This is a genomic window from Synechococcus sp. UW105, assembly GCF_900473935.1.
In the GTDB taxonomy this organism is placed as follows: Bacteria; Cyanobacteriota; Cyanobacteriia; order PCC-6307; family Cyanobiaceae; genus Synechococcus_C.
In genome coordinates, this window is sequence record NZ_UCNN01000007.1 from 1 (window position 1) to 51,943 (window position 51,943).

Annotated in this window: 68 protein-coding genes and 2 tRNA genes (1 of these 70 cut by a window edge); 35 read left to right on the forward strand and 35 right to left on the reverse strand. The window is 57.9% G+C overall.

Annotated features, from left to right (window positions below):
• The first annotated feature begins 179 nt into the window (after positions 1–179).
• The 3 genes from DXY16_RS01370 to DXY16_RS01380 all read left to right on the forward strand — a co-directional run bounded on the left by DXY16_RS01370 (position 180) and on the right by DXY16_RS01380 (position 1,568).
• Positions 180–377, forward strand: coding sequence for a CCRG-2 family RiPP (locus DXY16_RS01370; protein WP_115118807.1), 198 nt, complete (start codon positions 180–182; stop codon positions 375–377).
• 222 nt (positions 378–599) lie between these two features.
• Positions 600–755: a hypothetical protein gene (locus DXY16_RS14975; RefSeq protein WP_206749540.1), complete on the forward strand. Its 156-nt coding sequence runs from the start codon at positions 600–602 to the stop codon at positions 753–755.
• Positions 756–1,301: 546 nt separating this feature from the next.
• Positions 1,302–1,568, forward strand: coding sequence for a hypothetical protein (locus DXY16_RS01380; protein WP_115118811.1), 267 nt, complete (start codon positions 1,302–1,304; stop codon positions 1,566–1,568).
• Here the strand turns inward: DXY16_RS01380 and DXY16_RS01385 are convergent.
• Both DXY16_RS01385 and DXY16_RS01390 read right to left on the reverse strand, forming a co-directional pair.
• Positions 1,565–1,759 (reverse strand): hypothetical protein, encoded by a 195-nt coding sequence (locus tag DXY16_RS01385; RefSeq protein WP_115118813.1) that lies wholly within the window; start codon positions 1,757–1,759, stop codon positions 1,565–1,567. The genes DXY16_RS01380 and DXY16_RS01385 overlap by 4 nt on opposite strands.
• 65 nt (positions 1,760–1,824) lie before the next feature.
• Positions 1,825–2,010, reverse strand: coding sequence for a hypothetical protein (locus DXY16_RS01390; RefSeq protein WP_115118815.1), 186 nt, complete (start codon positions 2,008–2,010; stop codon positions 1,825–1,827).
• 131 nt (positions 2,011–2,141) lie between these two features.
• Here DXY16_RS01390 and DXY16_RS01395 point away from each other — a divergent pair, with 131 nt between their 5' ends.
• Together DXY16_RS01395 and DXY16_RS01400 are read left to right on the forward strand one after the other, a co-directional pair.
• Entirely contained in the window at positions 2,142–2,435 is a 294-nt protein-coding gene (locus tag DXY16_RS01395; protein WP_115118817.1) for a Nif11-like leader peptide family natural product precursor, read from the forward strand.
• Between the two features lie 182 nt (positions 2,436–2,617).
• Entirely contained in the window at positions 2,618–2,872 is a 255-nt protein-coding gene (locus DXY16_RS01400; protein WP_115118819.1) for a Nif11-like leader peptide family natural product precursor, read from the forward strand.
• Between the two features lie 820 nt (positions 2,873–3,692).
• On the opposite strand, the gene DXY16_RS01410 is transcribed toward DXY16_RS01400, so the two are convergent.
• Positions 3,693–5,267, reverse strand: a complete 1,575-nt coding sequence (locus DXY16_RS01410) for a carboxypeptidase M32 (RefSeq protein ID WP_371410850.1) — start codon at positions 5,265–5,267, stop codon at positions 3,693–3,695.
• 175 nt (positions 5,268–5,442) lie between these two features.
• On the opposite strand from DXY16_RS01410, the gene DXY16_RS14530 reads away from it, so the two are divergent.
• Together DXY16_RS14530 and DXY16_RS01415 are read left to right on the forward strand one after the other, a co-directional pair.
• On the forward strand, positions 5,443–5,607 hold the full coding sequence (locus tag DXY16_RS14530) for a hypothetical protein (protein ID WP_170953784.1): 165 nt from the start codon (positions 5,443–5,445) through the stop codon (positions 5,605–5,607).
• A gap of 173 nt (positions 5,608–5,780) precedes the next feature.
• Complete coding sequence (locus tag DXY16_RS01415) at positions 5,781–6,071, forward strand: hypothetical protein (protein ID WP_115118823.1); 291 nt, start codon at positions 5,781–5,783, stop codon at positions 6,069–6,071.
• 41 nt (positions 6,072–6,112) lie between these two features.
• On the opposite strand, the gene DXY16_RS15065 is transcribed toward DXY16_RS01415, so the two are convergent.
• Positions 6,113–6,427 (reverse strand): glycine zipper 2TM domain-containing protein, encoded by a 315-nt coding sequence (locus DXY16_RS15065; protein ID WP_244281482.1) that lies wholly within the window; start codon positions 6,425–6,427, stop codon positions 6,113–6,115.
• A 391-nt stretch (positions 6,428–6,818) separates the two neighbouring features.
• Between DXY16_RS15065 and DXY16_RS01425 the strand changes: the two genes are divergently transcribed.
• On the forward strand, positions 6,819–7,058 hold the full coding sequence (locus DXY16_RS01425; RefSeq protein WP_244281483.1) for a hypothetical protein: 240 nt from the start codon (positions 6,819–6,821) through the stop codon (positions 7,056–7,058).
• Between the two features lie 51 nt (positions 7,059–7,109).
• On the forward strand, positions 7,110–8,021 hold the full coding sequence (locus tag DXY16_RS01430) for a histone deacetylase (protein WP_244281484.1): 912 nt from the start codon (positions 7,110–7,112) through the stop codon (positions 8,019–8,021).
• A 429-nt stretch (positions 8,022–8,450) separates the two neighbouring features.
• Here the strand turns inward: DXY16_RS01430 and DXY16_RS01435 are convergent, their stop codons facing one another.
• Both DXY16_RS01435 and DXY16_RS01440 read right to left on the reverse strand, forming a co-directional pair.
• Positions 8,451–8,801 (reverse strand): hypothetical protein, encoded by a 351-nt coding sequence (locus tag DXY16_RS01435; RefSeq protein ID WP_115118825.1) that lies wholly within the window; start codon positions 8,799–8,801, stop codon positions 8,451–8,453.
• A gap of 157 nt (positions 8,802–8,958) precedes the next feature.
• Positions 8,959–9,201, reverse strand: coding sequence for a hypothetical protein (locus DXY16_RS01440; protein ID WP_115118826.1), 243 nt, complete (start codon positions 9,199–9,201; stop codon positions 8,959–8,961).
• A gap of 108 nt (positions 9,202–9,309) precedes the next feature.
• Between DXY16_RS01440 and DXY16_RS01445 the strand changes: the two genes are divergently transcribed.
• From DXY16_RS01445 to DXY16_RS01455, 4 genes are all read left to right on the forward strand, one after another.
• A complete protein-coding gene (locus DXY16_RS01445; protein WP_115118899.1) occupies positions 9,310–9,594 on the forward strand; it encodes a 4a-hydroxytetrahydrobiopterin dehydratase in 285 nt (94 codons plus the stop codon).
• A 60-nt stretch (positions 9,595–9,654) separates the two neighbouring features.
• Entirely contained in the window at positions 9,655–10,794 is a 1,140-nt protein-coding gene (locus tag DXY16_RS01450; protein ID WP_115118901.1) for a GTP-binding protein, read from the forward strand.
• 67 nt (positions 10,795–10,861) lie between these two features.
• Positions 10,862–11,026, forward strand: coding sequence for a hypothetical protein (locus DXY16_RS14535; RefSeq protein ID WP_170953782.1), 165 nt, complete (start codon positions 10,862–10,864; stop codon positions 11,024–11,026).
• 228 nt (positions 11,027–11,254) lie between these two features.
• The gene (locus DXY16_RS01455) at positions 11,255–12,829 is read left to right on the forward strand and encodes an iron ABC transporter permease (protein ID WP_115118903.1); all 1,575 of its coding nucleotides are present in this window, start codon (positions 11,255–11,257) and stop codon (positions 12,827–12,829) included.
• Here the strand turns inward: DXY16_RS01455 and DXY16_RS01460 are convergent.
• The 6 genes from DXY16_RS01460 to DXY16_RS01485 form a co-directional block, all read right to left on the reverse strand.
• Positions 12,808–14,952, reverse strand: a complete 2,145-nt coding sequence (locus tag DXY16_RS01460; protein ID WP_115118905.1) for a PhoX family phosphatase — start codon at positions 14,950–14,952, stop codon at positions 12,808–12,810. The genes DXY16_RS01455 and DXY16_RS01460 overlap by 22 nt on opposite strands.
• Positions 14,882–15,922, reverse strand: a complete 1,041-nt coding sequence (locus tag DXY16_RS01465; protein ID WP_115118907.1) for an esterase-like activity of phytase family protein — start codon at positions 15,920–15,922, stop codon at positions 14,882–14,884. Before DXY16_RS01465 ends, DXY16_RS01460 begins: the two co-directional genes overlap by 71 nt.
• A 104-nt stretch (positions 15,923–16,026) precedes the next feature.
• Complete coding sequence (locus tag DXY16_RS01470) at positions 16,027–16,995, reverse strand: lysylphosphatidylglycerol synthase domain-containing protein (protein ID WP_115118909.1); 969 nt, start codon at positions 16,993–16,995, stop codon at positions 16,027–16,029.
• Positions 16,992–18,242: a LarC family nickel insertion protein gene (locus DXY16_RS01475; protein ID WP_115118911.1), complete on the reverse strand. Its 1,251-nt coding sequence runs from the start codon at positions 18,240–18,242 to the stop codon at positions 16,992–16,994. The genes DXY16_RS01470 and DXY16_RS01475 overlap by 4 nt, the downstream gene beginning before the upstream one ends.
• Entirely contained in the window at positions 18,239–18,916 is a 678-nt protein-coding gene (locus DXY16_RS01480; RefSeq protein WP_115118913.1) for a hypothetical protein, read from the reverse strand. The genes DXY16_RS01475 and DXY16_RS01480 overlap by 4 nt, the downstream gene beginning before the upstream one ends.
• Positions 18,916–19,554 carry a hypothetical protein gene (locus DXY16_RS01485; protein ID WP_115118915.1) on the reverse strand — a complete coding sequence of 213 codons (639 nt, stop codon included), beginning with the start codon at positions 19,552–19,554 and terminating at the stop codon, positions 18,916–18,918. The genes DXY16_RS01480 and DXY16_RS01485 overlap by 1 nt, the downstream gene beginning before the upstream one ends.
• Before the next feature lie 97 nt (positions 19,555–19,651).
• Between DXY16_RS01485 and DXY16_RS01490 the strand changes: the two genes are divergently transcribed.
• Positions 19,652–20,467, forward strand: a complete 816-nt coding sequence (locus DXY16_RS01490; protein WP_170953785.1) for a lipopolysaccharide assembly protein LapB — start codon at positions 19,652–19,654, stop codon at positions 20,465–20,467.
• On the opposite strand, the gene DXY16_RS01495 is transcribed toward DXY16_RS01490, so the two are convergent.
• The gene (locus DXY16_RS01495) at positions 20,427–20,720 is read right to left on the reverse strand and encodes a hypothetical protein (RefSeq protein ID WP_244281485.1); all 294 of its coding nucleotides are present in this window, start codon (positions 20,718–20,720) and stop codon (positions 20,427–20,429) included. The two genes, DXY16_RS01490 and DXY16_RS01495, sit on opposite strands and share 41 nt — an antisense overlap.
• A 55-nt stretch (positions 20,721–20,775) precedes the next feature.
• Between DXY16_RS01495 and xth the strand changes: the two genes are divergently transcribed.
• Complete coding sequence (gene xth / locus DXY16_RS01500; protein WP_115118919.1) at positions 20,776–21,606, forward strand: exodeoxyribonuclease III; 831 nt, start codon at positions 20,776–20,778, stop codon at positions 21,604–21,606.
• A 34-nt stretch (positions 21,607–21,640) separates the two neighbouring features.
• Here the strand turns inward: xth and DXY16_RS01505 are convergent, their stop codons facing one another.
• Positions 21,641–23,098, reverse strand: a complete 1,458-nt coding sequence (locus DXY16_RS01505) for an FAD-linked oxidase C-terminal domain-containing protein (RefSeq protein WP_115119117.1) — start codon at positions 23,096–23,098, stop codon at positions 21,641–21,643.
• 137 nt (positions 23,099–23,235) lie between these two features.
• On the opposite strand from DXY16_RS01505, the gene hemL reads away from it, so the two are divergent.
• From hemL to DXY16_RS01520, 3 genes are all read left to right on the forward strand, one after another.
• On the forward strand, positions 23,236–24,537 hold the full coding sequence (gene hemL, locus DXY16_RS01510; RefSeq protein ID WP_115118921.1) for a glutamate-1-semialdehyde 2,1-aminomutase: 1,302 nt from the start codon (positions 23,236–23,238) through the stop codon (positions 24,535–24,537).
• Between the two features lie 18 nt (positions 24,538–24,555).
• Positions 24,556–25,821: a carbohydrate porin gene (locus tag DXY16_RS01515; protein ID WP_115118923.1), complete on the forward strand. Its 1,266-nt coding sequence runs from the start codon at positions 24,556–24,558 to the stop codon at positions 25,819–25,821.
• Between the two features lie 212 nt (positions 25,822–26,033).
• Positions 26,034–26,864, forward strand: coding sequence for a DUF481 domain-containing protein (locus DXY16_RS01520; RefSeq protein WP_244281486.1), 831 nt, complete (start codon positions 26,034–26,036; stop codon positions 26,862–26,864).
• An 82-nt stretch (positions 26,865–26,946) separates the two neighbouring features.
• Here DXY16_RS01520 and DXY16_RS01525 read toward each other — a convergent pair whose 3' ends face one another.
• Positions 26,947–27,129 carry a hypothetical protein gene (locus tag DXY16_RS01525; protein WP_115018599.1) on the reverse strand — a complete coding sequence of 61 codons (183 nt, stop codon included), beginning with the start codon at positions 27,127–27,129 and terminating at the stop codon, positions 26,947–26,949.
• 63 nt (positions 27,130–27,192) lie between these two features.
• Here DXY16_RS01525 and DXY16_RS01530 point away from each other — a divergent pair, with 63 nt between their 5' ends.
• On the forward strand, positions 27,193–27,438 hold the full coding sequence (locus tag DXY16_RS01530; RefSeq protein WP_115018597.1) for a hypothetical protein: 246 nt from the start codon (positions 27,193–27,195) through the stop codon (positions 27,436–27,438).
• A 53-nt stretch (positions 27,439–27,491) separates the two neighbouring features.
• Positions 27,492–27,944 (forward strand): hypothetical protein, encoded by a 453-nt coding sequence (locus DXY16_RS01535; protein WP_115118925.1) that lies wholly within the window; start codon positions 27,492–27,494, stop codon positions 27,942–27,944.
• 673 nt (positions 27,945–28,617) lie between these two features.
• Here the strand turns inward: DXY16_RS01535 and DXY16_RS14540 are convergent.
• Positions 28,618–28,770 (reverse strand): hypothetical protein, encoded by a 153-nt coding sequence (locus tag DXY16_RS14540; RefSeq protein WP_170953783.1) that lies wholly within the window; start codon positions 28,768–28,770, stop codon positions 28,618–28,620.
• A gap of 262 nt (positions 28,771–29,032) precedes the next feature.
• Positions 29,033–29,722 carry a hypothetical protein gene (locus tag DXY16_RS01540; protein ID WP_115118927.1) on the reverse strand — a complete coding sequence of 230 codons (690 nt, stop codon included), beginning with the start codon at positions 29,720–29,722 and terminating at the stop codon, positions 29,033–29,035.
• Positions 29,723–30,019: 297 nt separating this feature from the next.
• Here DXY16_RS01540 and DXY16_RS14545 point away from each other — a divergent pair, with 297 nt between their 5' ends.
• Positions 30,020–30,163 carry a hypothetical protein gene (locus DXY16_RS14545; protein WP_170953786.1) on the forward strand — a complete coding sequence of 48 codons (144 nt, stop codon included), beginning with the start codon at positions 30,020–30,022 and terminating at the stop codon, positions 30,161–30,163.
• 973 nt (positions 30,164–31,136) lie between these two features.
• On the opposite strand, the gene DXY16_RS01545 is transcribed toward DXY16_RS14545, so the two are convergent.
• The 4 genes from DXY16_RS01545 to DXY16_RS01560 form a co-directional block, all read right to left on the reverse strand.
• Complete coding sequence (locus tag DXY16_RS01545; protein ID WP_115118929.1) at positions 31,137–31,451, reverse strand: hypothetical protein; 315 nt, start codon at positions 31,449–31,451, stop codon at positions 31,137–31,139.
• 127 nt (positions 31,452–31,578) lie between these two features.
• Positions 31,579–32,007 carry a DUF805 domain-containing protein gene (locus DXY16_RS01550; RefSeq protein ID WP_137006997.1) on the reverse strand — a complete coding sequence of 143 codons (429 nt, stop codon included), beginning with the start codon at positions 32,005–32,007 and terminating at the stop codon, positions 31,579–31,581.
• Positions 32,008–32,120: 113 nt separating this feature from the next.
• Entirely contained in the window at positions 32,121–32,615 is a 495-nt protein-coding gene (locus DXY16_RS01555; protein ID WP_371410851.1) for a YajQ family cyclic di-GMP-binding protein, read from the reverse strand.
• Positions 32,616–32,929: 314 nt separating this feature from the next.
• Complete coding sequence (locus DXY16_RS01560) at positions 32,930–33,379, reverse strand: cupin domain-containing protein (protein ID WP_115119120.1); 450 nt, start codon at positions 33,377–33,379, stop codon at positions 32,930–32,932.
• Between the two features lie 315 nt (positions 33,380–33,694).
• On the opposite strand from DXY16_RS01560, the gene DXY16_RS01565 reads away from it, so the two are divergent.
• Together DXY16_RS01565 and DXY16_RS01570 are read left to right on the forward strand one after the other, a co-directional pair.
• The gene (locus tag DXY16_RS01565) at positions 33,695–34,063 is read left to right on the forward strand and encodes a hypothetical protein (protein ID WP_137006998.1); all 369 of its coding nucleotides are present in this window, start codon (positions 33,695–33,697) and stop codon (positions 34,061–34,063) included.
• Between the two features lie 74 nt (positions 34,064–34,137).
• A complete protein-coding gene (locus tag DXY16_RS01570; RefSeq protein WP_115119121.1) occupies positions 34,138–34,593 on the forward strand; it encodes an MAPEG family protein in 456 nt (151 codons plus the stop codon).
• A 10-nt stretch (positions 34,594–34,603) separates the two neighbouring features.
• On the opposite strand, the gene DXY16_RS01575 is transcribed toward DXY16_RS01570, so the two are convergent.
• Both DXY16_RS01575 and DXY16_RS01580 read right to left on the reverse strand, forming a co-directional pair.
• On the reverse strand, positions 34,604–35,074 hold the full coding sequence (locus DXY16_RS01575) for a nucleoside 2-deoxyribosyltransferase (protein ID WP_115118936.1): 471 nt from the start codon (positions 35,072–35,074) through the stop codon (positions 34,604–34,606).
• Between the two features lie 61 nt (positions 35,075–35,135).
• A complete protein-coding gene (locus tag DXY16_RS01580) occupies positions 35,136–36,050 on the reverse strand; it encodes an SPFH domain-containing protein (RefSeq protein WP_115118937.1) in 915 nt (304 codons plus the stop codon).
• Between the two features lie 109 nt (positions 36,051–36,159).
• Here DXY16_RS01580 and DXY16_RS01585 point away from each other — a divergent pair, with 109 nt between their 5' ends.
• Complete coding sequence (locus DXY16_RS01585; RefSeq protein WP_115118939.1) at positions 36,160–36,618, forward strand: NfeD family protein; 459 nt, start codon at positions 36,160–36,162, stop codon at positions 36,616–36,618.
• Here the strand turns inward: DXY16_RS01585 and DXY16_RS01590 are convergent.
• The 3 genes from DXY16_RS01590 to ebsA form a co-directional block, all read right to left on the reverse strand.
• A complete protein-coding gene (locus tag DXY16_RS01590) occupies positions 36,596–37,114 on the reverse strand; it encodes a DNA recombination-mediator protein A (RefSeq protein WP_115018580.1) in 519 nt (172 codons plus the stop codon). The two genes, DXY16_RS01585 and DXY16_RS01590, sit on opposite strands and share 23 nt — an antisense overlap.
• A 96-nt stretch (positions 37,115–37,210) precedes the next feature.
• Positions 37,211–38,302 (reverse strand): phosphotransacetylase family protein, encoded by a 1,092-nt coding sequence (locus DXY16_RS01595; protein WP_115118941.1) that lies wholly within the window; start codon positions 38,300–38,302, stop codon positions 37,211–37,213.
• 27 nt (positions 38,303–38,329) lie between these two features.
• Positions 38,330–38,776 carry a type IV pilus biogenesis protein EbsA gene (gene ebsA / locus DXY16_RS01600; protein ID WP_244281487.1) on the reverse strand — a complete coding sequence of 149 codons (447 nt, stop codon included), beginning with the start codon at positions 38,774–38,776 and terminating at the stop codon, positions 38,330–38,332.
• Between ebsA and DXY16_RS01605 the strand changes: the two genes are divergently transcribed.
• The gene (locus DXY16_RS01605) at positions 38,762–39,547 is read left to right on the forward strand and encodes an SDR family oxidoreductase (protein ID WP_115118943.1); all 786 of its coding nucleotides are present in this window, start codon (positions 38,762–38,764) and stop codon (positions 39,545–39,547) included. The genes ebsA and DXY16_RS01605 overlap by 15 nt on opposite strands.
• Here DXY16_RS01605 and map read toward each other — a convergent pair.
• Positions 39,528–40,367 carry a type I methionyl aminopeptidase gene (gene map / locus DXY16_RS01610; protein ID WP_115118945.1) on the reverse strand — a complete coding sequence of 280 codons (840 nt, stop codon included), beginning with the start codon at positions 40,365–40,367 and terminating at the stop codon, positions 39,528–39,530. The genes DXY16_RS01605 and map overlap by 20 nt on opposite strands.
• 113 nt (positions 40,368–40,480) lie before the next feature.
• Between map and DXY16_RS01615 the strand changes: the two genes are divergently transcribed.
• From DXY16_RS01615 to DXY16_RS01630, 4 genes are all read left to right on the forward strand, one after another.
• Complete coding sequence (locus DXY16_RS01615) at positions 40,481–40,795, forward strand: PepSY domain-containing protein (RefSeq protein WP_115118947.1); 315 nt, start codon at positions 40,481–40,483, stop codon at positions 40,793–40,795.
• A gap of 33 nt (positions 40,796–40,828) precedes the next feature.
• On the forward strand, positions 40,829–41,302 hold the full coding sequence (gene rplS / locus DXY16_RS01620) for a 50S ribosomal protein L19 (protein ID WP_115118949.1): 474 nt from the start codon (positions 40,829–40,831) through the stop codon (positions 41,300–41,302).
• Positions 41,303–41,365: 63 nt separating this feature from the next.
• A tRNA-Trp gene (locus tag DXY16_RS01625) sits at positions 41,366–41,438 on the forward strand.
• Between the two features lie 36 nt (positions 41,439–41,474).
• The gene (locus tag DXY16_RS01630; protein ID WP_006043540.1) at positions 41,475–41,663 is read left to right on the forward strand and encodes a hyperconserved protein Hcp; all 189 of its coding nucleotides are present in this window, start codon (positions 41,475–41,477) and stop codon (positions 41,661–41,663) included.
• Positions 41,664–41,729: 66 nt separating this feature from the next.
• On the opposite strand, the gene DXY16_RS01635 is transcribed toward DXY16_RS01630, so the two are convergent.
• Positions 41,730–42,725, reverse strand: a complete 996-nt coding sequence (locus DXY16_RS01635) for a LysR substrate-binding domain-containing protein (RefSeq protein ID WP_244281488.1) — start codon at positions 42,723–42,725, stop codon at positions 41,730–41,732.
• 117 nt (positions 42,726–42,842) lie between these two features.
• On the opposite strand from DXY16_RS01635, the gene DXY16_RS01640 reads away from it, so the two are divergent.
• Both DXY16_RS01640 and gltX read left to right on the forward strand, forming a co-directional pair.
• Positions 42,843–42,916 (forward strand) — tRNA-Asp (locus DXY16_RS01640).
• 20 nt (positions 42,917–42,936) lie between these two features.
• A complete protein-coding gene (gene gltX / locus DXY16_RS01645) occupies positions 42,937–44,370 on the forward strand; it encodes a glutamate--tRNA ligase (protein WP_115118951.1) in 1,434 nt (477 codons plus the stop codon).
• Here the strand turns inward: gltX and DXY16_RS01650 are convergent.
• The 4 genes from DXY16_RS01650 to wecB are packed head-to-tail and all read right to left on the reverse strand — an operon-like array spanning position 44,320 to position 47,560.
• On the reverse strand, positions 44,320–45,588 hold the full coding sequence (locus DXY16_RS01650; RefSeq protein ID WP_115118953.1) for a sodium:proton antiporter: 1,269 nt from the start codon (positions 45,586–45,588) through the stop codon (positions 44,320–44,322). The two genes, gltX and DXY16_RS01650, sit on opposite strands and share 51 nt — an antisense overlap.
• Entirely contained in the window at positions 45,578–45,823 is a 246-nt protein-coding gene (locus DXY16_RS01655; protein WP_115018567.1) for a hypothetical protein, read from the reverse strand. The genes DXY16_RS01650 and DXY16_RS01655 overlap by 11 nt, the downstream gene beginning before the upstream one ends.
• A complete protein-coding gene (locus tag DXY16_RS01660; RefSeq protein ID WP_244281489.1) occupies positions 45,820–46,425 on the reverse strand; it encodes a DUF1643 domain-containing protein in 606 nt (201 codons plus the stop codon). The genes DXY16_RS01655 and DXY16_RS01660 overlap by 4 nt, the downstream gene beginning before the upstream one ends.
• A 22-nt stretch (positions 46,426–46,447) precedes the next feature.
• Entirely contained in the window at positions 46,448–47,560 is a 1,113-nt protein-coding gene (wecB, locus tag DXY16_RS01665) for a non-hydrolyzing UDP-N-acetylglucosamine 2-epimerase (RefSeq protein WP_115118956.1), read from the reverse strand.
• Positions 47,561–47,654: 94 nt separating this feature from the next.
• Between wecB and DXY16_RS01670 the strand changes: the two genes are divergently transcribed.
• Positions 47,655–48,887: a type IV pilus twitching motility protein PilT gene (locus DXY16_RS01670; protein WP_170953787.1), complete on the forward strand. Its 1,233-nt coding sequence runs from the start codon at positions 47,655–47,657 to the stop codon at positions 48,885–48,887.
• 14 nt (positions 48,888–48,901) lie between these two features.
• On the opposite strand, the gene DXY16_RS01675 is transcribed toward DXY16_RS01670, so the two are convergent.
• Both DXY16_RS01675 and tsaD read right to left on the reverse strand, forming a co-directional pair.
• A complete protein-coding gene (locus DXY16_RS01675; RefSeq protein WP_115118960.1) occupies positions 48,902–49,090 on the reverse strand; it encodes a high light inducible protein in 189 nt (62 codons plus the stop codon).
• Positions 49,091–49,136: 46 nt separating this feature from the next.
• Complete coding sequence (gene tsaD / locus DXY16_RS01680; RefSeq protein WP_115118962.1) at positions 49,137–50,207, reverse strand: tRNA (adenosine(37)-N6)-threonylcarbamoyltransferase complex transferase subunit TsaD; 1,071 nt, start codon at positions 50,205–50,207, stop codon at positions 49,137–49,139.
• 77 nt (positions 50,208–50,284) lie between these two features.
• On the opposite strand from tsaD, the gene DXY16_RS01685 reads away from it, so the two are divergent.
• A complete protein-coding gene (locus DXY16_RS01685) occupies positions 50,285–50,764 on the forward strand; it encodes a Photosystem I reaction center subunit III (protein WP_115118964.1) in 480 nt (159 codons plus the stop codon).
• Between the two features lie 45 nt (positions 50,765–50,809).
• Positions 50,810–50,926 (forward strand): photosystem I reaction center subunit IX, encoded by a 117-nt coding sequence (psaJ, locus tag DXY16_RS01690; protein WP_007098612.1) that lies wholly within the window; start codon positions 50,810–50,812, stop codon positions 50,924–50,926.
• A 148-nt stretch (positions 50,927–51,074) separates the two neighbouring features.
• Here the strand turns inward: psaJ and gmk are convergent, their stop codons facing one another.
• A complete protein-coding gene (gene gmk / locus DXY16_RS01695; protein ID WP_115118966.1) occupies positions 51,075–51,641 on the reverse strand; it encodes a guanylate kinase in 567 nt (188 codons plus the stop codon).
• A gap of 90 nt (positions 51,642–51,731) precedes the next feature.
• On the opposite strand from gmk, the gene DXY16_RS01700 reads away from it, so the two are divergent.
• A protein-coding gene (locus DXY16_RS01700; protein ID WP_244281490.1) for an NFACT RNA binding domain-containing protein crosses the window boundary here: on the forward strand, positions 51,732–51,943 show its 5' portion. It continues 1,498 nt past the right edge of the window; the window shows 212 of its 1,710 coding nt (coding positions 1–212); its start codon is at positions 51,732–51,734; its stop codon lies beyond the right edge, outside the window.

Here is a 51,943-nt window from a genome sequence, read left to right on the forward strand (position 1 = left end):
GATATGTAGCTCCGACCTTGGACCAGGTACGAGAAGTGTTGGAGCTGTTGGAGTAGCCCCCACCGTGAACTGGTGTGACCAAGATCACAGACACCGTTAACCCAGGTCAATGAAGCGGGTGGCGATCACGGCGATGGTGTGTGAGTCGGAGGGATGACCTCTACTACTAACTGGAAATCATGAACAACAACGAACTCACACTCGATCAACTGCAATCTTTTAGCGGTGCAGGCACAGAAACCCACTGGCACCAAAAACTACGAAACGCAAAGCGCTCTTACGACCTCAAAGCACTTGCAAACTCTGGCGAACTTGTTAAGAAGATGAAATACATCCCTGGTGAAATGTATTCCTTGATTCCCGGAGATATGTATTGATGAGTAATTTTAGGGCTAATGTCACTCGCGACGAGCGGTTTTTTTATTGACTGTGGTGTCTGCACTTGAGTCTCTTGCGGGCATCTGAGCCTTTCACCAGAGCTTCACCAGAACTTGCCTGCTTCCCCACCACAACCATGCACTGGGGTTCACCAGAAATGCTGTGATCTTGAAGGAGACGAGGGGGCAACACCCCCAACTTCAAATCACTCCTTTCAAACCATGACTACTTTCAACACTGACTACAACAACACTGAGCTGCTCGATCAAGAGCTGACTGATGCAGAGCTATCAGTGTCAGATGAACAGCTTGATGGAGTTGCTGGAGGAAGTAATTTCAAACCCCATCCAATTGGTAGGTTCCCATACTGGGCTTGACTTTTGTGGTCCTGGTGGTTCTACCTTTATGACAGCAAAGATCCTGGACGGCTGCCCGCAGTGCTGATCCCGGCGGTGACGACATCTGATCCCCTGCTGCAAACACGATCACCAGCCCCGCCACGTGCGGGGTTTTTTATTGCCAATTGGTTCGCAGCTAAACAACAAGAACTCACCAGCTGAAGACCTAAGAAACGAATAGGACCACTCAATAGACAACACTGACGTGTCGCTATCTCGTGGTCCAAACCTGCCACATCCCTAGCACCAGTCAAGAAACAAATAAATAACCAACTTAAATCAATGAAACACAAACACTATGTAGGCCCAAATAATCCTTCTGTTAATGCAGAAACAGATGTTGCTGCATATCCAATCTCTGAAAGAGAGAAGTATCCATTCGAACATAGGATCTCTGAAGACGAAGCTATCTACCTTCTACCTTCAAGAGAGTATTGTCGTATTAAAGGCGTATCTGAATCTTTTAGCATCTGACCTTATGGCGACGTAGTCGTCACCTACAACCCCTTACAACCATAAAAGACAATGGCTAACAACTATACTCAAATCCTTGACGGTATTGATGACCAAATCGCTGACCTAAGGACAACTCAACCTCAATATGAATTGCAGATGGCTGCACTACAAGCTGCTATCGAAGAGATCCCTGCACGTATTGCTGACCTGGAAGACCTGAAGACACAAACAATGGAGCTTCGCGTAACTCAAGTTGATGTGAACTTGAATCTGCGTCTGACTGGACTTATCTCAAGACAAACAGTACTTCTGTTGGTTCGTGACAGGACCTTCTAAGTAGTTAAATCCAAGGCAAAAGGAACACCATTTTTAGTTACAAACTTCCTTCCGTATGGGTCGCTTGCTTCAACAGCTTCACCTTCTATTTTCTTGCTCCCATTATTGGCTTTTTTGTTTTCATCATTGCCACCGGCAACTTGCTTTAGCTCATCAATTGAGAGTTCATGGTCAGAGCTGGTTTCAGACATGGGAATCAAAACTCTTCTCTAAGTCTAGATGTGGCTTGTCTTTTAGACCATAGCCTAGAAATTTGTCAGGTTTCGATGTGCCACCCATTTATGGTCCATTGGAGAGGCTTATCACCCTCGCCTAAATCCATTTCTTGGCTCGAAGAATTGCTATTGGCCTTCTTGTACCCGCCACCTTGTGCTCTGATACCGCCAGATATTTTCTTCATCTCATCAACTGAGAGCGCATCGTCAGCCTTCTTTTTAGACATGGGAATCAAAACTCTGCTCTTAAGCTAGGCTTGATTCTTGAAGTCGTACATAATTCTAATAAATACTTAACTCAGCCTGAGCTGCGTAATTGCTGAACCAGCGTTACCATCACTTTATCAGCGCCCATCTAATGTCAGAAGAGCAACTCAAAGCCTTTCTCGAAAAAGTCAAAGCTGAGAACAGTCTTCAAGAGAAGCTCAAATCTGCTTCGGATGCTGATGAGGTTGCCAAGATTGCCAAAGATGCAGGATTCAGAATTACGGCTGATGAGCTGAACAAGGTTCAACAAGAGATTCCAGAAGATCAGCTGGAAGGAGTGACTGGGGGTCAAGGTGGTTATGCAAATAAAGGCATAGCTGGAGCCACTACTTTCTGGCAAGTTAAAGCGATGTTTAAGGATGAGATGGATGAGATGATGGGGTGATGGCGTCACCCTATGCCCGCCACAGAAGAGACTCTTGCTAACACAGAGATTTTTATTGCTGCAGAACACCTATCAACCCCACAAAAACTCCACCAATGCCTAGCACTAATCAATAATCAGCCCCGGTGCGAAACGCGTAGTTCCTCCAGCAGTGCTATGACTACTGTGTTAGCACCTATCCCATGTCAGAAGAGCAACTCAAAGCATTCCTGGAAAAAGTCAAAGCTGACACTAGCCTTCGGGAGAAGCTGAAAGCAGCTGCTGATTCTGATGCAGTTCTAGCGATTGCGAAAGAGGCTGGATTTATGATTTCTACTGACGACTTTAAGAACGCTCAATCCGAGATTTCAGAAGATGAACTGGAAGGCGTAGCGGGAGGTTTGTTATTTGTGTTCACCTTTTTTGCAGTTATACCCTGCGTAGCAGGAGATAGATAGCTTGTTGACTTGGATTTACCAGCCTTCCTTTAGCTTAGAGTTTAAACACTCAAAGCCCCTACAACTGCAGGGGCTTTTTATTTCTTCAATAGCCCGCCCAACCCATCAATCAGCCTCCAATACCTGGCACGATTGAGCGGATTTAAGCAGAGATAGATGAAGCAATCAGCTATTCAATAGGCATGAAATCTTCCTCAGTGCCTTTGCTTCGGGAACCGACCGTCTTTTCACGCCTATTTTCAGCAATCGGCTAAAACAACCAGAAGGAGGGCATCTTATACAATACCTTTAAAAAAGAAATATACGAATATGGGATTTGACTGTAACTCTCGTCTGTAATCCTGTAGCCACGAGACTTCCATCTTTCATGGCAGACACGGGGAGCCATCAGGGCAAAATAAGCATTCATCAATGCATAAATACTGGGCCAGTACGGATAAACAGAAGGCAAATAGCAAACTGCGACCATTGCTGCGACATATACGAACAGAATCTTCCACCTAGTTGTGTGAAACCAGAAAAAGAAGCCAAACACAAAGGCAAGGATTGATGCCCACGTGTAACTCACAAATTTATTTTCCGGATAATCATGCGGATTGTTATAAAGAGGCATTATTTATCGAAGGCTTTATGCGTTATACGAGCTTGGTGCCTAAATTCATCCCAAACGCAACGAAACGACTGTTCCAAACCTTGTTGAATTGGTTCCATCAGCTTGATCCAGGCGATCTGAAGCTAGTCGGGCTGCGATGTGATCCACCTTCGCATGAGCTTCAAGCAGCCTGTCGAGCCACCGCAAGCACAGCTTGAGACGCGGGCCTCAATCAGCCATCGGGCGCAATTGGATCAGCTTTGCTTCGAGATAGGTGAGGAAGGGCTGGCTGGATAAGGGATGACCACTCACCTTCGCCACGAGATCCTCTGCATTCAGAGCCCGCCCCACGGAATGCACCTTGTCTCTCAACCAGGCGAGCAGAGGTCTGACATCACCGCTGGCCACGTGCTGCTCAGGAGGACCGATGTCTGCCGTCATCGCCTCACTGAGCTGAGCACTGACTAAGTGCCCCAAAAGATAGGAAGGGAAATAGCCGAAAAGGCCCTCACTCCAGTGAACGTCCTGAAGGCAACCCTGGGCATCGTCGGCAGGGGTGACGCCAAGCAGCTCGCCATAGCGACGGTTCCATTCCCGCGGGAGGTCCTCCACAGGCAACCCTTGCTCCAGCAACGCCAACTCAAGGTCTGTACGGATCATGATGTGAAGCCCATAACTGAGCTCATCCGACTCCACTCGATTCGGACCCGGAACAATCGGATTCATTGCCCGCCACAACATCGTGGCGGAATCAAGAGGCGACCCCTCGGCAGCAAAACGCTGCCACCAACGCTGCGCAAACGCTTCACTGCGCGCCACTCTGTTCTCCCAAAACAGGGACTGACTTTCATGCACCGCCATGGATGTGGCCTGTCCCAACGGCCAGGCGAACCATTGATGACTGGCAGTGGGCAATCCCTGCTCATAAAGGGAATGCCCCCACTCATGAGCGGTCGCCAAGAAACAGGAGAGGGGTTGACCGGTGACCACCCTTGTGGTGAGACGGAAGTCACGCGGACCGAGCGTGATCGAGAACGGGTGAGGTGAAGTGGCCACACAGGTGATCGCTGGATCACGGCCCCATTCCTTCAAGAGCTGATCACACAAACGGTGCTGCTGGGCTGCACTGAGATCCCAATCGACACCACGAGTCGATGGTGCTGCCTGCACCTGATCGAGCAGTTCCGGCAAGCGCTGGCGCAAGGGAGCGAAGAGCTCAAGCAGGCGATCGAGGCGCAGATCAGGTTCGAACGGCTGAGCCAGGGTCTCCCAGCAGCCTCGCGGCTCATCCAACTGACGAGACTGCTCCTGACGCAAACCAATCAGACAGCGAAGTGCCGGTGCGAACAAAGGAAAATCATTGCTGGCACGTGCTTGCTGCCAGCAGTCATACCCTTCAGCCTTTGCGGTAGCGAGAGCTGCCACCAACTCTGGATCCTGCCGCTGCTGACGGCGCAGATCCTGCTCCAGCAGCTCCAGATTCCTGCCCCGCTCCTGTTCATCACGCTCTGAGAGCTGCTCAAGGCGACGGGCATGCTGCCAATCAGCACGAGCTTCAGCGACAAGCGCGGCGTAATCAGCCGAACTCTGGCGCTGATGCAACTGACGGGCCAGCAGCGTCAGTTGCTCGCCTCTCCAGGGGGCACCTCCAGCGGGCATCCGGGTGTTCTGATCCCAATAGAGCGTGCTTTGAATGCTGCCAAGAAGCCGGGTCTCATGGAGATGACGACCGAGACGATCCCATGCGGTTTTACCGCTCACTCCGATCTCCCGTCCTGTGATCAGACCAGCCTGGCAAACCAAGCGACAGATGCGCCTTACGCCTCTGCAGTCACGAACACAACCACTCAGCCGAGATTGTCTGAGATGTCAAACCAGGTCTGAAAGGAAAGAGGCGGCAAAGAAACAGATTGCCCCCAAGGGAACACATCAAAGGCAGGTCAGGCCATCGTCGAAGACGTCAACGCACAAGACCACCATGCTGAAAGAAGATTGGATCCGTCTGGCGATGCCTGCCGCGATCACGCTGCTGGCTGCAGCAATCATCGTGAGCCCATTTACAGCGAAGGCACAACTGGACGGAGCGACCGTCCATGTGAAACAGGCCTGGGGCGATCGCTGGGACATCAACGACTGCAGATAGCCCTCCACCAGACAGATCAGCCTCAAGCAGTGAAAGAACCGTCGGCACTCGCAATCCCAAGGAGAGCACCAAGCCCATGAGCAAGATCACATTCCCAAGTGATCTTGCTCAAGTCATCAAGCCGACAACGGTCTGAGGGTGGCTGGCAACAGACCCGAGAACCCTCCAGCGCCATGGCATATCAACGCCCTCGCACGAGCCTCGCCATCACCGTTGCCCTCAGCGTGGGCATGCTCGCCACCTCGCCACAAAGCCAAGCCAGAGGATGGTTCGCCTGTGCGGTGGAACGAAGCAGCGGAAACAAGGCGCTGGTGGTGGGAACAGAGGAGGTGAGCCTGGATCCAGCCGTGCCGTTTCAGGCCATCCCCATGCCACCCAACCCGAAACTGATGCTGGCCTCCGGGGCGACTGCAGGCCGCTGTTATCTCACTGACCGCCAGGAACGTGCTGTGCTCAACCGCTGAGCAGACAAGGCAGGCCCACTGAGCGAAACGCTGGGATTCGCTCAGCCTCCATCCACCTGACAACCCACCAAAGCACCGGCAGCACCGCCCAAAGGCACACCGATCCAGCGACCATTGCCTCGCGAAAGTGCTGCACCAAGGCCCGCCCCAAGCAAGCCACCGATCACGCTGCCCTCGACACAGCTGTTGGTGTCTGGATCACTCACCGTGGTGGAGGAACGATCCCTCTCATCATCAGCGTCATCGAAATCGTCGAGGAACACTGAATCGCCGTGGTGATCGGCAAGCACCGGAAGCACACTGCAGGTGCAGACGGTGAACAACGCCAGGCCGGTGATGGCAAGCGCGCGTTTCATGGCGAGACGAATGCAACCCACCAAGCCTGCTGCTCCTGGGCTCAGAAGCGTGACTGAAACACATCGAATATCCATTCAGATGTGACTGAGTCAGACACGGCCCTCAGGGCTGAAATGCACCTCACGACCAGCCACCCTGCCATCCGCTGCTTGTCAGGACTTCTTCACAAGCGATCAGACCCAGGCGTGGAGGCTTCGAGGCCCACACAAGGAACACAGGCCGAAATCATGGCAAGTTGCCAGATGGCTTAAGCAGAGCCGAGGCTCATCAAAGCAGTGAAGCTGACGATGTGCCCCAGCCAGTCTGAGTGAGCTGCGCTCACCCACCAGGGTGATGAAGAACGACTAAGGATGATCCCGCCTGATCCCGGAATTGTCAGACTCTGAAAACATGACCGGAGGTTGTCTCGTGAGCGACCCAATCAAAGCGCCGGCCTGCCACCTGAGCTGGACCGTCACAAAGGTGTCCGGACGGCTGTTTGCAGTAGCCGCCACCTTGAACGGCGCCGACTATGACTTCGTTGGCAACTTCCAGTCGTTAAGAGAGGCCCATGCTGCCGGACGCCTCTATGCCAGCAATCTCGCGCATCACCAACTGAGCACCCACAGGCTGATCTCCAAAGCAGCCTGAACCGCGGTTCAAATCCATCAGACTGTGCCGGTGGTTTGATTTGAACCGGCTGTGCTGCCGCTTGTCTACCACCCTCTGTATTCAGCCCCCCTACCGAGCAGCCATCGCTTCCCGATGGCCAAATTCAAGCTGCTCTATCACCATCTGCTGCACAGCTCCCTCATTCAGGAACAACAGATCCACCGGCCACTGAGCATCAGCAGGCGTGATCTCGAACTCGCGCACAATCGGCAGTACCACCAATCTTTTTGCCGGGGCAGCCTCACCCGTGAAGAGCAACGCCGCATTGGCCTGCCATGCACCCGTCCCCTGGTGCAGCGCACCTGGCTGGCAGTAGGAGGCACCCTGCTCACAGCTCGTCTGGCACTCGAGACAGGCTTGGCCTGCCATCTTGCCGGTGGCACCCACCATGCGCATCCCAGCTTCGGCAGCGGGTTCTGCATCTTCAATGACTGTGCCGTCGCCGCCTCAGTGCTGCTTCAGCAAGCCTTTGTGCAGCAGGTGCTGGTGATCGATCTGGACGTCCACCAAGGGGATGGGACCGCCGCCATCTTCGCCCAGGAGCCAAGGGTGTTCACCCTGTCGGTGCATGCCGCCAGCAACTTTCCTCTGCGCAAGGTGAGCAGCGACTTAGACATCCCCCTTGAGGATCAAGCCGATGATGAGGCCTACATGGCTGCCATCGGTGATCTATTACCAGATCTACTGGATCACCTGAAGCCAGATCTCGTTTTCTACAACGCAGGTGTAGACCCACATCGCGACGACAAGCTTGGACGACTTCGCCTCACCGACCAGGGATTGCTGAATCGCGACCGCCTGGTGATTGACGCCTGTTTACGCAGAAGCCTTCCGATCGCCACCGTGATCGGCGGCGGCTACGACGCGATCACCCCGCTCGTAGAACGGCACGCAATCGTATTCAGGGCAGCCGTCGAACAGGCCAGGCTCTTCGGGATCTAACACCGTGGCCTACAACATCAGCTGACTCAGCAAAAGCTTGAAACAGCAATGCATGACGCCTCACCTTTGACACTCACACCAACACTCACCTTTTTGAAAACCAATACACCCGGGCAAAAAGCAACAAGCTTTAGACACAAAGAAGCTGCTTGACAAAGGCTCTCCCGTCAAGCAGATACGGAATGCCCACGATGCGCCCAACACAAACGAGCACAACTGGTGTCAACCCAGCAGGAAGATTGAAACCAAAAGGCCTACAAGAAGGCTACGAACATAAGGCTGTATACCGACTGGACAACACTTCCCAACGACGATCGCCTCAACACAAGCAACCTCACCCCTATCCCTTCAGCCGCAACCCTTCGAGACCGGCTCATAACAGGCAGAGCCACAAAACCATTCAGGGAACCACAACAGAAGGCTTACTGCCTAGGTAACAACGTTGCCGTAATAGCGCCTGACATCAGGCTTGATCCAGAAGATCAGAAGCGGGATCGTGACCGGCAGGCAACACATGCTGGTCATACCGATGGCAATCAAAACAAGAATCCACACCCAAACCCATGGCTTCGGAGGCAGAAAGAGTGGAACAAATGAGATCACAAGACAAGGTATCCCTAAAACAAGAAAGACCAAACCAGTAACGAAAGCCTCTTCTTCGCCTGACAGAAACATCAAGGGCGACAAAAGAATCAAAATTAAATACATCAAAGACAACGCACCCATATACACCTTTGCCCAGAGAACAACACCAGGCCTCTTGACAGGAGCAACAGTCATTCGCTCAAACTAACTGTCTGAAGACTAGGACAGGGACCCAAGCCCTTTCCACTGATTAGAGAGGTAGAGCCACTACCTGCGAAAGCAATTAAACCAATAGAAGCATTATCTAAAAAGGCCAATCGAAGAGGGAATCAAGCAATCAGGACGGCTTGAACTAGCTTCCATCGCTCTTGCGGCAATAGCCTCCACCTGCATTGGCCCATCCCGAAGGGCAAGCCTCACCCTTCGACGGTTGCACGGTGTGGGTCATCAGCCCAAGAGTGCTGCAGGTCCCCTTAGCAGTATCCACATATCCCATTGGACAGATCTCCCGGAGCTTGGGGACCACGCGCTGGCCCCAAGCTCCAGGCGCACAAACTGAATGGATGAGGGCACCACCAACGGCGGTGGCACCCATGACGCCTCCCACCAGTCTCCAGTGTTGGAGCTTCACACCATCAAGACATTGACATCCACACGTTAGGCAGCTTGTTCAACCCAGACTGAGCGCAGATCAGCCAGAACCATGGCAACAACCCTGCTCAATCAAGCGGAGATCCAGGCACTTCCCCAGACCCTGCCTCAATGGCAACTGGTGGATGGGAGGCTTGAACGCCACTGGACGTTTTCCAATTTCGTGAGCGCCTGGGGATTCATGAGCCAGGTCGCCCTGCTGGCAGAAGCCATGAACCACCATCCCAACTGGAGCAACGTTTATTCCCGTGTCACGATCCAACTGAGCACCCATGATCTGGGCGGACTTTCCAATCTCGACCTCGACCTGGCGCGGGCGATCGACGCGCTGAGCTGATCCCTGCCAGCATGAGCAAATCTGGCGGCCGATGAGCGCCCTTTTCACCTGCGACAGCCAATGACCGCTTCATCTCCCAGTACAGAGATCCAGACCAGCGGTGTGCCGGTCACCATTCTTACGGGCTTCCTGGGGGCAGGCAAAACCACTCTGCTCAATCACATCCTCACCAATCAAAACGGCATGAAGACAGCCGTTCTCGTGAATGAATTCGGAGAAATCGGCATCGACAACGACCTGGTGGTCAGTGCCGGCGACGACATGGTGGAACTCAGCAACGGCTGCATCTGCTGTTCGATCAACGACGAGCTGCTCGAGGCAGTGGACAGGGTCCTGGACCGACCTCAGCCAGTCGATTATTTAGTCGTCGAAACCACTGGTCTGGCGGACCCCTTGCCGGTTGCCATGACCTTCCTTGGCAGCGAGCTACGAGACAAGACCCGGCTCGATTCGATCATCACTCTCGTTGATGCGGAGAATTTCGACAACCAGCTTCTGGCGAGTGAAGTTGGACGTTCCCAAGTTGTGTATGGCGACATTCTTCTCCTGAACAAGACAGACCTCGTTGACGAGGAGCGCCTCCAGGGCATCGAGCAGAAGCTTTGCGATGTCAAGAAGGATGCACGCATCCTGCGCTCCGTCAAAGGCGACGTACCGCTTCCTCTGCTCCTAAGCGTGGGTCTGTTTGAAAGCGATCGGGTCGTCAGCCCAGCCGAGCATGAGCATGAGCACGGGCATGAGCACGGGCATGAGCACCATCACCATGGCGGGCATGAGCACGACCATGAGCCCCACAACCATGGCGAACACGGGCACCATCACCACGACCACGACCACGACCACGACCACGACCACGACCACGACCACGGCCATAACCATGCCGACCACTTAGCGATCGAGGGGTACACATCCCTCTCCTTCAAAAGCGATGGACCCTTCTCCTTACGCAAATTTCAGTATTTCCTCGACAATCAGCTCCCCTCCTCTGTGTTCCGTGCCAAGGGGATCCTCTGGTTCAACGAAAGCGAGCGGCGACATGTGTTTCACCTTGCGGGCAAACGCTTCTCCATCGATGACAGCGACTGGCCCGGAGCGCGCAAGAACCAGCTGGTGATCATCGGCCGCGATCTCGACCACAGCTGTTTGCGCAAGCAACTTCAGGCCTGTGTGGCCAAGGATGCTGGCAAAGGATTCAGCTAACACACGCCTCTGGATGACAGGGCTGCAATTACGACAAGCAGGATCTGGTCAACGTGTTTAAGGTGACATGACTTTGGGAGACGGCATGGTTGAACTCCTTACCGCAGCGCTCGCGCTCACAGCAATCTGCGTTGCTGTGCTGATGCTTGCCGACTCCGACGACGACAACAGCGGTGGCGGCCTCATGGAACCCTCCCTCGTTCCCATTCCGATTCGAACCAACCGGCGCTGAAGGTGCCGTGATCACCATGCGACTCATCCCCGCCCAAGAGGCGGGTTTTTTGATGCCTGCAGCGACCAACACAAAGCGCTATTGCGTATCATTATCATCGTCCCGATACGCGCTAATGCGGTTCAGTTTGAACAGGGCCTTCTGGCTACGAACCGCATCCCTCTCGAGACTCCTGGCTTCGGCACTGAAGGGCAAAGCCGTGGAGCTGATGACTGCTAATCGCTGGCGATGAGTCAGCCAGCTGGGTCACCAAGCCCCTCGAAACGCATCCTCTGGGGACCAAACCGCAGGCTGCTCAGCCTTCTGGCCATGCTGCTGGCAGTGCTGGCGCTGCTCCCCCTGGTCGGGCTAATTGGAGCAGGGCTCCAAGGGATGAGGGATGGGTCAGCCAGTCTGGGCGCCGATGGTGTTGAGCAGATCAGAGGCACGATCAGCCTGCTGATCGGCACCACCTTGCTGGGCTCCCTAGTCGGCACTACCAATGGCTGGCTCCTCGCCAATTGCCGCTTCCCAGGACGCCGACTCCTGCGCATCGCTCAGCTGATTCCGCTGGCCACCCCCTCCTACCTCCTCGCCGCCACCTTGGTGGACCTTGGCAGCCCCCATGGTGTGCGCATCTATGGCCTCGGTTGGGGGGTGGTGGTGATGGCACTCTCCACCTATCCCTACGTCTTTCTCCTAAGCACGGAAAGTTTCACGATCTGCGGCCGCCGCCAACTGGAGGCCTGTCGCTGCCTTGGCGTCGGCCCCTGGAACAGCTTCTGGCGGATCGCGCTGCCAATGGCAATGCCAGCAATCGGTGCCGGCATTGCCCTCATGGGCATGGAGGTGGTGAATGAACTTGGCGCTGTGCGCCTGCTCGGCATCCCCAGCCTCTCCTCGGGAATCCTCCAGGCCTGGGAAACGGAGGGCAACCCTGCCGGTGCTGTTGGTCTGGCCCTGATCACCCTCTGCATCGTGATGGTGCTGCTGGGAGGAGAGCGTCAGATGCGTCGGCGCAGTCGTCGCTGGTCAGAAGGAGTCGCCGGAGGCGAATCCCCGGCTTGGCCCCTGCATGGAGGCCGGGCGATCACAGCGCAGCTGCTTGGCTCCATTCCACCCCTGCTGAGCCTGGGCACTCCTCTGCTCTGGGCGGGCATGAACGTTGACCAACTCGGACAAGGGCTCTCACCCGAACTACTGCTGCTCACGGGGCGAAGCTTCGGCCTAGCCCTTGCCGCCGCCGGGATTGCACTCGTGGCAGCCCTGCTGCTTTCCATCGCCAAACGCTGGAGCCAAGCCCGCTGGCTCCAAAGCCTCACCTTCCTCGCTGGCATGGGCTACGCGATCCCAGGCGTGGTGCTGGCCTTAGGCCTGCTGCTGCTGGGCGGGCCATGGCAACTGGCCCCACTCCTGCTCCTGCTCTGGGGGTACAGCGATCGCTTTCTGGCCGTCGCCAAAGGAGGCCTCGACGCCGCCTTGGAACGACTCTCCCCCAGCCTCGACGAGGCGGCCACCGGCCTCGGCTGTCGATGGCCTGATGTGCTGCAACGCATTCATTTACCACTGCTGCGCGGCCCGCTTGCTGTGGGTGGCTTACTGGTGTTCGTCGACACCGTGAAAGAACTACCGCTCACCTTGTCCTTACGCCCCTTCGACTTCGACACGCTGTCAGTTCGGGTGTATCAGTACGCCAGCGATGAGCGTCTGGCGGCAGCGCTATGGCCAACGCTCATGATTCTGGCCCTCGGCCTGATGGCATCTCTGGCTCTGGTGCCAGGTCTCGACCACAGCCCCAAGGATCAGAACCCGGTCAAAGATTGACCGTCTCGGCGCTGAACCGCCACCACCCCCGGTCGCGGTGGGCGAGCTGGTGCTTGGGCTGGCCAGTTTGACCCCAATGGCACCGTGCGTAACTGCTTGATCGGCTGGCCATCGCTGTCCTGAACCTGATGGGCCTGCACAACCTCAGCCCCTTGAAGGCGACGGCCATTGCGCTCACCTGGATGCTGAACCGCCAGGAACAGACTGCGCTCCTGACCATCAAGGCTGAGGCCGCAGAGTTCCGATTCCATCGGAGCAATCGCGAAACAGGCTGCCAACTCCGCGCTGCCTTTCGCTGCACGGGGAATGAACCAGCAAGTGTTATTGCCGAAGACGTCTGCATCTTGGCCGACGTGATCGGTCACAACCCAAAGATTCCCGCCGCGATCGATGGCAAGGTTGTCGGGATTGGAGAATCCCAGCCCTCCGCACCAGGGTTCCCCCCCGGTGGCAGCCATGCGCCACCGAAAGCGGCAACCATCCACCTCACTGATCCGCATCACCCAGCCATGCGACCAGGTGGCTTGGCCATCAGGGCCTCGAAAAATCGCCGGGTCTGCTCCGCCCTGACCATCGGCAGTCCCTGAGGTGAAGGCCACCAGCAGGTCACCGCTGATCGGGTCGAGTTCGGTGTCTTCGGGGCGCGCCGTCGGCGTAGCCCCAATCGCACTCGCGGCGAGATGGGCATCCACCAAGATGGCCCCCTGCAAGGCGTCACCTTTGCCCAGGTAGAGGCTGGCCAAATCAGGGTAAAGGCGGGCATAAGCGGCCACGGCCTCATCGTCACGAAAGAGCTCTGCACCCGCTTGGCTTCGATCGCAATGGGGCAAGGCAAGCGGACAGTCGATCCCCGCCGCCGCATACGCGCTCGGGAGAAAAGGCCGCACAGACGTCTCGGGACGCAAAGGCAGCCACTCCCCACTGCCATCGGGACTGAAGCGGGCCACCTGCAGCTCACCCTTCTCAAGCAAGCGCGAATTGGACGGATCCTGAGGCGAACTAAGCCGTTCCGCACTGACATAGCGATAGAGATGCCCCCCACGGCGATCACAGCCCGAATACACCTGCAGGTATTCACCGGCCACAGCCCGCACCGCCACAGCTTCGTGGCGAAAGCGCCCAAGAGCGGAATGTTTCAGCACGGTTGAGTGCGGATCCAGCGGATCAATCTCCACCATCCAGCCGTACTTGTTGCCGGCGAGACCATAGACATTGCCCAGCCCCTTAAGACGCCCCTCCCGACACTCAAAGGGGCAAGCCTGCAGTGCCTGGGCACTGCCATCGGCATACACCGCCTCTGGCACTTGAACCTGAAAGTTTTCCTCGGCACTGAGCACCGTGCCCCAGGGGGTCATGCCTCCGGCGCAGTTCGCGAAGGTGCCGATCACAGCGGTACCAAGTCCATCGTCGTAACCAATCCGGCTAGAGGCCGAGAACACCGCCTGAGCAGGGCCTGTGGTCTGAAGACAACGCTCCGGCTTGTACCAACCAGCCAGACCATCAATACGGCGCTCACGAGGATCCAGATGCCGAGTCCACACCCCCTGAGCCGACCGGCGCAGGTGAATCACCCCGATTCCCAGATCAGCCATGGCCTGATCACTCACAGTCCGGATCAGATCCAAAAGCGGATCATCAGACTCCAGAGCACTCGCATCAATCACACCGCCGCGGGACGCCAACGCATCCACCAAGCCTTGCCAGGGCAGCGGTGCAGCGATCACGTCCGCAAAGCCATCCGCCCATGGCCGAGGGCTGATGTATTCGAAATTGACGCTCAGTAGGGCGCGGTCCGTCCCCAGAGCCACAAAGCCGAGATAGTCGTTGTTGAAGCCAAACCGACCATTGGCAAGCGGGTCTCCCCAAGCCGCGATGAGATCGGCTCGGAACTCCTCAGGCACGACCAGCCGGTCGTCGATGCTCACGCGGCGATACACCTCCCTCTGCTCAGCAGTGGAGAGACCATCACTGTCCAGCGGCAAGGGTGTGGCCACGGGCGTGAACGGCCAGGAGGGCCCTGTCGAGGTCGACAAGGCAGAAGCCACTCCTTCCTCAGTCGACTGAGAGAGCACCAGGCCCGCACTGCCAAGACCGAGCAGGCTGAGCGCCGAACGGCGATGCATGACGAGGAGCCAACACGGTGACCCAGCTTCGCTGAAGCGGGTTGAAGTTGTCGTCGCTCACGGCTACAAGAGTGCGCCGTCCGTCCGGAAGCCGCGGCCCCCAGGCCAATCCCTCCCAATTATCCGCCGGCAGACCAGCATCGAGAAGATCCCATCCCACGAGAGGCTGGAGCACCGGAGCGCCGGAATGAAGCACTAACCGCGCCCCCCACTGAGCAGGAGGCTGATAACGACGCACCAGAGCCAGAACACCGGGGTGATCCTGCAAGGCCAGCAATTCGGTCAGACCTTGCACCATGGACGATGAACGAACGGCAGGTCCAATCGGGAGAGACCCGAGCTCGCTCCAGCCTCCATCCAGGCTGAACGCAGCAAGCCGAACCTGATCGAAACCAACGACAGACTTGTCCTGAAGCAAGGGTGCTTCCGCTGCAACGAGCAGGGAACCATCCGCACGAGAGGTGAGAGATTCAGGTCCCTTATTGGTCGCTAGCCCAAAGCCATCGGAGAACTGCCAGGTCCGAGGCAGATCCCATTGCTGCTCAAGGCGTCCGTCCCGCAGAGACACCCGCAGAAGCTGAGCCGGACGATCGTGTTGCCGGTGACCTTCGCTGACGATCCAGGCCTGGTCGCCTCGCAACACCAGCCCCTCTCCATCGAGACGCACCGGCAACGGTTTGCCTTGTGACCTGCGCAGCATGAGACTCAGCCCCATCTCCAGAGGCCGGCCGGTTTGAATCCAACGGGCCAAGCCCCGAACAGGCACCAGATGCCCCTGAGGCGCATCACTCAGCAACCAGAGCTTGTCATCATCAGCCGCATACGCCGCCGCTGAAAACCCACCCAGCGGCTTGCCATCATCCGCCCGTCGAGGCAAGGCCTGCTGCCGCACCAGCTCCCAACCTGCCGATAGCGGGCAAGGGAGAGCATCAGTCCAGGACGGCAGATCCACGGCGGTCATCGGTCCCATCCGGAAGCCAGCCCCGCAAGCGGCACCCAGGCAGTGGCGATCAAGCCCAACGACAACACAGCCCTACGCATTGCGCATACCAGGCTCGAGCATCAGAGGGATCTTCAACGCTTCGCGGACGCATCCGCATCCTCGGCCCTCGCAGCACCGATCAAGGGCCACGAAGCCCGCTGATCCAGGAACACCGCTCCCGCCGCCAACACGTCGGCCAAGGTCACCACCAATCTGTAACTGAGGGCGACGGCGAGCAGCGGGGCTTCAGCGACAAAACCACTCAGTCGCAGCAGCAGGATCGCCTCAAACACCCCAAGGCCTCCTGGGGCCGCAGGAACAACCAAGCCAACCGTCCAGGCCAGGGAGAAACCTGCCAGCCAGATCCCCAGAGGGTGCCCCTCGCCGAGACCGAACGTTTGAACGCAACACCAGAATCCGGCGAACCGGCAGAGCACAAAACCCATCTCCATCGCTAGGGGCCACCAGGGGTAACCGCCGCGACCACTGCCGAGAGTGTTGGGATCAAGAGGGGCCAACGTGTCTGCATCGGCCCGATTGATCTGCTTCCATTTGGCCCGCTCCAGCCTCTTCAGCAGCGGCTCCCGGAAACGGGGAAGAAGCACAACGGACGGCAGAACACACAACAGTGCCAACCCTGTTTGCCAACCACCAAAAGGCACCCAGAGCAGGGCCGCTACAGCCATCACCAGCGGCTCCAGCAACACCGACACCAAAGCTCGGTTGGCACCGAGGCTGGGCTGCAGGGTGCGCAGGCGATCGACGAAATGCCAGACGCCTCCGGGCAGGTACTTGAGCAGATTGGTGCGCAGATGCAGAGGCACGAGCGCCAGGGATTCACGTCCATGGCCCAGCCAATCCACCAGCACCCGCCAGGCCAGAGCATTCACCACCAGACTCATCCAGCTGAAGGCCAAACCCAGCAGAAGCCACCACCATCCCCGGGCACTGATCGACAGGTCGCTCAGACCAGCGATGTGGCCGGACAGGGCCCAGCCCACGAAGCCAAAACTGGCAAGCGTGACCCAGAGCCGAAGTCCGCCCGGCAGCTGCAGCTTCACAGCGACCAATCCTCAAGAGGTCTGAAGCGATCGCCCTGCGCCAACACTGTTATCCGCACCTGTTCGATCGAGGCCTCTGCCTGCAGGCTGACACGACGCAATTCGTCGTGTTCCACTTTGAGCGTGGTGTGTCCACCTGGCCTGCGCACCTGCTTCACACGCACATCACCCCAGGGAGATGGGCAGAGACCCATCCTTCGCCAGAGCAGCCAACGACCCTGGCGCCGTTCACGCAAGCCCAGACTGGGGCCCTGCCCAAACCAAACAGCCCTCAACGCCGCGGCCCGATCTGGAAGGAGCAGCGCCGTCATCGCCACGCCCTGGCGGGCTTTGTGCATCAACGCAGGCGTGGTGACCACCTCAAGCGCACCCGCCTGGCGCAGGCTTTCCGCAAGGTGGGCAAGGTCTTCAGCGGAGGCATCATCAATCCAGGCTTCCTGAACTACGAGCTCTTGCCAAGCCAGATTCTGCTGTTCCGGTGGGGCCTTTGGCTCAGCCAGCTCCCCTGCCTGTACTGGCATCTCATCCACTCGCAACAGACGCAGAAGATTGGGACGATCAAGTTGACGGTGTCCTAGCCCAACCCCAATCGCCTCCACCACGAGGTCGCCGGGCTCCTCGAACGCCTCTGCCAAGACCGCCATCAGGGCCAACCCCGTTGGCGTGGTGAGTTCACCACTGGGGAGAGCAGGGCCTGATCGGAGCGGGACCCGGTGCTTTCGGGCCAGTTCCAAGACAGCCGGTACCGGGACGGGAAGGCATCCATGGGCGGTCTGAACGGTTCCCCGACCAGCAGGCGGGGGAAGACACAGCAGTCGCTTCGGCGCCATGAATGTGATGGCGGCACACACACCCACCACATCCACCAGGCTGTCGATCGCTCCCACTTCATGGAAATGAACCTGCTCCGGAGAGCTGCCATGCACGGCCGCCTCGGCTTCTGCCAGGGCAGAGAACACCGCCAGCACGCGAGTCTTAACCAAGGGATCCAAAGCGGCCTCAGTGATCTGCAGGCGCAGGTCCCGCCAGTGACGATGCTCTGCTGCCGCAGAGGCCTCCACCTCGAGCTGGAGTCCTCGCAGGCCTCCATTCAGGCTCTCCTCCACCACCAACCGATAGGCATCGCCGAGGCCGAGGGCTGCCAATGGTTGATGGATGACCTCCGGAGGCACCCCCAAATCCAGACAGGCAGCGAGCAGCATGTCGCCCGCGAGACCCGTGGGGCAGTCGACCACAAGGGTGCTCATCCGGCTTCAACCGTTCCGGACTGGGGCGATGACAGGAGCTGCTCAGCCAGCTGTTCCAGCCGGGGCTTCTCTTGTCGCAACCACTGATCCACCTCCCGGCGTGCGCGCCGCTGTTCCCGTTGGGCGGTGTCGACGTCATGACCAGACATCCCCCAAAGACGACCGAGCAGAGCAGAATCATCCGCACCACCACGGGCTGAGCCATACAGCAAGGTTTCAGCCACGATGCCCGCCTGCAGCACCCGACTCCAGCGCCTGAGTTCTTCCAGTGGCATGCGCACACTGTCGGGAATCACAAATTCGGTCGCACCGTTGCTACGCACTCCAGCCTGAAGGCAGGCCCTGGTGCCTACAAGCACCCGCTTGACAGGCAACGCGTTCTCCTGAGCCAGCAGTAGATGACCGGCCTCATGGCAAGCAATCCGACGTAATCGGGCCCGGCCGCCGGGCAAGGCCTCTGCCAGCAAGTGACCCCCCAGACCTTGCCACTGAGAAGCATCCACAGTGAAACCAACCAGCAGACCGATCACGCCCACGGCGATCCAGGCCGGGGAGATTCCCACCAAAGGGCCAACAACACCCACCAGCGTGGCTCCGCCCACAACCACTCCAGCAGTGCCACTCGACACCGAACCTTGGGATTGAGGACGTTCAGAGGGCGAGGAAGGCTCCATCAGGCCTCGGCCCGGCGACCTCGCCCCTTCCCTCCCCGACCCTTGCCGCCGCGAGTGGGCATCGGCGCAATCGCCTCGCAGTTTTCAACCTGCAAATCCTGCCCCTGACGTCGCACATCGAGGCTGACGAAATGTCGCAGCTGATCAAGCGGGATCTCACCCTTGAGCTGAAGCTTGAAAGGGAGCGGGCGACTTCCATCCGCACGGGGCTGCTGGCGCACCTTGACCACAAGGTCACCACTTTCCGGGCGCGTAAAGATCAGCTCACCGCGGATGGAGAAAAAATCATCTCCCTCCGGCAGGGTGTCGTGCACTGGCTCCGCCTCGGCAAGGGGCGACTGATCAGTGCGCTCAAGAGTGCTCGGCTCCCAGATCCCAGCAATCTGAAGATGCAGATGGCCGCCATCGCGAGAGCGGGGGTACACCACCCAAAGGTGAGGCTGCTCCATCGCCAGGTGTCGACGCATCAGTGTGAGCATCCGGCCGAGGACCACGGCCTCCAGTTCCTGCCCCTGGTCATCGACCAGCACCCCACGGGTCAGCTGCTCGTCAGATTCAGGGCGGTAGGTGCCGCGGACAACGCCGATGGCCCGGTATTGCAACGGTTCAGTGACCGGGGAAATCGGATGGTCGCGCATCAGTCAGAAAGGGCATGCAGTGGCCCGCAACAAACTCTAGCCAGCATTGGAGATGCCCCCCAGACTGATCGGACCTGGCGGGGAAAGGACGAAATCGGTGGCAGGACAGAAGCGCTGGTGGCTGGGGGGTGGACTGCTGGTCGCCCTGGGAGTGGGGTGGCTGCTCAGTGAGCTGATGAATGGTCAGTCCACGCCATCACCCAGCCGGATCGAAGTGGATCTTCAGGTGAGTGCCCTGCTCAGCAGACGTGAGCAGGGGCCCCTAAGTTCAGCCGACGAGCGGCGTCTGATCGAACGCCTGCTGGCCCTCGGACGACTCCCTGAAACCATCGTGTTAGTGGAGGAACAGCTGACAGCCCAGCCCAAGGCCTGGCGCTGGCGCCTGCTCCTGAGCCAGCTGCAACTGCGCAACGGCAATCCCAAGGCAGCCGAAACGCAGTTGCTGATCCTCATGCGGCTGCAACCCAATGAGCTGGAGGTGCTGCAGACGCTGGCCTTGCTTCGGCTGCAGCAGGGCCGTCACCTTGAGGCAGTGAAGTCAGTGCAGTCAGCCCTGAGCACCAGTCCAAAACCGGAACGGATGCCGATCGGCCTTCTGCTGGCTGATCTTCAACGACAAAGCGGTTCACCGAGCGCTGCCCTCAGCACCTATCAACAACTCAGCAAGGAAGCGCCGCAAGATGCCAGGCCTCTGCTGGCCGAGGCCGTACTCAGGCAGGAGCAGGGGGAACGGAAGAGAGCCCTCGCGCTGCTCGAAACAGCACGGCAAAGGCAGATGGCAACCAAAACCGACACGCAGGCTCTGGATGCCTTGGCAGCCCGCTGGGGGCTGGTGACGAACCGCGCCAGATCCGTCGGTGAGGGAACGACGGCTACTGAACCGAACCTGGGGTCTGCGACTCCCACCCCTTGAGGGCAGCGTCAATGGCGTCGGAGGGATCGGTGGCATCGTCCATTGACGTGGCCTGACGCAGCCGATTGAGCAGATCCATTGGGTTGGTGGCATCCAGCACCGACCCCTTGGGTTTTCCTGGTTCTGTGTTGTAAATCTCCTGCTCGGCCGGAGTCTGGTAGCCAGAAAGCGGAGCCTGAGCCTGGGCAGCACCTGCTCCACTCAACGCCACAGCCATGGCGATCACAGCAAGGCGTCGTTGGATCGGCAGCATCGTCTGACTCCGGTGGAGATCAATGCTAAGGGTCACCAACGATGGAAGGAACCCCATGCTGATTGCCAGCTGGAACGTCAACTCCGTACGCACCCGTCTGGAGCATGTGCTGGCCTGGCTGGAGCGCACCCAGCCGGATCTTCTCTGCTTACAGGAAACCAAAGTGGATGACCCCCTCTTTCCTGCAGCCGCCTTCGAATCGAGCGGCTATCAGCTCAGCTTCCATGGCCAGAAGGCCTACAACGGCGTGGCCATGCTCAGCCGCGAGCCACTCGACGATGTGCGCAAAGGCTTCATCGGTGAACTGGCTGAGGATGACGAAGCCCTGCAACTCGGGGAGCAGAAACGGGTGATCAGCGCCCTGATCGACGGTGTGCGCGTGGTGAACCTTTACGTGCCGAACGGATCTGGTCTGACGTCAGAAAAATATCCCTACAAACTGCGCTGGCTGGCGTGCCTCAAGCGCTATCTCGAAGCAGCACGAACGCGAGACGAACCCCTCTGTGTGGTGGGGGACTTCAACATTGCGATGGAACCCCGTGACATCCATGCCCCTGAGCGCCTCAGCGGAGGAATCATGGCCACCGACGCCGAACGGGAGGCCTTGCAGCAAGCCCTCGGCGACAGCATGAACGACGTGTTCCGCGTGTTTGAACCTGATGCGGGTCACTGGAGTTGGTGGGATTACCGAAGCGGCGCCTGGAACCGTGACAGCGGCTGGCGTATCGACCACATTTATCTTTCCGACGACTTGCTCAGCACTGCACGAGGCTGCGTGATCGACAAGCAGGAACGAGGACGCGAGCAGCCCAGCGACCATGCGCCAGTGGTGGTGGATCTGTGTTGGCCTCCGGCAGAGGAGGACGACGAGGACGACTGGGGATGAACTGTTCTGAACCAAGCCCCTGGCTGGGGTTGGTTCAGAAGGCGACCACTGAGGAATCGGCCGGGAGTGTCACAACCTTGCGGGAGGCCTCTGCACAGCTGGTGGGGGTGGGGAAGATCTTGCCGGGGTTCGCCAGTCCCTCGGGGTCAAACGCCAGCCGCAGTTGGCGCATGGTGGCCAGATCATCAGGCGAGAACATCCAGTCGAGATAACAGCGCTTATCGGCGCCCACACCGTGCTCACCGGTGATGCTGCCCCCCACAGCCAGGCACTCACGCAAGATCGCCGCACCGAGCTCTTTGACACGGGCATCCACGCCGGGCTCATCACGGCTGTAGAGGATCAATGGATGCAGATTGCCGTCGCCGGCATGGAAGACATTGGCAACAGGAAGACCATGGTCCCGGCTGAGGTCCTCGATCGCGGACAGCACCTGAGGCAGGCTGCTGCGAGGAACCACTCCGTCCTGGACGTAATAGGTGGATGAGATCTGGCCTACGGCGGCAAAGGCGGACTTGCGCCCCTTCCACAGCAGAGCCCGATCGGCAGCCTCATCGGCCCGGCGCACGCCGCGGGCTCCGGCATCACAGCAGAGCTGAGCAGCACGGTCTGCGGAGACAGCCACTTCAGCCGCTTGGCCATCAAGTTCGACCAACAACACCGCAGCGGCATCACGCGGGTATTCGTCGTGCCCGAACAGGTCGTTCACCGCATTGATCATGAAGTTGTCCATGATCTCCATCCCGGCAGGCAGCACTCCAGCAGCGGTGACCAGCCGTACCGCCTCTCCAGCCGCTTCCATCGTCGGAAAATCAGCCAGCAGCACACTGACGCGCTCCGGAGCCCGCAAGAGGCGCAAAGTAATAGCCGTGGCGATCCCGAGCGTGCCTTCACTACCGATGAACGCACCACGCAGATCCAGCTCAGGACACTCCACCAGATCGGCCCCGAGATGGGTGACGCTGCCATCAGGAAGGACCACTTCCATGCCCAGCACATGGTTACTGGTGACGCCGTATTTCAAGCAATGCACGCCACCAGAGTTCTCGGCCACGTTGCCGCCGATGCTGCACACCACCTGGCTTGAGGGATCCGGGGCGTAATAGAACCCTTCCCCCGCCACCGCTCGGGTGACCCAGCTATTGATCACCCCCGGCTGAACCGTGATCGTCTGATTCGGCAGGTCAAGAGCAAGAATCTGCCGCATTCGGCTGGTGACCACCAACAGCGCCTCCTGCTCGGTCACTGCCCCTCCGGACAAGCCTGTGCCACTGCCGCGAGCGACGAAGGGCACGCCGTGCTCGCGGCAGCAACGCAGCGTGGCCGCCACCTGATCCGTCGTGCGTGGCAACACCGCCAGAGGGGGCTGATGACGGTCAATCGTTAAACCGTCACAGTCGTACGCCAGCAATTCCTGACGTTTGCGCACCAGAGCATCAGACGGGAGGAGCCGGCTGAGATCTCTGTCCAGAGCTGCCCAGTCGTGGGTCAAGGGGCGCAAATTCGCTTCCAACAACTCTGACAGAACCGGAGCTGGAGCAGCAGGGCCAGGTTCACAGTTCAGTCGCAAGTGACCATTTTGAGTCAGGATGCTTCACGGTTTGCATCTGCCCCTTGGCATCCGTCCCCGTGACAGCTCCCACCCTGAACACCAGCCACTCCCAGGCCATCTTCAGTGCTGCCCAGAGCCTGATGCCTGGTGGAGTGAGCTCGCCGGTGCGGGCGTTCAAGTCGGTGGGCGGCCAGCCGATCGTCTTTGACAGGGTCAAAGGTCCCTACGCATGGGACGTCGATGGCAACAAATACATCGATTACATCGGCAGCTGGGGGCCGGCCATTTGTGGCCATGCCCATCCAGAGGTGATCAGCGCCCTCCAAGAAGCCATTGAGAAGGGCACCAGCTTCGGGGCACCCTGCGCCTTGGAAAACACCCTGGCAGAAATGGTGATCGACGCCGTCCCCAGCGTTGAGATGGTGCGTTTCGTCAACAGTGGAACCGAGGCCTGCATGGCCGTTCTGCGCCTGATCCGTGCCTTCACTGGTCGTGACAAGGTGATCAAATTCGAGGGGTGCTACCACGGGCACGCCGACATGTTCCTAGTGAAGGCTGGTTCCGGTGTTGCCACCCTCGGACTCCCCGACTCCCCTGGGGTGCCGCGCAGTACGACCGCCAATACCCTGACCGCCCCTTACAACGACCTTGAGGCCGTCAAGCAATTGTTTGCCGAGAACCCTGACGCCATCTCCGGCGTGATTCTCGAGCCCATCGTCGGCAATGCCGGTTTCATCACCCCTGAGCCAGGCTTCCTGGAAGGACTGCGAGAGATCACCAAAGAAAACGGCGCTCTGCTGGTGTTCGACGAGGTGATGACGGGCTTCCGCATCAGCTATGGAGGGGCTCAGGCCCACTTCGGCGTGACGCCTGACCTGACCACCATGGGCAAGGTCATTGGCGGAGGCCTCCCCGTGGGTGCCTATGGCGGACGCAAGGAGATCATGGAAATGGTGGCTCCTGCTGGCCCGATGTACCAGGCCGGAACCCTCAGCGGCAATCCCCTGGCCATGACGGCTGGCATCAAGACACTTGAGCTGCTCAAGCAACCTGGCAGCTACGACAAGCTCACCGCCACGACCGAAAAGCTGATTGCAGGGATCAAAGCTGCTGCTACGGAAGCGGGGCTTCCGATTACAGGGGGCAGCATCGGAGCCATGTTCGGCTTCTTCCTGTGTGAAGGCCCCGTTCGCAACTTTGAAGAAGCCAAAGCAACTGACGCGGAGCGTTTCGGCAAGCTGCACCGCGCCATGCTTGAGCGTGGTGTGTACCTCGCCCCTAGCGCCTTTGAAGCTGGCTTCACCTCCCTGGCCCACAGCGATGGTGATATCGAGGCCACCATTCAGGCCTTCCGCGACAGCTTCGCCGCCATTGCCTAAGCCTTACCCACCAGAGCCATGACCTGCAGATGCACGGTTCAGCGAATGCTGGCCGGCCTGGCAGGTCTTTTTGTTGCCGGATTACAACCACAGGCTGCTGCGGCAAGCCCGATGCAGTCCTGGTTGGGGCTTCCCGAGTGGGTGGACTTCAATGTTGACTACACCGCAGAACCGATGGCGGGGCTTCTGGGTGGCTTGAATCCAGCTGCTGCGAGCTGGATTCAAGCCACGGTGCTCAACCTGACACTCAGCTCCGGAATTGAGAAAGCAGCACAAGACTGGTCGGAAGTCGACCACTGGCAGCTCAATCTGGAGCTGAGTCACTATGCGGGCAATCAGAATTTTGCCAACGAACTTGGTGCAGGATTTGCACTGCAAGAGCTGTCATATCCAGACGGCACTTGGATCAGTGAATCCAGCATTCGCCGCAATCGTGGCACGAGCTGGTGGAGTGCGGAGGTCGGATTGATCTCACTCAATCCTGATTTCCTGGTCACACCAGCCACGAACAACTACATCAACTCCACCTTCAACAACACGCTCAATCTCCTAGTTGAGGGGTTACCAATCAATCCGTTTGTCGCACCTGGAGTGCGATTCAGCGTGCATACAACTGCACTTGGAGATACGAGCTATGGCTACTTCAATCTGGACAAGGAAAACAACATCGCCGCAAGCCTGGGTGTCAATCCCGAACAACCTGATCTCCGCGGGAGTGTTCAGGTAGTGCAATGGAGCATGAATCCTTTACCAGCACGCACAGACCTGCTGGAGCCCATTGAGATCCAGAGCAACAACAGCCATGTGGCGCGACAGCTCCCGCCACCAGCCGTCCAATTAGGAGGGTTACTGGCCAACACCGAACTCCTGACAGAGAACGCCTCTGATATCGGCGACGGGATCAATCGCGTGGTCTACGCATCCATCACCTGGCCAATGGATCTACCCATTGGCCAGGACAACAGGGTGTGGATCGCAGGCGCCCTAGGTCTCGACTCTGCCAACAACCCAGTACCAAGCTTTGCTGAAGCCGGCTGGCTTTCTCAGGGTCCCGTGCCGCATCGCCCACTGGATGTCCTCGCCTTAGGCATCAGCCGCAGCAGCTTCAGCCCAACGCTGCTGCCCAAACAAAGCTTTGAAGGTGTGATTGAACTGAACTATGCGATCTGGATCTCCGAACACGTTCAGTTGCAACCCCTGATGCAATGGATTCTCAATCCATCTGGTCGTGGTTCCGTGCCTGGGATCTGGGCCACGGGGTTACAGCTGAATCTGAATCTTTAAGCAGTTGATGCCCACGAGCACGGACCGATTGATCAAGCCTCAACGAAGAACACCAATGCAAGCAGTGGCATGAGACAGTAGCCGCGGTTCTTCGATGCCCCTTGGTCTACACCTTCAACTCTGGGGCCCACCGCCCAATCGGTGCGCTTGCCATCATCACTGTGCTTGCGAGCGGAGTCACGTGTCCGATAGGCAGAGCTCAAGCCGAGACGGTGGAGCTGATCCTGCGCAATGGTGACAGCCTCAAAGGCACCATCGTCAAGGAAGAGAGCAACGGAGACGTCACCGTGCTGATCCATCCGGACCTTGGACGCATGGAGATCAAGAAAGCAGCGCTCAAGCCCCGCACCACCAGGCCCTGGAGCGCCAGTCTGTCCGCCGGTATCAACAGTTCCAACACTGACGATGACCTTTCCGCAGGCGGAGCACTGACACTGTCTGCGAAGTACAAGCAGAACAAGGACGAGCTGACCTTCAATGGTCAGGCCCATTACGACGTTTCTCGCGATGTCGGAGAAACCGAGAACAGTGTCGACACCAACGAAGGGAATGCCGAACTGCGCTACTCCCGCCAACTCAAGGGCGATCTCAGCACCTACATCTCCGGCCGCTACAACTACGACGCGCTCAATGCGATCGGAACCGACACCGTGGTCGGTTCGATCGGACTGGGCCTTGATGTGGTCAAAACACCAACCACTGTGGTGAACCTGTCCATCGGCCCTTCACTGCAACAGCTCTGGGGTGGCTCTGGCTGCATCAATGATCCGGTCTGCGGCAACCTCTACGCCGCCAGCACAGCGCGAGCTCATATGGAGTGGAAACCCAACAAAAACATCAAGCTGAGCCTCACCAACCAGTTCAGCGGGGCCTATGTGAATGGGCTCTCTCCGAGCAATACATTTTCCGGAACCCTGAAGGTATTTCCAACGGGCAATCAGTCATTTTTTACCTCATTCAGCGCGCAGACGATTTACAACTCGCTCCAAACACCACAAATCAACAACAGCATGTCGATTCAGCTCGGAACCGAATTGAAGTGATCAAGTCACAACGTAGTTCTCAGCTTCTCAAGCCTGCCCCTTAAAAGACTTTCAACAAAAACCTTTAAGCATCAAACTTGATCTATTTCTTCTTGCCATCAAGCAAATCAATCAACCCTTGCAACTTTTCGATCGACTCCCGCACCGCAGCCGCCTCAGGCATGGTGCCGTCCTCCATCACCGCAAGGTGCATCTCCTTGCACATATTGCGTAATTGCTGAATTCTCTGCTTGACGTCGGCTTTCTTTTCAGCTGCAGTCGGCATTGAAATCCAAGCAATTTCGGCAGCTTACCATTTACAGCATGGAAACATGGGGCGATTCTGCCGATGGCGCGTGACATCCCAGCCCAGGAGCAGACACGCAAGTGGTTCCGCAGCCATCTGCTTGGACGCGAACTGGAATTACAGGAGCTGTATGACTTAGCCCCTGGAGAGCTGGATCTGCTGATGGCGGAAACAGCGGAAATCCGCTCCGACCTCGAGAACAAAGCCCGTAGCCATGGCCGGTGGTGCACCGCCGGCTACGTGCTTCAACTGGCTCGGATCATCGATGCACGCCGCGATGCCGAGTAAAGGATTCCCAGGGATGATGCAGACATGATCCGCCGGCCCTGGAGCCTCCATCTGTGAATGCGCCCCTTGCCGACCAGCTGCTGGCCATGGGCATGCAGGACCTCGACATCGGGCTGGTGCTAGCCAGGCTTGGCGATGAGCACTACGACCTCAATGACACGTGCTTGCTTGCGGAAGTCTTGGCTCCCAATCGGATCCAGGCGATCGAAACCTTTATCTGGGGTCATCTGAGACCAAGCTTTCGCGGCAAACGTTTCTGCCTGAGCCCCGATTTCCTCAAATCAAATGTTGACTGGGGCAGTGCCTGGCGACTACTGCGTCAACGGCACGGCATGGGCTGTGTCCAGCTCCCCAAGGAATCGGACCAGGACATGGTGCGTTTCCTGTTCGTGGCAGGCCGCAATGCCCTGTCGCCAAACACTCCAGTCCTAGATCTTGATCAAGCCGATCCGCACTGCAGCGATCAGCTGATCTGGGGACAGCCCCTGAAAGCAAGCGCGTCCTGAACCAGGCCAAGACCACCCGAGCAAGGACTCACAGGGCGAAGAGAATCTCGATCAGCGGTGCCGATCAGCCCAAGGGAGCAAACCAACAACCAACCTCAACTTAAACCTCAACCTAGGCAACGCCAATCCATGCGAATGCATGCATCACGCACGGTAGATGAGGCTTATCCTCGCCCAGTTTGCAACTAGTTTGGACCACAGACTTTGCGTGCCATCCCTCTTCGCCAATAGATCGACGGATTCCGCTGACCCTCAACCTTAAGAGCAATACTGTCATCATTTACAACAGAATAGTCGCCTCCATACTTCCACGCAGAAGCGACATTCCTGCCATTCATCGGCAAGTAATAAATGCCCTTTTCAGCGTAAATTACATCAGACGTGAAACATCCACCGAAGTAATTCCATGACGTCTTGTTATTGGGCGCTGCGCTTACCGAAAAAGGAACAAAGAGAGAAAGCAGCAAAGGCAAAAACTGCTGCAACTGAATCACTTGCTTCATCAAGAGGCGAAGGCTCGTCCTTCATGAGGGCTTGACTGCAACGATAGGGAGCATCCGTCAATGCGCCGCAAACTCTGATTGAGCGGAGAAGCACGGCAACGATGATCGGCGCGAGACCTGGCGGAGCTCAGGAGCAGATCATTGCCTTCGCAAGGACAGGCCGATCGAATTCAGCCGTGGAGCTGCGCAAACCAGAAGCCGGCCAATTGCCAACTCGACCAGAGGAAGATGGCCAAAAAGAGCCAGTTCATCCACGCCGGTCGATTTCTGTTTTCAAACATGGACTCCCAAGCAAGGCTGGGCTCATCTTCGCCGCCAACCACGCAAGCCCTGAAGAACTCGTCATGGTTTGATGCTGGCCACCCAGCTTGGGAACACCACTTGCCTCACCTGATGCGGCCACTCCCCATTCTTAAGTTGTAGACCTGAGATCACCAACACTGCTCAAGAACATCAGCTGACCATGTTGGCGATCAACCAATCAGGCAATCAGGCAATCAGGCAATCAATACGGACAACAAAGAGATCAAGGCCAACGGCTTTGGCCTAGCGCTTGCTTGGAACAAGACTGTGAACGCACAGAAACTAAAGACCCTCGTTCAAGAAGGGCGGATTAAAAATATAGTTTTCACCATAAACCTCGCACAGCGTCAGAAGCTTTTTATCGCTCAGGGGTACTTGAATTAAGTTGCGATCAACACGTGAAAAAACCCGGCAGCGCGTCCTTGGCGGGTCGCCTACATCAACACCAACCATGACTTCATAAACGAGATCACTGTCAGTGATGGGGTCGGCAGTCATTGGTTTCTTGTAGACCTGATGATCCCATGAACAACAACTAGACCGACCACTTGCAACGTAATAGTCGGAGATACGCTTAAACCCAGCATATCCACCCTGGAAGAAAAGATAGGCGTTGATCGGCCCAGGGCCTACAGAAGTCTTGAAGATACGATGCTCACAATTGGGACCTGCACCGCAGGCACCAGTCTCTTCAATTTCAAACAGTCCATCCGCATCAATATCTCTCAACCGCCAACCACCTGTAGGAGCTTGAGAGACAGACTGTGTGCGCTTGAGCAGCGAGAGACAGGATTCACTGCCTTGAGGCTGGAATTCAACGTGGAGCGTTCGACTCTTTGTCGCATCACATTGACGTTGTGTGATGCGAATCCGAGAGCCATCTGCATTGAGCTTCTCAGAATGCATGACATCACATGCAGCAAAGGCTGAACCATGGCTCAACAGCAAGGCTGCAACAAGAAATGTTCGCATCAACTCAGCTTAAAACACAGTCGGATCTGATAGTTGATGCCACGGGCTGGTAAGCCGAAGAGCCTTTAGCAGTCCTCACCAGAACAATGCCCAGGCCCGGTGAGTTCAGCATGGACCTTGGCATGTCTCCCTCCTGAATGAACTAGAAGATTAAAGATGCCATCCATCCAATCTCTTGGCCAAACACAAGAAATAAGCAGGTATTGGGGCTGGAATTTTGCGAGAATCTGTCACTTTGATTGCAAACAAGCTATGGCCGAGAAGCATTGCTACCAATAAGACAAGCGCCTCTCACGCATGGATTCACTGATCGCAATCATCCTGACACTGGCAATAGCATCAACGGCAAGCGTCATGGCGTTAACAACGCCAGATCTAGAAATCAAACCATCGACAGATCGCTCAACAGGCACAATAAAAAATTCTAGCGATATCGAATGAAGCGAGTCGCGGCACTAGTTGCAGTGTTCAAAGCGCGCAGGGTGCACAAGCATAGAGACAGTTAACAAGTTGAGCGATCACCCCAATGTAGAAAATTTGACAAAATGGTCGAACGCGAAGCCTAGAAAGGTACCTGCTCAGAATGGCCTCTAGGGCAAGTTAGCGATGATGTTAATGCCAAGAGGCTGAGATTAGACGGCACTCGAGATACAGCATTCAAAACAATCAATGATCACTGCAATAAGCCTGAGGCGAAGGAATTCTGACCTCAAAAGAGCAAACAAGCTAGACACCGCATGACAATGCAGCTCTCACTGGCATCAACAGCCATCAATCAATCTGCTCTCACTCACCAATCAGGCTGATCTCAGAATGGAGGAATCACTGTTCTATTCCCCGAGGTTGATCTTATTTGAGTACCCCTGCCACTTGAGGTCGAAGCCGCATAGGTAATTCTCCCATTATCCTCAACGATTTTTACATGGCACTCATCAACGGTTCCACCAGCATAATTCCTGCAATTTGAATAGTAATAACTAACGACCTTCCCATCACTGATCCACTTAACCTTGACCCCAGACATGCTGCCGTTGCGCCATAGCCTGGTCAAAATACAACTCTCCTTCACGCCATTGAAGTGGCATTCGGATTGGACCTGAGAAGATACTGTGGGCGGAAAGACCATGAGAATGATCAGCCCAAGAACAGACCTCTTGAAGACTGAAAGCATCATCAAGCCTCATGCTTATATCAACTAAACAGAATTTTAACCGACGACCTCCTGCCGAAGAGTCGGTCAAGATTCTCAGCAAGGGGGATTCAATACGTCCACCCACTACAGGAAGAGGTCTTTATCGATGGAGGCAATTTTGTTGAGAACTTTCAAAACGAGCACCTCCAAATTGCATTGCTGTGATCAACCCAGGTCCAAGACATTCACTTCACCTAGAGACTTGCATCCGATGTTCTCAATTCAAACCCATTCCCAAACATACAATATCAGACTTGCTAATTCTGTGGCAGCAACTACGCAAAATGCCGCCGACAAAACTATGACTCCGACAGCAAGAGATTTATTTGAATACTGCTTCTTGATCAACACGATGGCGGACACAACAAGAGCAACAACCCCCAGCGTCAATTGCGGCAAAAGATAGAACAAACCACTAAACACGCCCTGCAAGAGACCAACGTCTACAGGCGAATGGACATGAAGAAGCCAAAACAATGAACTGGCAAGGCTGTAGAGCGTAGAAGCTATCAACAAAAGAATTGGTATCAGCTGCATTTTTAATGCGTCACCAAATTAAGTTTGGTCAAGAATTTCAAGCTTGATCTACTCCTGAAGCTGCATGCATATGCAATTTAAACATGCAACTTCAAGTCAGCTCATTGCATTGACCTAGATCCAACCCCTAGCCAGCCTTCGCACGAACAAACTCACGGTATTCTCGCCCAGGCTTGAAAAGAAGGATAAGCGACCAAACAATCATGGGCAAAACAACAATCAAGGCGTGGAACTTATCGTATGCAGTCATTACCTCAGAGGCAGGTGAAACAGGGAGAAGCCATAACCCTTGAAACACCACAAGCCACCAATACTTGATGCCGGCATCATTCATCCGCCTTAGATCAATTGGGATAAAGAGGACAAGTCCAAGAACAGTCACAAAAGGTGACTCAAACAAGGCGAATGAAAGGTCATTGCCGGCCAGCAGAGAGAGGCCTGCATACACAACAAGCAGAGGGATCATCAGGAGAGCCCTTAGCAAGCCCTGCCGGAAGTAGCGCAGCCGACCTAGCTCACCCTTCCAGGAGAAAAACTGAGGGAGCGTCTGTTCCATTGCCTTCGTTTCTACTGAGTTCAGTCTGAACCCCATCGACAAGTTTGACGACAGAGAGAGATTGGGATACCGACCAAGAGTCGAAACCTGCTGTTAAAGCGAGGAAGGTATCACTAGCGGTAATTCTCGAACTGGAGAGGCACGTCTAGATCATCCTCCTTGGTTTTCAGCAGCTGGATCGCCTGCTGTAGATCGTCCTTGCTCTTGCCAGTGATGCGCAGGCTCTCCCCCTGAATCGCAACAGTGACCTTCTTCAGCTCATCACGGACGCTCTTACTCAGCTTCTTGGCAAGCTCCTGACTGAGCCCCTTGCGCAACTTCACCACCTGCTTCACCCGGTTACCGCCCACGGCCTCAGGGGTCTGAAAATCAAAGATTTTGAGCGAAAGGTTGCGCTTGGTCGCCTTGGTGCGGAGCACATCCTCCACAGCCTGAAGGGTCATATCGCTGGCAGTGGTAATCACCACCTCGGTCTCCTCGAGATCGATCTCCGTCGCTGAGTCCTTGAGGTCATAACGGTTGCCAACATCCCGGCGAACCTGATCAAGGGTATTCACCAGCTCCTGGCGGTCAAAATCGGAGACCACATCAAATGAAAAGCTTGCCAAAATGCTGCTCTCTTCGTTGCCGACTGAGTTCAGTCTTGCAATCAGAGCGCCGAGCTGCCAACTGCAGCACCTCAACAGGTGTCTCTAGCACTAGGAGAGAAGAGGTGCATGCCCTCACCCCAGTCAGTCAAATGCCACGGTGACCGCTTCGGTGGGATTGCATGCAAAGCAACACCCATCACCACAAACACAGCCAAGATCCATCAACGGCGGCCAACCAGTTCTGATCAAAGCGCGCTGCAATGACATGAACCGACTCTGACTCAAGCTTTGGCTTATCAATCAACGTGCTGGCTCAATAAGGCTTCGGTTTTTCATGGCTTGGTCAATACTGTCGTTGGGACTCCTTTCTCACCTGCATAAACGACAACAACATTGACATCTTTTGGGCCCAGAGCTTTGCCCGAATGAATGGTATTAACCACCTCAATCAAGGCATCACCTTCTTGGTAGATCTTTTTCCTACCATCCGTTAACTGCAGCTCAAGATTCCCCTGAAGGATGACAGCGGCATTAATGACAGGGTGATAGTGCCAAGGCAAGGTGACACCCGCGGGAATTGTGATTCGAAGAACCTTCACTTCAGGTTGTCCACGGGGATACTTCGGCAAAATCGCCCCATTCCATTGACGGCTCGAGTTCGCTAATTCTTCAACCGTGACACCCAACTCTGAGGCGCCATGGCCGTCATGGGTCCTTCCAGGGGCCCCAATCAGACCCGAAGCAACCAGCAACAGCGGCAGAGTCAACACGATGTTTTTCATGGTTGCAAGGTGGGTGCTCAATACATGGTGGCGACGACAGAAGCTGGAATGCATCACCACACCGGCACGTCCAAGCGATGCCTAGCCACACTTCGCCGACCCCATTGCCGCAAGCGGTCTTCAGCAAACAACGCTTGAGTTTGAGGGTATCGAGATACGGAACATTGGTTGCATGAGCTGCACGTCCCAGTGAGGGCCCCAGAGCACAACGCAGCCTTGAAGAGCTTGATCAGAATCACAACAACTGGAGATCCCGATCACCCAATCGTGAAGCCGAATCCATCAGCTTCCCAACAGTCATTCCGCAGTCTGGCCATGCCTCCACTTCCAGCAAACCTGAAAGCCACCCTGATCAGTTGTGCCAGCGGCACTGCCGTACTGGCCAGCGCCGCCATGGCCCACCCGATTCTGATCACCACACAGTCAGCCGCCTTCCTGCGCGATTGCGGCCATCAATCACCAGCAACGGTCAGCTCGATCTCCTCAGGCTGTCCCAACCGAGAACGAGGACTGGTGGGAAGCGGCAGCCGTCTGGAGCAGCTCCAGACGGTGCATCGCAGCCGCTCTGGGATGAAAGGCCTCTGGTATCAGGTACGGATTGTGGAGAACAGCACGGCATCGCAAACCGCATCAACCCATGCGCAAGCCGGGACGATCGGTTGGCTGCGGGCGAATGCTTTCTGAGCGAAGGCTGCGGTCAGTAGGGCTCACAGCGATAGGGATCCGTTCCTTTGAATAGAGGCATCAGCATGCACACGATGCCTCTCACCGCACTCTTCACCGCCAACGCCGCGGCCCCCTTCGCCTGGTCGCTGGTGCTGGCTGGAGCCGTCGTCATCGTCAGCATCATTCCCCTGGGGGCTGCACGATCCCAAGCGGACTTCACCATGGCCGACATGGCCGCGCCGCGGGCCATGTTCGACCGCCTTCCAGCTTGGGGCCAACGGGCCAGCTGGGCGCATCAGAACAGTGTTGAAGCCTTCAGCCTGCATGCCCCTGCAGCGATTTTGTCGTTGGTCGCGGCCTGTGAAACAGGTCCACTACCAGGGCTCGCCATTGCCGCGGCCCTTCTGCAGCCAGGGTTGAGACTGCTCTACATCGGGGCCTATGTCGGCAATATTCCTCCCTTGCGGGGTCTGTGCTGGGCATCAGCGCTGATGTGCACAGGTGTGCTCTACCTGGAGGCACTCAAAGCCCTTCTCCAAGCAGCCTGAACAGTGGCGTTCAGCCCAGGGCCCACTGGGCGAGAGCTTTGTCCGGGGCTCCAATCGAGTCGATCGAGTCGTGCACGTAGCTCTCCCAGGCTTGCTGAGGCAGCCCGGCATACACCATCAGATTGAGTGGATAGTGATCCGAATCGGTACAGCGACGAAAATCATCGCGAAACAAGAACACGGGCTTAGCCAGAGCGAAAGCAACCCCCAGCTCCACCATCACGCCTTCATCGGGTGGGGTGCCGTTCACAATCGCGAACAGACCATCAGCCTCACGCACGTCTTGAAGACATTGCTGCGACACCGCATAGGCCCAACCAGGCTGATCAAGATTGACGCCGGCATTGCGCGCGAAAGGCTCCCACACCCTCAAGCCCAAGGCCTCAAGAGCCTCGACGTAACGGGGGAGGAGCAGTTGCCGACTTTCAACTGAAAACCCCAACGGAGATGCCAGATAGATCGTCTTAGCTGTCACTGGCATCGGCTGTGATGAGCATCGGTCGACCGAAGGAAGAGCTGCTCAGAATCCTCCCCCATCTGCATCAGCCTTGATCGCCTTGAAACTGCTTCAGGGCAGCCAACAGGGCGGCAGGCGACTGAGGATCAACCATCAGCACGCTTCCACCTGGGGCATCCGCCAGTTGTTCGCCCATCGCCATCCAGTCCTTCGCGAGCATCAGACGCATCGCTTCCGCCGTCTTGGGATTGGCTTCCAAGGCTTGTGCCATCACCAGGGCTGACTTGGATTTTGCTTCGGCCAGCACCTGCTGCTGATGCGACTGAGCCTCGGATTCCAGCAGGAGTGCCTCCTTCTGAGCCTTGGCATCAAGCACAAGAGCTTCGGCGCGTCCACGTGCCTCGTTGAGCTGAGATTCCTTTTCTCCTTCTGAGCGCAGAATCGCCGCCCGCTTCTCCCGTTCCGCCGTCATCTGCTGTTCCATCGCCTGCTGCACCCCTGCGGAGGGAACGATGTCGCGCATCTCAACGCGGGTGACTTTCACGCCCCAAGGGTCCGTGGCCTGATCAAGCTCCCGAAGCAGCAACTCATTCACTTCACTGCGGGTAGTGAAGGTCTGATCAAGATCCAGCTTGCCCATCTCGGCACGGATCTGAGTCAGCACCAAATTCACCATCGCCGCCTGGAGGTTGTCAACGGCGTAATACGCCTGTGAATGCTCCAGCAGCTGCCAATAAACCACCGCATCCACTTCGATGGAGACGTTGTCACGGGTGATGCACTGCTGAGGAGGAATGTCGAGCACCCGTTCCTTGAGAGACTCGTGGCTCACGACCTTTTCCACCACTGGGAGCACAAGGGACAAACCTGGCTGAAGCTCGCGATCAAACTTTCCCAAGCGCTCAACCAGACGAGACCGTCCTCCGCTGGTCACCTTGACGCTGCCAGTGCCAAGCACCGCAAGAAGGATCAAAGCGGGCAGGCTAAAAAACGCTTCCAAAACAGCTGAGCAGTTGTTCGGACCTTAAAGACAGCGCTCCTAACGCACAAGCACGTCCACAACCGGCAGGATTGGCTTCAAAGTGTGGTGCGTTGCCGCAACAACCCCAATGACCACGTTCTGGGTGCCGCTGATCTGGCTTCTGGTCGCTGGGGTGCTGCTTGCCCTGGAACTGGCGCAACCCACCTTCGACGGCCTGATGTTCGCTGCCATTGGGGCCCTGATCGTGTCGGTGATCACCGCCCTTGGGCCGTTGCCAGTGCTGCTTCAGGTCAGTCTGTTCATCGCAATCACGGTGATAGGCACCCTCTGGCTGATGCGGTGGTCAGCCCAGCGCAATCCAGCGCCGGAGAGGCAACGGCAACGCGACGATCTCGCGGAAGTTCTGGGCACGATTGCGCCAGGCGGAGAGGGGAGGGTGCGCTGGCATGGTCAAAGCTGGGCCGCTTCGTCACTGGATCTCGACCGTTCAATCCCCGAGGGCGAACGCGTACTGGTTGTGGGGCGTGATGGAACCCAGCTTCAAGTGATGGCGCAGACCACAGTCAGTCGAAAAACAGCAGACTGACCACCTTGCCCATGTCTTCGGCACTGCGACAGCTGTTCAGCAATGTCTCACTGTCGTGGAAAGCAAGACAGATCAGCTGATCACAGCGCGTGATGATGTCTTGATTGCACAGGCTGCTTGCCAGTGGCAGAGGCAAATCATCCTGTTCAGGCTTTTCAATCAGATGCAGTACCCGATCAAGGCTGTCCCGAATCTCCGGGACCTGCCGGTCGAGGCTCTGTGGCAGCAGAACAGTGAGTTGAGCCGGATCCACCTCGAGAACACCTCGGATCACGGCGGCATTGACACCCTGCGCTCCTGAAGTGATCAGCGAATGGCCTTCCTGAGCCAAAGAACGGGCGATCAACTCGACGAGATGAATCGCCACGACCGGGACGTGCCGACTACCAAGAATTGCGATCCGTCGTTTGCCTTTGTCCTGGAGAAGAGCCAGTTCCTGGGCAAGTGTGTCAACCCTGTCAAGGGAAGGAAGATCAAGGGAACGGCTCAAAGACATCCGGCCATTGTCAAGTTGAAATTAGCAGCAATGTCCTTGGCCAGGAAGCAGCCATCGCACCGGATCTAACTAATGCAAAAGCGAGGGATCCAGCGATCAACTGGTCCATCCCAAAGCATCGAACAATCGATCGAGCTGGCAGTGCTCTTCCACTAGACGGAACGCATAGGTGGCTTTCACAGCTTCATGAAGGCGCACATGGCCAAAGGCCTGTTCAATCACTTCAACCGTGGCAAGGGTGTCGTGTTCCACCTTCAGTAAAGGCACCTCAAGTTCATCCGCCCGACTGATCAACTGAGGCAAAGGCTCACCAGCACCTGTGAGAATCAAACACTGGGTGGAAGCCTCCAGGGCTGCCAGCTGAATATCAGTGCGATCGGCACCAGTGACCACGGCCATGTTGCGGCGGCGACGGAAAAACTCCATTGCCGAATTCACGTTCATGGCGCCGATGCTCAGGGTTTCCACCAGCAGTTCAAGCCGCTCTTCACAGCACAGCACCCGGGCATCCAAGCGACGCACCAGCTCCCCCACCGTGACACTGCGAAGCAAAGGAGAACGCGGCATCACACCGAACACAGCCAGACCGAGCGATTCGAGCTCAGGCACCACATAGCGCTGCAGCGACTCGACATCATCTGGCGTGACGGCATTGAGAACGATGCCTGCCAGACGTTCTCCCAGTTGATCTCTGGCCGCCAATAGGGCATCAACGCTGCGGCTGTCTTGCCAGAGGTGGACAAGCACGACCGAGGCATCGAGGCCACGGGCCAGCTGACCGAGGCTGAGACCGTAAAGAAGGCCCTCGTGAAGACTGCCAGCCGCTTCCAGCAACGTGACCGTCTCATCGTCGCTCTGCAGTTGCTGCTGCAGACGGACAAAGCCCTCGCCGGCCTGAAGGTGTCCATCCGCCAGCCGTTGATCGGCGGTGGCGGGGGCCAGAAGGTGGAGAGAGGGAATCAGCTGATCATCCTTGAGGCCCAGGGTGGTGCCGATGAAGCGAACGTCGTCATCGATCAAAGGGTCCGGCATCGGGCCGACCTCCGGTGTCCAGTCCAGGCTTGTGGCCAGGGGCTTACCAAAGCGAACCTGCCGCCCGGAGGATGCCAACTGGCGGGCCAGACCAAGCACAAGCGCAGACTTCCCGCTGAAGGGTTCACATGATCCGATCAGCAAGGTGGATCCCATCAACGGCTCCGCAGGCCTTTCAGAGGATCAATGTAACGGGCCTTCCCCGAGCGATCCGGTTGGGGTCTGCTCCAGCAGAAGCCATTGCCAAAAGCGGTCAGGCAGATCAGCCACACTGGCCCCAGCTTCGGCATGCATCAACCACTCCACCAGTTGGTGGCCTGGTATATCAAATGTGTAGTGCAGAGAAGCTTCCCCGGGGAAGCTGAGCGTGCAGTGAGCCGGGGTGAGCGGAGCTCGCACCGGCTCCCAGCAGAGCAGAAAAGCATGCCCTTTCCCCTCGCCCAGTGAGCGCGCCCCCTCAAGCCGGCCACGGGAGAGCAGCGGCAACACCTGTCGCAAAGCCTGCTCGTTCTGAAGCCCACCGCAATAGGGAGCGAACAGGGCGAGCTGAGCTGCATCGGCTGGACTGATCAAAGGCCGGGCGTGTTTCTCTTCAGGATGCCCCAAGCTGGTGGGATGGCCCACATCCATGCCCCAGGAGAGCGCACGGTGCCTGAGACCACTGCATCGTCCCCATCCGGCCATCACTGGCAAGGACGCCGGATCGGAATCACCGGTGTGCGAGGCGCCTTAGGACAGGCTCTCTGCCGGCAGTTTCTGCTGAGGGGCGCCGTGGTGGTCGGTCTCAGCCATGGCCCTCGGCCCGAGCACAGCGAACCAGACCATGCTCCGCAGGAATGGAGGCAATGGACATGTGAGCAGGAGTCCGAGCTGGATCCTGTGCTGAAAACCCTTGATGTGCTTGTGCTGAACCACGGCATCAATCCTGGAGGAGACCAGCGCAGCGAGACGATCACCCAGGCCCTCACCATCAATGCCCTGAGCAGCTGGCGACTGATCAACCGCTTCGAGGCCATTGCCTCAGAGGCTGGCTGCGATGGGAAGCCAAAAGAACTCTGGGTGAACACATCGGAAGCAGAGGTCCAGCCCGCGCTAAGCCCTGGCTACGAATTGAGCAAACGTTTGATCGGCCAGCTGGTCAGCCTGCGCTGGAGCCAACGCAGCAAGGCTGAACAGCGTCAGCTTCGCCTGCGCAAGCTTGTGCTTGGACCGTTCAAATCCAATCTCAACCCGGTCGGAATCATGACGGCGGATTGGGTCGCCAGGCAGGTCCTGAGCCAAGCCCACCTGGGCCTGAACCTGATCATCGTCACGCCCAATCCGTTCACGTATGTGCTGATGCCTTTGAACGAACTGGGGCGAGCGCTCTACAGCAGATTATTCAGTCGCCCCGATCCGTGAGGATTTCGCAGCCATCGGAGGTCACCACGATGGTGTGCTCCCACTGAGCCGAGAGGCTTCCATCCCGGGTAACAACGGTCCAGCGGTCCTTGAGGGTTCGGCACTGCTTGCTGCCCGCATTCAGGATCGGCTCCACCGCCAAGGTCATCCCTGGTCGCAGGGTGAGATTGGGGAGGTCATCAGTACGGAAATTGAAGACAGAGGGCTCTTCATGGAGATTGCGGCCAACGCCATGACCGGTGTAGTCCTCCACCACGCTGTAGCCATTGGCCAGCACGTGATCTTCCACAGCGCCAGCGATATCGAGCAGCGTGTTTCCAGCCTTGATCTTGGCGAGACCAGCCATCAAAGACTCACGGGCCACTCGGCTGAGCTTCTGAGCCTCTTCGGGCGCATCGCCAACACAGATGGTGACGCAACTATCACCGTGATAACCGTCGAAATAGGCGCCGGTGTCGACCTTCAAGAGGTCACCTTTGTGAATCACCCTCTTGGCGCTGGGAATGCCATGCACCACTTCGTTATTGATGCTGGCGCAGATGCTGGCCGGAAAACCGTGATAGCCCTTGAAACTGGGAGTGGCTCCCATTTCACGGATGCGTCGTTCAGCAATGGCATCCAAATCACCCGTGGTCTGGCCGGGCTGAACAGCCCCCATGATTTCGCGTAGCACCGTGGCCACGATCCGGCTCGCCTCAGCCATGATTTTGAGCTCCCGGGAGGATTTCACCTCCACCCCGCGACGCTGCTGAATGCGGGGGCCGGTGGATGTGGCCTTAGCACTGTTGGAGGCAGCCAGAAGGTCAGCAAACAGATTCATCGAGGCGCTCGAGAAGGTGACTGGGATGTCGCGGCAGGCGAGTCGTGATGGGCGGTGCAATCTCGACGATCCTGAATTCACGCTATCAATAGCTGCAGGATCTGTGAGAGTTAATGGCGTGGCTGCGACGGATCCGCCAGCTGCATCGATGGGTGGCTCCCTTTGTGGTGTTGCCTCTCCTGCTCACCGTGATCACAGGCATTGCCTATCGATTGGCCAAAGACTGGGGAGGGATGGAGCGCGATCAGGTGCATTGGTTGATGACACTCCACGACGGTGAGTGGCTCGGCCCTCAGCTCGAGCCTGTGATGGTGCTGCTCAACGGGCTGGGACTGCTCTGGATGCTGATCACTGGCGGCACGATGATCTGGAATCAATGGCGGACGCCCGGCCAGGAGAACTCCTTAGAAGGGAGGGCGAAGGGGTAAGCTGGTTGTTTGGCGTGATTACCCGGAGCTGGGATGGCAGCGGATCCGAAAGAGACTTCCGTACAGGAAGAAGCCACAGACGTGGCCAGCAGTGATGTAGCTGTCGCCGATGCTCCTGCCAAGGACACTGGCAGTGCAGCGACCGTGAAGCTGAGCGCCCAAGAACTGATCAGGGAATTCGAAGCCGGTCAGCAGAAATCCGAGCTCCCCGACATTTATGTCGGAGACACCGTCAAGGTGGGCGTTCGCATTAGTGAAGGCAACAAGGAGCGAGTGCAGCCCTATGAAGGCGTTGTGATTGCCAAGCGCCACGGAGGCATCAACGCCACCATCACCGTTCGACGCATCTTCCAAGGAATCGGTGTGGAGAGGGTCTTTATGGTCCATAGTCCGCAAGTCGCCTCCATTAAGGTTGAGCGTCGCGGTAAAGTGCGCAGGGCGAAGCTTTTCTATCTGCGGGACCGGGTGGGCAAGGCCACTCGGGTGAAGCAGCGCTTCGACCGCTGAGGCTTTCGCTTCATTACCGTCTAAAAACCATTGTTTTGCGATGGTCGAGGGGTCCATCGCCTTGCGCCGTTAGTTCAGTTGGTAGAACGCAGGTCTCCAAAACCTGATGTCGGGGGTTCGAGTCCTCCACGGCGCGTCCGATGCCCCCTCATGCAGTTTCCTGAGTTCGAGCATGGAGTTGGATCTTCAACCTGGTGACGTCGTGAAGGTGCTCGAATCAGCCGCCCTTGGCTGGGTTCGTGCACGAGTGATCCGCGTCAAATCTGGTGGTCGTGTCGTGGTACAGAGCGACCAAGGCCGTGAGTTCACAGCTCGGGGGAATCAGGTGCGCCTGATTGAACCAGCTGGATTCCGTCCCTGACGATCAACGTCACGGTCATTTCTATCCCCGAAGCTCCGCCTCAGGCGGGGCTTTTTTAATTGCTCATCAAGTAAGAGCCATCTCCAGCTCAGGGAAGTCCTCTGCCAGCAGTTCGCAACGGTGTATGAGCAGCTGGAGAAGATCCTGAATCACCACTTCCTCCAGGAGATCACGGCGAACAACTAGAGATTCACCGCTGATCAGGCCGAGGTTGAAATCCAGAGGAACCAAGCCCGGCATCACCTCCAAAGCGAGACAGGTGGCATAGGTCAACGTGACCTGATCCTCAGTTCGCCCATGCCAAAGCTCTGGGCGGTAGCGCTTCATGCGTACCCGGGTCTGCCAGAGGCCATGGCCCCGCAGGATCGCCTCAGTCTGTGGAAACATGCCTGATGGCAAGCCAAGACTGGGAAACGGATCGAGATCCGCCGCCGAAAGTGGTCCGCATCCAGCCAGGGGATGATCAACAGCAGCCACCAGGTGCACAGGAGATCGGCAGAGATCGATCACACACAGATCGGGATCCCTGTCCGGCAGATCTGGCTGGTAACTGGCGATCCAGGCATCAATCACACGCTCACGCAAGAGCTGTAGTGGCCGCTCCATGCCCACATGATCCCAAGTACCACCCTCCCAATGCTTCGGGATGGGCTCCAAAAGAGAGGGTGCCGCCCAGAAATTGGCTTCAACCCTGAGCGGTGGAGAGACGGAATCCCCAAGCAGGCGCTTTTTCTGATGAACCAAGCGCTCCATCATCAACAGATTGACGTCGCCATGCATCTGCCACTCGCCATCCACGCGCTCCATGGCAAGACCGAAGAGGGTCAGACTCTCCATGTTGTTTCTCGACACCGTGCTCTGAGAACAGTGCAGACGCTGTGAAGCTCTCTCCCCTGACCTCAGCCAGTAGGTGGTATCCAGCATGCGCAGTGCATCAAGCGTGATCATGGCGGAGTGGCGCCGTTCAAATCGCAACCTCTGACTGCCACCCATTAATTCAGCTAATCGCCCAAACCCCTGCAAGAGATGAAGGAAAGACGCGATTTCATCCGCGACCTGCATAATTTGCCCGTTTCAAGCAGTTGGTTGACGGAGGGCAGGGCTGAGGTTGATACTGCCTAAGTCGTGCAAGCGACACAGGGCAACCGCAGAAGATCATTCTCCTGAGTGGGTGCACCTGGGACCGTAGTTCAACCGGTTAGAGCACCGCCCTGTCACGGCGGAAGTTGCGGGTTCGAATCCCGTCGGTCCCGTTCCAAAGCCCCACGTCACAGTGTCGGTTCGCGTTCGTCTGGCTCCTAGCCCAACCGGGACTCTTCACATCGGTACGGCTCGAACCGCAGTCTTCAATTGGCTGTATGCCCGTCACAGCGGAGGTTCGTTCCTGTTGCGGATTGAGGACACCGACAAGGAGCGCTCCAAACCAGAATTCACGCAAAACATCCTCGAAGGCCTGCAATGGCTTGGGATCGACTGGGACGAGGAACCCATCATCCAGAGCGAGCGGGTTGCCGAGCACCGCGCCGCAATTCAGACGCTGCTCGACAAGGGCCTGGCCTATCGCTGCTACGCCAGCGAGTCCGAACTGGAGGCCATGAGGGAGGCCCAAAAAGCGTCCAACCAAGCCCCTCGCTACGACAATCGTCACCGCAACCTCACTCCGGAGCAAGAAGCAGCTTTTCAGGAGGATGGCCGCGAAGCGGTGATCCGATTCCGTATCGACGACTCCGCCGAAATCCGCTGGAACGATCTGGTGCGGGGCCCGATGAGCTGGCGTGGAGCGGACCTCGGTGGCGACATGGTGGTGGCGCGCCGCGCTGCTGCGGATCAGATCGGCGACCCCCTCTACAACCTGGTGGTAGTGGTAGACGACGCAGCCATGGCCATCTCCCATGTGATCCGTGGCGAAGACCACATCGCCAACACCGCCAAGCAACTCCTGCTCTATGAGGCGATGGGCCTGCCAGTACCGACCTTTGCCCACGCACCGCTCATCCTTAATGCCGAGGGTCGCAAGCTGTCCAAGCGGGATGGTGTCACCTCGATCAATGATTTTCGCGCGATGGGATACAACGCTGAGGCCCTGGCCAACTACATGACGCTGTTGGGCTGGTCCGTTCCGGAAGGAATGGAGGAGCGCTTCACCCTGGAGGAAGCGGCCGCATCGTTCAGTTTTGACCGCGTCAACAAGGCTGGTGCACGCTTCGACTGGGACAAGCTCAACTGGCTCAATGCCCAGGTGCTGCACAACTGGAGCCATGATCAGCTGCTGGAGTCACTGATACCGCTCTGGCACGACCAAGGCTGGAGTCTTCCTGATGATCGAAGCTGGGCAGTCACACTGGCTGAGCTGCTCGGCCCCTCCCTCACCCTTCTCAACGACGGGGTTGACCAGGCAAGGCCGTTCTTCGATGAACCACCCTTGGAAAGCGACGCCGTGGCTCAGATCGAAAGCAATGGGGCCCGCGATGCCCTTCAAGCTCTCATCGTTCTGCTTGACACCACCCCATGGGACGGGATGGATGTTGCTCGCGGTCAGGACATGATCGGAGCTGCAGCAAAAACTGCCGGCGTCAAAAAAGGTGTGCTGATGAAATCACTGCGAGCGGCTCTGCTGGGACGACTCCAGGGACCTGATCTGATGACCACCTGGAGCCTATTGGCCAGGATCGGTTGCGACCGGCAACGACTCAACCGCTGCCTCTGATTCCGACCCAGCCGCATCCGCGGGCTCAGGATCCACCAGACCCAGAACCTTGGCCAACGGTTGGGCTGTCAGACCTTGTAGACCAACGGTCATCAGGATCGTTAAAAACACAAGGCCCTGCAACCGACCGGCGCCAAGCACACCCGCCTGCTCTAGACGGATCGCGAACAAGGACGCCACCGCAGCCGTGACGATGCCCCGTGGCGCGAGCCAGCCCATAAACAAACGCTGTCTCCAATCCAAAGGAAGGCCAATGGTGGCCACGCTGACCGCCACAGGACGAACCACCAACATCAGCACCAGCACACAGCTCACCCCTCCCCAGCCCAGGGGGCTGAGCTCCGCCCAAGACACATCAGCCGCCAGCAGCGGGAACAACATGGTGATCGCCAGCCGGGCTAGTTCACGGATCACTTCATCGAGCTGAGCTGCCTGCGTGGATGGACGACGGCCCACCACCACACCCGCCGCCACGGAAGCCGGTAGCCCTGACTCGGGCAACAGCCACTCACAGGCACCGAACATCAAGAACAGAACGCCAAGAGTGATCTGCAGACGAAGCCCCACCGAGGGATCGGGCCGCAGACGACGCAGTCCCTCAGACAGCAACCAGCCAGCGGCAAGACCGATCAGCACGCCGCCACCGAGACGGGCCAGAAGCCCCATGGCCAGCTCCCGCCAGCCGTGAAGGTTGCCAAGCAGAAGCTCCAGCAGCAACAGGGCCAGAACAGCTCCCACCGGTTCCAGCACCAGACCCTCGGCTTCGAGCACATCCCCCAAGGGTGAGGCGAGGCGAATCTGCTGGATCAATGGCGTCACCACCGTGGGACCGGTAGCTAGGACGATGGCGCTGTAGACCGCCGCCACCGACCAGTTCAGGCCCGCCAGCCAATGGGCCGCCAGCAGTCCCGCACCAAGTGACAGCAACAGCCGAATCACCGAGATGCGCAGGACCGTGGCCTTAATCGTGTCGCCGGGAAGGCGCAGGTTGAGGCCGCCGTCGAAGAGCACCAGGCTCACCAGCAGACCCACGACTGTGGCCAGGCCCTGGCCAAGGTCTAGGGGTTCGACAAGCCCCAGGCCAGAACGGCCGATCAGCAGCCCGGACAGCAGTAGCAGCACCACCCCTGGCAACCCCGAAAGGGCTGCCAGAAGACGAGCGGAAGCCCCGGCGAACACCGTGACACCCCAGAGCAGACCCAAACGCTCAGGCGTCATCGATGGAGGTGAATTGCGGCTCTACCCGGAGCCCGATCACCGCGTCCGGCCGCACCACGAGATATTCCCCCTCCAGATCCCCCAGAGGCACATTGACGAATCCAGACTCCGCTCCAGCACTGACCAACCCCTGATACCACTGCTGAAACTGCTCCAGAGTTGAAAAATGCACCCTCTCGGTCTGCCCACCGATCAGATGGAGCGAGACGGCGTAACGGCGCGGTGTGCGAGTCATAGCCGAACCGTACTAGCAGGACCCTTGCTCCCAGGCTGCACCAGCAGGCACGGCTGCTCTCCAATCCAGGCTTGAGGCATGGCCGAAGCGGGGCGATAGAGAGGGTGGCGGGGATGACCTCCTTGGGTTGTACCGAGGCAGAACGCAGCTGCTGCACCGCTACTGCGGCGCAACGCAGCGAATGAGACGAGGCGCTCCAGCAGCCAGTGATCACGCCCTTGCAAACTGCCATGAGCTCCCCAGCCCAACCACAGGTCCACAGAGGCGGTCAGGCTCCAGCGTTGTAACCAGCTCTCCAGCACAGCATCATTGCCAGCTCCAATGGGAAACGGGTGCCGGCGCAGAGCAGCTGGAGATGGCGTCACCAGGGCAAACAGATTGAGCACCACCAAGCGTTGATATCCCCAGCCACGGGCGAAACCGCAGAGTCGACGAAGCGTTGGGTCATCGCTGCCGGCATCAGCCCGGGATGGATTAAGCCCGCAATAAATGAGGGTGTTCAGGCCTTGGCCACCCGGTGTGATCCGATTGGGGGGGAGCCAGCGCCGCTCCAGCAACCAGCGATAACGCCCGCAGCGACTGAAAGCGGCACGACCAACCACGGCTGTCGCGCAGGGCCGAGGCTCAGACCGCGAGCAGGGCACGGGCCGCCTCAAGGATCCTGGCACTGGCCTGACCATCACCAAAGGGGTTCACCGCCCGGGCCATTGCGTCGTATGCCTGCGGGTCGCTGAGCAACAGCGAGGCCTCGGCCGCGATGGTGTCGGCATCGGTGCCGACAAGACGCGCCGTGCCGGAATCCACTGCTTCTGGACGCTCGGTGGTGCGACGGAGCACGAGCACGGGCTTACCCAGGGCGGGAGCCTCCTCCTGGAGACCACCTGAATCGGTCAGCAACAGGGTGCAGCCTTTCATCGCCGCCACGAGCCGGTCGTAATCCAGGGGTTCGGTGAGGATCACCCGAGGATGGGAACCCAGCAGAGCTTGAAGCGGTTCACGCACTGTCGGGTTGCGATGAAGCGGAAGCAGCAAGGCTGTGTCGGGATGAGCGTTGAGCACCTTGAGCATGCCCTCGGCAATGCTCGTCAAGCGATCACCCCAGTTTTCGCGGCGATGGACGGTCGCCAAGATCACCCGCTGAGTGGACCAGTCGATCGGCATGTCATTGAGCTCAGGCGCACGCTCAGCCATGCGCAACAGGGCATCGATCACGGTGTTTCCAGTGACCATGAGCTGACCCACAACGCCCGAGGCCTGAAGGTTCCGCTCAGAGCGCTGGGTGGGTGCGAAATGGAGCTGGGCCACCTGGGAAATCAACCTGCGGTTGGCCTCTTCCGGGAACGGGTCAAGAATGTTGTCGGTGCGCAGACCGGCCTCGACATGGCCAACAGGGATCTGTTCGTAGAAGGCGGCCAAGGCTGCCGCGAAGGCGGTCGTGGTGTCCCCCTGAACAAGCACCAACGCGGGGGGATAGGCCTGAAAGTCGTCGCGCAACCCCTGCAGGGCCGCACATGTGACATGGGTGAGGGTCTGGCGGGGGGCCATCAAATCGAGATCATGGTCGGCACGGAGACCGAACAAATCCATCACCTGAGTCACCATCTCGCGATGCTGCCCCGTGAGCACCACGCGGGTTTCTAACAGTGCACAGGCCTGAAACTCCTGGATCACCGGCGCGAGCTTGATGGCCTCAGGACGGGTGCCGAGAACGATCGTCACCCTGGGCTTCCCAGCCATACATCCCTCAACGGTCGCCTCAGTTTAAGAGCGATTCCTGCTTGCCAGATCCACAGCCATGGCGAAGCTGAAGAGATCAGGCTCTGCTGACACAGTGACCAGTCCGGTTTTTCCTCCAGGCTTCCCACCGCTTCCGCCGCGCCCGGTCGCGGACCAGGACAACAGCGGCAGCCTTGGCGAGGCAACCTCGGAGCAAGCCACACCCTTGGGGACCCCGGCAGCGCAGGTCGCTCCCTCTCAAGCAGCGACCAACTCCGGGCCAAACGGTGGTCCAAGCATTGAGGCGATCGTGCGCATCGCCTACGACGCCGGACACTCCGATGTGCATCTGGGGGTGGGGGAACAGCCGCGCTTCAGGGCCCGCGGCGAGATGGTGATCACCGAGTGGCCTGAGACAACCACCGCAGTATTTCAAGCCTGGCTGCAAGAAATCCTCAGTCCGCAGCAGATTGACGCCTTCACCACCACGAAAGAGTTCGATGGATCCCATGCCTTCCCCTTCGTCAGGGTGCGAATCAACCTGCTGGACTCACTGCGAGGCCCGGCCATGGTGTTGCGGCTGATCCCCCAGACGATCCTCAGCTTGGAACAACTGCGGCTTCCTGAGGTGCTGCAGGGGTTGGCCGCCCGTCCGAAAGGCTTGGTACTGGTGACAGGTCCCACCGGCTCTGGCAAGAGCACAACCCTCGCCGCCATGATCGACTGGATCAACAGGCACCAGACACGCCACATCCTGACGATTGAGGATCCGGTGGAATTCGTCCACGAGAGCCAACAATCGCTCATCCGCCATCGGGAGGTGGGCCAACACACGCTGAAATTTCACAACGCCCTAAGGGCAGCGCTGCGGGAAGACCCGGATGTGATCCTCGTGGGTGAGATCAGAGATCGCGAAACCCTGAGCACAGCCCTCGAAGCCTCCCAAACCGGTCACCTGGTGTTCGGCACCCTGCACACCAATTCCGCCGTCAAAACAGTGGAGCGGGTGCTTGGCATGTACCCACCGGATGAACAAGAGAGTGTGCGTCGCGCCCTGTCGGAATCGCTACTGGGTGTGATCGCCCAGGGACTGATCCGCTCGACAGATGCCAAACGCGCCGCTTATCACGACATCCTGATCAACACCGATGCCTGCAGGGACTACATCCAGCGGGGTGCTCTCGATGAGGTTGAGGAAATCATGGAGCGCAGCGGCTTTGATGGCATGGTCACGATGAACCAGTCCTTACAAGCCCTGGTGGAGGCTGGCCGGGTGGATGGTGAAGCTGCAATCGCTGTCAGTCTCAAACCGAACGAACTGGCTCAGGCCCTAAGAGGCAGGAGTTGATGCAATGCAGCCTTTCAGGAGAAACCGCTGCTGAAGAGGCGCACGATCAGAAGCACAACAAGGGCGACCGACAGACCGAGCATGGCCAGTCGGCCATTCCAGATCTCCGCCTGCGGAGTAATGCCACGACGCCAAGCATTGAGTTCATCACTGGGAACCTCTTCCAGGAGAGAAGTGCCATCGGGAGCGGATTCAGTTGCCATGGGGCGGCCCGCAATTTTGTTGATAACAACTTTAAGGAAAATCTGTTCAGAACGGCGGCGCCTCCGCTTGCAGAGCAGAAGCCTGATCGAGCGGCCAGCGGGCCGAGACCCCTAGCGCGATAGAACTCATTTGGGGCGCCAGAGACAAACGCTGCACAGCGGCCGCTCCAACCATGGCGGCGTTGTCCGTGCAGTAAGCAAGCGGCGCGCAACACACGGCGACGCCGTCCTTCCCGCCTCGGAGCTGCATCAGGCTCCGTAAACGACGATTAGCCGCCACCCCCCCCACCATCACCAGGCGAGAGAGGCCAAGCTCGCGGCAACAGCGCAGGCTGCGGTCAACCAGAACATCCGCCACCACCTGCTCGAAACTGGCAGCCAGATCAGCCAGAGGCAGCGGATCAAACTGATCTCGCAATGCCTCGACCTGGCGAAGCATCGCTGTTTTCAGGCCACTGAAAGAGAAGTCATAGGGATAAAAGCCCCCTTCTGGCCGCTTCACACGCCCCTTGGGCAAGGCGAAGCGGCGTGGATCCCCTGTTTCTGCCAACGCCTGGATCGCAGGCCCTCCCGGATAGGCCAGGCCCAGCAAACGGGCCACTTTGTCGAAGGCCTCACCAGCCGCGTCATCGTGACTGCGGCCGAGCCGCAGCATCCCTCCATCAGCATCGACACGGATCAGTTCCGTATGGCCTCCGCTCACCAGCAGCACCAAATAAGGAGGCCTGGGTGGATCGGGCGCTAGTTGCACTGAAGCGAGATGGGCCTCGAGATGGTGAATCGCAAGAAACGGCCGTTGGTGCAACACCGCCAGGCTGCGCGCTGTCACCGAACCAACCATCAGGGCACCAACCAGCCCCGGAGCCACGGTGGCCGCCACCGCATCGAGCTGATCAACGTCCACCTCAGCCTCTGACAAGGCTGCCTCCACAAGATGAGGCAAGGCTTCGACATGCCTGCGCGATGCAATTTCCGGCACCACCCCACCCCACTGGGCATGCTCCTCAACCTGGGAGGCGATGCCATGGGCAAGCACCTCCATTCCTCTGCCGCTCCGGCGCACGATCGCAGCAGCTGACTCGTCACAACTTGTTTCGAGGGCCAGCACCGTTGTCATTTGGTTGGGGAGCCTCCCCTAGTGTCCGCATGTGACATCCTGCCGTTTCGGGGCAGGCTTAATCAGGAATCCTTCCGATGCGTCGTCTCTTTGCCCTTGCGCTTTCGGCCCTTCTTGTCTTCGGCTTCGCCCCAGTTGCCAAGGCTGATGTGGCAGGTCTGACTCCCTGCTCCGAAAGTGCCCGTTTCCAGCAGCGTGCCAGTGCAGCTGCCACCCCGCAGGCCAAAGCCCGCTTCGAGATGTACAGCCAAGCAGTTTGTGGAGAAGACGGTCTTCCCCACCTGATTGTTGATGGCCGCTTTAGCCACGCTGGTGACTTCGTGTATCCCGGCCTGATGTTCCTCTACATCACCGGATGCATCGGCTGGGCCGGGCGTGAGTATCTCAAAGCCACCCGTGGCACCAAAGAGCAATACACCAAGGAAATCCAGATCGATCTCAAGCTCGCCCTTAAGAGCTGTATCGCTGCTGCTTCCTGGCCTCTGGCTGCCTTCGGCGAATTCACCAGCGGCAAGCTGCTTGAAAGCGACGACAAGGTGACCGTCTCACCTCGCTGAGCCTCTCTCAAGATCACTTCACTCGTTTTCAACAACTGAATTCCGATGCAGAAATTCCTCACCACCGCTCCAGTGGTTGCAGCAATCTGGTTCACCCTCACCGCAGGCATCCTGATTGAGTGGAACCGCTTCTTCCCTGATCTCCTTTTCCACCCCATGTGATTGGAGAACAATCCATCAAAAAAGGAGGCCAAAGGCCTCCTTTTTTGATGGATTTTCATCGCTTCAACAGTCCTAGGCGGCAGCACGGGTTGAGCAGCAAAGAGCAGTGTCGACAACGAGCTTCATCGACAACAGCCTTCCGCTCAAGTCAAGCCAGACCCATCAGGCTCTCCAGGGCAACAAGAGCAACATCAAGATCGTCATTGATGACGACCGCATCAAATTCCCCCTTAGCCTCCAGTTCCTGCTTGGCTCTTGCGAGACGGCGTTGGATCGCCTCTTCTGCATCGGTGCCGCGGCCGCGGATGCGCTGTTCAAGCACCTGAAAGCTGGGGGGAGCCAAAAAAATCTGCTGCGCATCAGGAAAGGTGCGACGCACCTGACGCGCCCCCTCCAACTCGATCTCCAACAACACCGGCGAGCCAGCCGCCAACCTGACTTCCACAGGGTGGCGGGGGGTGCCATAACAGTTGCCGGCAAATTCAGCCCACTCCAACAATCCCCCCTCCGCCACCAGAGCATCAAATTGCTCTCGACGATGGAAGAAATAGTGCACACCGTCCTTCTCCCCCTCACGCGGAGAGCGCGTCGTCGCAGACACGGACAACCACAACGAAGGATGGCGTTCCCGTAAACGGGTCACGAGAGTGCCCTTGCCAACGCCGCTGGGCCCGGTCAACACCGTGAGCCTTGCGCATGTCTCGGATAGGGGCATGAATCGCTTCCGGTCACCCCGCAGGGTAGGAAGGCATCCTGCTCAGCAGGTTCCACCATCCCAACGATGGGCACGCCTTCACCACAGGTCATGGACGTCACCACCCTGCTGGCGGTGGTGAACGATCTGCGCGGACGCTTGCTGCCGAGTCGATTCGAGAAAGCCCAGCAGCCTGATAGCCAGACCCTCCAACTCGGTTTCCGCACGCTGCAGGGCATGGTGTGGCTTGAGCTGAGCTGGCGCGCCGACTGCCCTCGGCTGGTACAGATTCCACCACCACCCAGGAACGGCAGCGGCAGCAC

What these genes read in the sequence shown, in the direction of transcription:
- DXY16_RS01370 (WP_115118807.1), top strand. Translation starts at nt 180, where the DNA reads ATGAACAACAACGAACTCACACTCGATCAACTGCAATCTTTTAGCGGT.
- DXY16_RS14975 (WP_206749540.1), top strand. Translation starts at nt 600, where the DNA reads ATGACTACTTTCAACACTGACTACAACAACACTGAGCTGCTCGATCAA.
- DXY16_RS01380 (WP_115118811.1), top strand. Translation starts at nt 1,302, where the DNA reads ATGGCTAACAACTATACTCAAATCCTTGACGGTATTGATGACCAAATC.
- DXY16_RS01385 (WP_115118813.1), bottom strand. Translation starts at nt 1,759, where the DNA reads ATGTCTGAAACCAGCTCTGACCATGAACTCTCAATTGATGAGCTAAAG.
- DXY16_RS01390 (WP_115118815.1), bottom strand. Translation starts at nt 2,010, where the DNA reads ATGTCTAAAAAGAAGGCTGACGATGCGCTCTCAGTTGATGAGATGAAG.
- DXY16_RS01395 (WP_115118817.1), top strand. Translation starts at nt 2,142, where the DNA reads ATGTCAGAAGAGCAACTCAAAGCCTTTCTCGAAAAAGTCAAAGCTGAG.
- DXY16_RS01400 (WP_115118819.1), top strand. Translation starts at nt 2,618, where the DNA reads ATGTCAGAAGAGCAACTCAAAGCATTCCTGGAAAAAGTCAAAGCTGAC.
- DXY16_RS14530 (WP_170953784.1), top strand. Translation starts at nt 5,443, where the DNA reads ATGCTGAAAGAAGATTGGATCCGTCTGGCGATGCCTGCCGCGATCACG.
- DXY16_RS01415 (WP_115118823.1), top strand. Translation starts at nt 5,781, where the DNA reads ATGGCATATCAACGCCCTCGCACGAGCCTCGCCATCACCGTTGCCCTC.
- DXY16_RS15065 (WP_244281482.1), bottom strand. Translation starts at nt 6,427, where the DNA reads ATGAAACGCGCGCTTGCCATCACCGGCCTGGCGTTGTTCACCGTCTGC.
- DXY16_RS01425 (WP_244281483.1), top strand. Translation starts at nt 6,819, where the DNA reads ATGACCGGAGGTTGTCTCGTGAGCGACCCAATCAAAGCGCCGGCCTGC.
- DXY16_RS01435 (WP_115118825.1), bottom strand. Translation starts at nt 8,801, where the DNA reads ATGACTGTTGCTCCTGTCAAGAGGCCTGGTGTTGTTCTCTGGGCAAAG.
- DXY16_RS01440 (WP_115118826.1), bottom strand. Translation starts at nt 9,201, where the DNA reads ATGGGTGCCACCGCCGTTGGTGGTGCCCTCATCCATTCAGTTTGTGCG.
- DXY16_RS01445 (WP_115118899.1), top strand. Translation starts at nt 9,310, where the DNA reads ATGGCAACAACCCTGCTCAATCAAGCGGAGATCCAGGCACTTCCCCAG.
- DXY16_RS01450 (WP_115118901.1), top strand. Translation starts at nt 9,655, where the DNA reads ATGACCGCTTCATCTCCCAGTACAGAGATCCAGACCAGCGGTGTGCCG.
- DXY16_RS14535 (WP_170953782.1), top strand. Translation starts at nt 10,862, where the DNA reads ATGACTTTGGGAGACGGCATGGTTGAACTCCTTACCGCAGCGCTCGCG.
- DXY16_RS01455 (WP_115118903.1), top strand. Translation starts at nt 11,255, where the DNA reads ATGAGTCAGCCAGCTGGGTCACCAAGCCCCTCGAAACGCATCCTCTGG.
- DXY16_RS01460 (WP_115118905.1), bottom strand. Translation starts at nt 14,952, where the DNA reads ATGCATCGCCGTTCGGCGCTCAGCCTGCTCGGTCTTGGCAGTGCGGGC.
- DXY16_RS01465 (WP_115118907.1), bottom strand. Translation starts at nt 15,922, where the DNA reads ATGGGACCGATGACCGCCGTGGATCTGCCGTCCTGGACTGATGCTCTC.
- DXY16_RS01475 (WP_115118911.1), bottom strand. Translation starts at nt 18,242, where the DNA reads ATGAGCACCCTTGTGGTCGACTGCCCCACGGGTCTCGCGGGCGACATG.
- DXY16_RS01480 (WP_115118913.1), bottom strand. Translation starts at nt 18,916, where the DNA reads ATGGAGCCTTCCTCGCCCTCTGAACGTCCTCAATCCCAAGGTTCGGTG.
- DXY16_RS01485 (WP_115118915.1), bottom strand. Translation starts at nt 19,554, where the DNA reads ATGCGCGACCATCCGATTTCCCCGGTCACTGAACCGTTGCAATACCGG.
- DXY16_RS01495 (WP_244281485.1), bottom strand. Translation starts at nt 20,720, where the DNA reads ATGCTGCCGATCCAACGACGCCTTGCTGTGATCGCCATGGCTGTGGCG.
- xth (WP_115118919.1), top strand. Translation starts at nt 20,776, where the DNA reads ATGCTGATTGCCAGCTGGAACGTCAACTCCGTACGCACCCGTCTGGAG.
- DXY16_RS01515 (WP_115118923.1), top strand. Translation starts at nt 24,556, where the DNA reads ATGACCTGCAGATGCACGGTTCAGCGAATGCTGGCCGGCCTGGCAGGT.
- DXY16_RS01525 (WP_115018599.1), bottom strand. Translation starts at nt 27,129, where the DNA reads ATGCCGACTGCAGCTGAAAAGAAAGCCGACGTCAAGCAGAGAATTCAG.
- DXY16_RS01530 (WP_115018597.1), top strand. Translation starts at nt 27,193, where the DNA reads ATGGCGCGTGACATCCCAGCCCAGGAGCAGACACGCAAGTGGTTCCGC.
- DXY16_RS01540 (WP_115118927.1), bottom strand. Translation starts at nt 29,722, where the DNA reads ATGCGAACATTTCTTGTTGCAGCCTTGCTGTTGAGCCATGGTTCAGCC.
- DXY16_RS14545 (WP_170953786.1), top strand. Translation starts at nt 30,020, where the DNA reads ATGGATTCACTGATCGCAATCATCCTGACACTGGCAATAGCATCAACG.
- DXY16_RS01545 (WP_115118929.1), bottom strand. Translation starts at nt 31,451, where the DNA reads ATGCAGCTGATACCAATTCTTTTGTTGATAGCTTCTACGCTCTACAGC.
- DXY16_RS01550 (WP_137006997.1), bottom strand. Translation starts at nt 32,007, where the DNA reads ATGGAACAGACGCTCCCTCAGTTTTTCTCCTGGAAGGGTGAGCTAGGT.
- DXY16_RS01560 (WP_115119120.1), bottom strand. Translation starts at nt 33,379, where the DNA reads ATGAAAAACATCGTGTTGACTCTGCCGCTGTTGCTGGTTGCTTCGGGT.
- DXY16_RS01565 (WP_137006998.1), top strand. Translation starts at nt 33,695, where the DNA reads ATGCCTCCACTTCCAGCAAACCTGAAAGCCACCCTGATCAGTTGTGCC.
- DXY16_RS01570 (WP_115119121.1), top strand. Translation starts at nt 34,138, where the DNA reads ATGCCTCTCACCGCACTCTTCACCGCCAACGCCGCGGCCCCCTTCGCC.
- DXY16_RS01575 (WP_115118936.1), bottom strand. Translation starts at nt 35,074, where the DNA reads ATGCCAGTGACAGCTAAGACGATCTATCTGGCATCTCCGTTGGGGTTT.
- DXY16_RS01585 (WP_115118939.1), top strand. Translation starts at nt 36,160, where the DNA reads ATGACCACGTTCTGGGTGCCGCTGATCTGGCTTCTGGTCGCTGGGGTG.
- DXY16_RS01590 (WP_115018580.1), bottom strand. Translation starts at nt 37,114, where the DNA reads ATGTCTTTGAGCCGTTCCCTTGATCTTCCTTCCCTTGACAGGGTTGAC.
- DXY16_RS01595 (WP_115118941.1), bottom strand. Translation starts at nt 38,302, where the DNA reads ATGGGATCCACCTTGCTGATCGGATCATGTGAACCCTTCAGCGGGAAG.
- DXY16_RS01605 (WP_115118943.1), top strand. Translation starts at nt 38,762, where the DNA reads ATGGCCCACATCCATGCCCCAGGAGAGCGCACGGTGCCTGAGACCACT.
- ebsA (WP_244281487.1), bottom strand. Translation starts at nt 38,776, where the DNA reads ATGGATGTGGGCCATCCCACCAGCTTGGGGCATCCTGAAGAGAAACAC.
- map (WP_115118945.1), bottom strand. Translation starts at nt 40,367, where the DNA reads ATGAATCTGTTTGCTGACCTTCTGGCTGCCTCCAACAGTGCTAAGGCC.
- DXY16_RS01615 (WP_115118947.1), top strand. Translation starts at nt 40,481, where the DNA reads ATGGCGTGGCTGCGACGGATCCGCCAGCTGCATCGATGGGTGGCTCCC.
- rplS (WP_115118949.1), top strand. Translation starts at nt 40,829, where the DNA reads ATGGCAGCGGATCCGAAAGAGACTTCCGTACAGGAAGAAGCCACAGAC.
- DXY16_RS01630 (WP_006043540.1), top strand. Translation starts at nt 41,475, where the DNA reads ATGGAGTTGGATCTTCAACCTGGTGACGTCGTGAAGGTGCTCGAATCA.
- DXY16_RS01635 (WP_244281488.1), bottom strand. Translation starts at nt 42,725, where the DNA reads ATGCAGGTCGCGGATGAAATCGCGTCTTTCCTTCATCTCTTGCAGGGG.
- DXY16_RS01650 (WP_115118953.1), bottom strand. Translation starts at nt 45,588, where the DNA reads ATGACGCCTGAGCGTTTGGGTCTGCTCTGGGGTGTCACGGTGTTCGCC.
- DXY16_RS01655 (WP_115018567.1), bottom strand. Translation starts at nt 45,823, where the DNA reads ATGACTCGCACACCGCGCCGTTACGCCGTCTCGCTCCATCTGATCGGT.
- wecB (WP_115118956.1), bottom strand. Translation starts at nt 47,560, where the DNA reads ATGGCTGGGAAGCCCAGGGTGACGATCGTTCTCGGCACCCGTCCTGAG.
- DXY16_RS01675 (WP_115118960.1), bottom strand. Translation starts at nt 49,090, where the DNA reads ATGGCAACTGAATCCGCTCCCGATGGCACTTCTCTCCTGGAAGAGGTT.
- tsaD (WP_115118962.1), bottom strand. Translation starts at nt 50,207, where the DNA reads ATGACAACGGTGCTGGCCCTCGAAACAAGTTGTGACGAGTCAGCTGCT.
- DXY16_RS01685 (WP_115118964.1), top strand. Translation starts at nt 50,285, where the DNA reads ATGCGTCGTCTCTTTGCCCTTGCGCTTTCGGCCCTTCTTGTCTTCGGC.
- psaJ (WP_007098612.1), top strand. Translation starts at nt 50,810, where the DNA reads ATGCAGAAATTCCTCACCACCGCTCCAGTGGTTGCAGCAATCTGGTTC.
- gmk (WP_115118966.1), bottom strand. Translation starts at nt 51,641, where the DNA reads ATGCCCCTATCCGAGACATGCGCAAGGCTCACGGTGTTGACCGGGCCC.